Source organism: Rhodocyclus tenuis (assembly GCF_014197755.1).
GTDB classification, from domain to species: domain Bacteria; phylum Pseudomonadota; class Gammaproteobacteria; order Burkholderiales; family Rhodocyclaceae; genus Rhodocyclus; species Rhodocyclus tenuis.
On record NZ_JACIGE010000013.1, the window covers coordinates 56574 to 111916 of the forward strand.

A 55343-nucleotide genomic window follows, 5' to 3' on the forward strand; every position below is an offset into this window, starting at 1 on the left:
CGACGCTGCGCGCCGGCCCGGCAGATCTCGGCGGCAAATGCGTGCTCTGCGTCGGCGGTCGCACCGCCGCCATCGACAACTGCCGGCAACTGATCGAGGTCCGCGGTGGGCGCTTCCTGCATCACGACGGCGGCCGCGAAGAAAGCCTGCATCGCATCGACGCTGCAGTCGCCGCCGCCGATCTGGTCATCTGTCAGGCCGGCTGCATCAGCCACAGCGCGTACTGGCGGGTGAAGGAGCAGTGCAAGCGCACCGGCAAACGCTGCCTCTACATCAAGACGACCGGTATTTCAGGGCTTTCCCGCCTGATCGACGCCAGTGCGCAGGAAACGCTTGTCGCCGAGGAATGACCACCGCCACCGGCAAAACTGTCGCGGCACAACGCCGGGTAAAGCACGCATACCATTTCCGTGCTCTCCGCAGGTATCATCGTCACCTCGACCAACGAAAGACACTCGCATGTCCCGCATCGTTTCTGCAACACCCGGCCGTATCCGCATCCGCGACAAGGGCCTGCGCCAGAGCGAACGGCTGGCACGGCTGGAAGCCACTCTCGGTAGCCTGCAGGGGATCACCGAATGCACAGGAAACCGGCGCGCCGGCAGCCTGCTGCTGCGCTTCGACCCGACGGCAGTTGATATGGCTGCGCTGGAAGCCGCGATCGACGCCGCCGTCGACGCCGAATTCGCCCTGACGGTCGGCAAGCACCCGCTGCGCAGGAAACTCAACCGCTACGCCAAGATCGGCATGCTCGGCAGCATGGCGGCGACGCTGGCTTTCGCCGCCAGCGGCAACAAGCGCCTGCACACCGCCGCCGGCACGATCTTCGTCGGCTGCATGGGCGTGCATATGTACACCTTCAGACACCACCTTTTGCGCTGATGCATGCCAGACCTTCAGATTCATCCGCTGCTGCCCGATCCGTCATGAGTAAAAGCCGTTTCGATTCCGTCATCCAGGCCGTTGCCGACGACACGCTCGACCTGCCTGCGGTCGTCGCCTGCTTTGCCCCCTATCTGCATATCGCGCACCAGTTGCCCGGACGCATCCGCTTCCGCATCGAACTCGCCGCGCTCGACGATCCGGCGATACGCAGGCTCGGCAGCGACGCGCTGTCCGACGCGCTGGCCGGCATCCGCGGCGTTCGCGATATCAAGCTGAACAAGCTGGCGCGTTCCTGCGTCGTCGAATACGACCGCACGCAGATTCCCGATACCGCCTGGGCCGACCTGCTCGCCGGCCGCGACACGCCGGCGGCGCAGTCACTGACCGGCATCCTGCAGGACCGTTATGCGGAGGTTCGCCGTGCCTGAATACGACGAGGCGATCCTGCGCGGCCGGCGCGTGCTGCCGCAGGCGCCCTTTCCCGCACTGCATCAGGCCTTGCGCATCGCGCTCTACGACGCCTGCGCGGCACGCGCCTTCGGCGCGCGCGTGATCGCTGCCTTCGGCGCGCAAGCGCCTTTCGTCAAGCTCGCCGCCGCCGAGGAACGCACTGTCGCCACGCTGACGGCGCTGTGCGAACGCTACGGCGTGCCGCGGCCGTTCGACCCTTTTCCCGGTGAAACGACACTGGCGCCCGGCTGGCGCGCCAATCTCGAGCGGGCGATTGCCGGCGAACTGGCCAGCATCCAGCTCTATCAGGAATTGCGGGCACAGGTCCGCGCTCGCGACGTCCGGCGCAGCTTCGCCGCGCTGCAGGCAGAAGCAATCGACGATCACCTGCCCGCCCTGCAAGGCGCGCTGGCAACGGCGCTGGCACGCGAGCGCTACCACGCCGCGCAGGGCGTGCCGGCAGATCAGGCCTACACGCGGCACGGCCCGCTGACCAATCTGCTCGAACAGGGCATTTCCTTACTGAGCGGCCAGCATGGCGCTGCCGGCATCGCCGGGCCGCTGCTGCGTGCCGCTAAACCCGGCCTGCTCGCCGGCCTGCTGGCCGGCGGCGCCGCCGCCTACTATCTGCGCCAGCGGCGCAATGCAACGCACGACCACGCGAACACTCACCCGGAAGAGGAGGACTGACCATGTTGCCCCTGCTACCTTTTGCCGCCGGCCTGCTGGCCGGTGCCGTCAGCGTCAAGCTGCTGCGCAGCGACAAGACCCGCGACGGCCTCAACGCCGCTAAAACCCGCCTGCGCGCAGCGACGGTGAGCGGCCTGAACAAGCTCGAACATTCCACCGCCGCGGTACGCGAGCGCCTGGAAACCGCGGACGATGCACCAGCGGCGCCAGCAAGCGAAGCCGTCGCGGCACCGACGGCCGTCGCCGAGGAAGCTCCCGCAAAGGTTGCCACCGTCAAACCACGACGCAAGCCCGCCCCGGCGAAGCGCACCAAAGCCGCCAAACCGGCAGCGGACGCAGGAGGCGCAGCATGAAACGACGCCGAGCCGCCTACCCCTGCCCGCTGCCGCTGGCGGCGCGGCAACCAGCGCCGGTCGGCGCCGCTTTCATTACCGGACTGGTGACGCAGGGCTTGTTGCTCAGTCTGCAGGGGCGCGGCATGCAGCCGCGGCTCGACCGGCGTACGGCGCGAATGGCGCTGCAGGGCGGCGCGGCGCTCGCCGCCGGTACCAGCGCCGCCCACGCCTGGCAGGCCGGTGCGCCGCTGCACGCGCTGACCAGCGTGGCCACCGGCGTCGCCGCCGTGGCGGCAATCGAATATCTGTTGCAGGACGAAAATTCCAGGGAGAAGCAAGATGGCCAAGAAGAAGCATAAGAAGCGCAACAAGACCGCGGCTGGCTGGGGCGCGCCGGGTTACGGGCAGGCTTACGGCGACGGCTACGGCCCCGGCTACGGTGAAGGCATTGCGGGACTGGACAAGGGGCTGCTGCACAGTCTCAAGGGGCTGGCCGGATCGCGCGGCAGCGAACAGTTCCTGCTCGGTGCGGCGCTCGGCGCGGCAGCGGCCTACGTGCTGAGCGACGAAGAACTGCGCAACAAGCTGGTGCGCATGGGCATGAAGCTGTACGCCGGCATTGCCGGCGGCTTCGAGGAAATCAAGGAACAGATGGCCGACCTGCGCGCCGAAGTCGAAGCCGAGCAGCACGCCGAATAGTGAGTTCGCTGCCGGGCGCTGCGGCGCCCAATCCTTCTGCTGCCGCGACTGACGCGACACCGGGCGCCTCTTCGAGCAACTCGTCGAACAGTTCGTCTACCGACTCGTCGGAGCGCTCGCCTTTCGTCTCGATGCGCGTCGTGCACCGCCTGCCGGGGCGGCTGCGCCTGCGCTTCAAGACACGCACCGGGGCGGCGTTCCAGCCGCGCCAGGTACAGCTGGCGATCGAAAACCTGGCTGGAGTCGTCGACGCGCGCATCAATCCCGCTGCCGCTTCGCTGATCGTGCGCTTCGACCCGGCAAAGACCGACGCCGAAACGCTCTGTTCGGCGATCCGGCAGCTGCCGGTACGGCCATCGCCGAGCGCGCGCAGCACGCCGGCGCCGGCCGGCGAGGAAATGCGGGCGCTGCTGATCAGCGGCGGCCTGTTGCTCGGCAGTTCGCTGCTGCCGCTCCCCTTGCGCATGCCGGCGACGCTGGCGGCGGCGCTGCCGGTGTTCGGCGAGGCGGTCGACGACCTGCTGCAACGCGGCATCACCTCGCATGTGCTTGAGGCGCTGGCGATCGCCATCTCGGCGCTGCGCCGCGACTACACCGCAGCCAATGCAACGAGCTTCATGCTGGCGCTCGGCGAGTATCTCGAACACTCGATCGAGCGACGTTCCGACGACCTGCTCAAGCAGCTGCTGCGCCCGGATACCGGCCTCGTCTGGGTCGAGGAAGACGGCGTCGAGCGGCAGATCGACAGTGCCGGAATTGCGGTCGGCGCGACGGTGATCGTCGCAGCCGGCGCGACGGTGCCGGTCGACGGCACGGTGCTCGGCGGCGAAGCGCTGATCAACGAGGCGGCGATGACCGGCGAGAGCGAACCGGTGCGCAAGCAGCGCGGCGACAGCGTGCTTTCCGGTACGGTGGTCGAGGAAGGCCGCCTGCGCGTCTATGCCGAGCATGTCGGCCACCGCACCGCCGCCGCGCGCATCGCCGACTACGTCGAGGACTCGCTGACCGCGAAGAGCCAGGCACAGCTCGGCGCGGCGCGGCTGGCCGACCGGCTGGTGCCGGCCGTGCTCGGGCTGGCCGGCACCACCTGGCTGCTCTCGGGCGACTGGCAGCGTGCCGCCGCCGTGCTGCAGGCCGATTACTCGTGCGCGCTCAAGCTGGCGACGCCGGTCGCCTTCAAGGCCGGCATGTACCGCTCGGGCAAACAGGGAATCCTGTTCAAGGGCGGCGACGTGGTCGAACGCCTGGCCGAGGCCGACACCTTCGTCTTCGACAAGACCGGAACGCTGACCACCGGCCTCTTGGCGGTGACCGACTCGATCACCTTCGATCCGAACTACTCGGCGACCGACCTGATCGACCTCGCCGCATCGGTCGAGGAACATTATTTCCATCCGCTGGCGCTGGCTGTGGTCGAGGCAGCGCGCAAGCATCAGGGCCGCCACTTCGACCACAAGGAAGTCGAGTTCATCGCCGCGCACGGCGTCGCCAGCGTCATCGACGGGCAGCGCATCGTCGTCGGCTCACGCCATTTCGTCGAGGAGGACGAGGGCATTCCGGTCGACGCACAGCGCGCGGTGCTCGACCGCCTCTTCCGCGAAGGCAAGACGCTGCTCTACATCGGCTTCGGTGGCCGCCTGCTCGGCGTCATCGCGCTCAAGGACCAGTTGCGCGAGAGCAGCGCCGCGACGCTCGCCCGCCTGCGCCGGCTCGGCGTCAGGCGCATCGTCATGCTCACCGGCGACCATCGCGCTCGCGCCGCCGAACTCGCCGAACAACTCGGCATCGATGAATTCCATGCCGAACTGCTGCCCGAAGGCAAGGCCGAGATCGTTGCGCGCATGACCGCGGCGGGCGCGCGCGTCGCCTTCGTCGGCGACGGCATCAACGACGCGCCGGCGCTGGCCGGCGCCCATGTCGGCATCGCCATGCAGCGCGGCGCCGATCTGGCAAGGCTGACCGCCGATGTGGCGCTGCTCGAGGACCATTTCGAACGCGTTGCCGACGCACGCGAACTCGCCGTCGCCACCATGCAGCGCATCGACAACAACTTCCGCCTGACCGTTGGCGCCAATACGGCGATCCTCGCCGCCGCCGCTTTCGGCAAGCTGTCACCGATTGCCTCGAGCGTGCTGCACAACGGCAGCACCATCGCCATCCTGCTCAATGCCTTGCGCAGCGTCCGGCTGCGGCCGGAGTAGCCGGCGCGCAGACACGCCGGTGATCGACAGGCCGTAAGGGCAACTCCGCTTATTCCGCCAGCTCGACGCGGTTGCGGCCGCGTTCCTTCGCCAGATAGAGCGCCTTGTCGGCACGCGCCAGCGCAACGTCGGGATCGGTGTCGGTCTTTCTCAGATCGGTGACGCCGATGCTGACGGTGAGGCTCAGGCTTTCCCCCTGATAATGCAGTGTCGAGTTGGCAACCCGCTCGCACAGGCGGTGGGCAAAAGCCAGCGCGGCCGCCTGATCGGCGCCCGGTAGGACGATCGCGAACTCCTCGCCGCCGATCCGCCCGGCCATGTCGATGCGGCGCAATTCGTCGGCGACCTGCACGGCGAAGTGGCGCAACAGCGCGTCGCCGGTGGCATGCCCGCAACGGTCGTTGATCTGCTTGAAGTGGTCGAGGTCGAGCATCAGCAGGGCAATGGATTGCCCCGAGGTGCGGCTGAGCCGTGCCAGCTCGTCTTCCAGGCGCATGATGAAACTGCGCCGGCTCGGCAATCCGGTCAGGAAATCGGTCGTCGCCTGCTGACGATAGTTGGCCTCGCTCGCCTGCAGGGAGTCGTTGGCAAGTTTCAACTCGGCCCTGGCCAGTCCCATCTCGCCCATGATCTGGGCCAGACGGGTGAAGAACTCCATCATCGCCCTGACGTGCTCGGCCGAAAAAACCGGCGCCTTGTCGAGTGCGCGGAGATAGGCTGACTCGTCAAAGCCGAACGCCTGCGCCTGCCGTGAGAAGAACAGGCGGTCGGGCGTGTCGAAAAAGAACTGCCCGGTAAAGAAGTTGGCGACATGTTCGCCGCCGATGCTGATCGGCACGGCAACGTCGACCAGACCGTTCTTGCACTGATATACGTTGTACGCCTCACCGTGGCTCAGCTGACCGGCCAGCACCGTATCGCTCTCGTGGCAGCGTGCGGCCGTCTGCGCATTGACGCGGTGAAAACGGGTGCATATGTCCTGCCAGCCCGTCGAGACGAGCACCGTACCGTCAAGATCGAGTACCGCGGTGACGGCGCCGGTCAGCCGGGTGAAACTCTCGCAGAGTTTCTGCAATTCGCCGACGTCAACGAGTTCAGAAAACTTCACCGAAATCCCCCAGCCACGAAGCGGCCCTGTGGCAGCAAGATGTCACATCGCACCGCTTTGAGCAATGACGGATCTGTGCCGACTCGCGCCGGGTGAACGGCACGCGCCGAGCGATCGCCGGCGCGCTCAGGCGAGCTGGCGGTTTTCCGCTACGCCGGTCGTCGCGCCGATCAGTTCGTTGAAGTCGGCGTCGATGATCTGCAGACCCAGACGCGTGCAGAAACGTCGCTCATTGGCGCTGGCGTCAGGCAGCAGCGCCCAGCCTGCGGGTTCGCTGGCCGCACCGTGAAAGAGCTCGGCGAGCACCATGCGCTCGGTATCGCGCTGCAGGCGCAGACCGATCAGCAGATAGCGCAAACCCTCGCGCCGGCGCTTGAGAAATGCCGGAACGGCAAAACCGCCCATCAGCTCGGTGATGAAATCGACGTGATCGGCGTCGGAAGCGATGTACGAGGACTCGGCGATACGCGTGCCGTCCGGTTTGACGACGCCACCGGGCAAGGGCGCGCCGAGCGGTTTGAACAGCGTCGGCAGCGCCGGATCGCCGAGTTCGGGCTCGATGCGGACGTAGCCCGAACCGTCGTTGCGATAGAGCAGGTAGCGGAATGCCGAGCCGCCGAGCCGCGCACAGCCGAGCACGACCTGATGCGGAATGCCGGCGTAGCTGTCGAGCAGCTGCATGTCGCGGTTGATGTCGATGACGTAGGCCGGATGCAGCGCGCGCAGCCAGTCGTGCGTCGCCGCGCGCGACCACTCGTCGCTGGCGTAGGTGGTGTCGAGAAAGCGCTTGATGGCGTTGCGCCCGCGCTTCAGCTCGATGTTCATCGCCGCCCGCGAAAACTCGAACATCAGTTTCGGCGACATCGGCTTGCCGCCGTTGAGCGCGATGATCAGTTCGTCGGAGGTGGCCGGAATGCGCCTGCCGTCGCGCGTCGACACGACATCGGCGAGCACGCCGGGACCGACACAGGGGACGATGCTGCCGGCACTGATGCCGTCGAGCCAGAGCTGGCGCAGTTCGGGGCTGAGAGCGGATGACATGAGCTTCCTCGCACAGGTGAAGCCGGAAAATCCGGAGTCTTCAATCTCCGCAAGAAGCGGGCCGGGCTACAAGGCACGAAAAACGGTAGCTAGCGGTGACGCGAAAGTACGATTGTCAGGTTCGCGACAAAGCTTTTGTGCCATGCGCTGCCGCAGTGCCATAGCGCAAGCCTAGGCCAGCGGGCGGCTGATCGACCGCGCAGCGGAGGCCTCAGCCAGGGTGCTCAGAAGGTCGACAGCGTGATTTCGCAGGCGCCGCCAATGACGACAAACTCGTCTTCGCCACGCAACGAACCGGGCACCAGATCACAGTGGCAGAAGATCTTCGACAGCGGCACGGCGGCAGTCAGGATGTGGTCGCCGAACTCGCCGGCGCGCTCGCGCGAACGCGAAAACGAACAGAGACTGTTGAGCAGGACGACCTGACGGCCGCCCGAGGAAACGCGCAGCGTTTCGTAATCGGCAAGACGGTTGACGCCGCGATAGAGCAGCATGCGACCGGCACCGGCATGCGTCGTCTCGTCGGCGGCGCTCCGCCGGAATTCATACTGACAGTAGGAGTAGACGAGATCGAGCTGCGACTCGAGCGCGTTGGCGCCATAGAGCGCCTGCGCGCGCATTTCGAGATAGCGCTGGTATTGCGGCGACGACTGATCGCGCAAGGGCAGTCCGTGAAAGCGCGGCAGCAGGCCGAAACGCGATTCGACCCAGCCTTTCAGCGCCGCGCCTTCCAGACCGTCGGCGTTGAAACTCCAGCCGCGCAGCAGGCGCAGCCAGTTGGCGCGCGCGCGTCTGGCGCCGATGCCGCGCGCGCTCAATCCGGCTTCGTCGAGCTGTTCCAGACAGAAGCGAACCGTCATGTAGTCGCGGAAGGCTTCGGCGCGCGCCGGTGCGTCGGCGAGCAGGTCGAGGCGACGGAAAAGATCGCGGTGCAATACGGTGACGCCGTCGATCTCGAGTGCCTTCGGATGCCGCTGGAAGGAAAGACCGGCGATCAGGCTCGCCGGCAGGTTGCAACGATTGAGCGGCAAACAGACATCGGAGGGCAGCGGCGGCGTCGAACGATTGTCGTCAGCACGACAGGAGCCCCCCTGATTGTCGACTTCGGACATCGCGCCCGAACTCCCCGAAAAACATTCTTGTTGTTTTGATTCAATCACTTGCGACCACACAGAGGAGATGGCACGGTCCTTGCGGAATAGAGTCCGAAGCCGGGAAGTTCCCGCCGGCTCCCGATCATCGTTAGTCAAAGGAGATGCATCATGGCAAAAAAGCTGCGCCAAGCCGCCATTTACGGCAAGGGGGGTATCGGCAAGTCTACCACCACCCAGAACCTCGTTGCCGCGCTTGCCGAAGCCGGCAAGAAGGTAATGATCGTCGGTTGTGACCCGAAGGCCGACTCGACCCGTCTGATTCTTCACTCCAAGGCCCAGAACTCGGTCATGGAACTCGCCGCCGAAGCTGGCAGCGTCGAGGATCTCGAACTCGAGGACGTGCTGTCCGTCGGTTTCGGCGGTATCAAGTGCGTTGAATCCGGCGGCCCGGAACCCGGCGTCGGTTGTGCCGGCCGTGGCGTCATCACCGCCATCAACTTCCTCGAAGAAGAAGGCGCCTACTCGGACGACCTCGACTTCGTTTTCTACGACGTTCTCGGTGACGTCGTCTGCGGCGGCTTCGCCATGCCGATTCGCGAAAACAAGGCGCAGGAAATCTACATCGTCTGCTCCGGCGAAATGATGGCCATGTACGCGGCGAACAACATCGCCAAGGGCATCGTCAAGTACGCCAATTCGGGCAGCGTGCGTCTGGCCGGTCTGATCTGCAACAGCCGCAAGACCGACCGCGAAGATGAACTGATCATGGCGCTGGCTGCCAAGCTGGGCACGCAGATGATCCACTTCGTGCCGCGCGACAACGTTGTTCAGCACGCTGAAATCCGCCGCATGACGGTCATCGAGTTCGACCCGACCGCCGGACAAGCCGACGAATACCGTGCCCTGGCGCGCAAGATCGTCGACAACAAGCTGTTCGTGATTCCGACGCCTTGCACCATGGACGAGCTCGAAGAGCTGCTGATGGAGTTCGGCATCATGGAAGTCGAGGATGAATCGATCGTTGGCAAGACGGCTGCCGAACTGGCCGCCGAAGCAGTCGCCTGATTTTCGATCTCTTCCCATCCACCCGTTCGGGGCGCTGTGCGCAGATTGGCGCCGGCGCCCGACAAGGAGCTGCAAATGGCTGCGCTAACCCGCGAAGAAACCGAATCCCTGATCCAGGAAGTGCTTGAGGTTTACCCCGAAAAAGCGCGCAAGGATCGCTCCAAGCACTTGATGGTCAACGACAAGAGCCTCGAGTCGTCGAAGAAGTGCATCACCTCCAACCGCAAGTCGATGCCTGGCGTGATGACCATGCGCGGCTGCGCCTACGCCGGCTCCAAGGGCGTGGTCTGGGGGCCGATCAAGGACATCATCTCGATCTCGCACGGCCCGATCGGCTGCGGCCAGTACTCGCGCGCCGGCCGTCGTGCCTACTACGTCGGCACCACCGGTGTCGATGTCTATGGTGACATGTGTTTCACCTCCGATTTCCAGGAAAAGGACATCGTTTTCGGCGGCGACAAGAAACTGTCGAAGCTGATCAGCGAAATCGAAGTCCTCTTCCCGCTGAACAAGGGAATCTCGATCCAGTCCGAGTGTCCGGTCGGCCTGATCGGTGACGACATCGAAGCCGTCGCCAAGAAGTCCGCCGTCGAACTCGGCAAGCCGGTCGTTCCGGTGCGCTGCGAAGGCTTCCGCGGTGTTTCGCAATCGCTCGGCCACCACATCGCCAACGACTCGGTGCGCGACTGGATCCTCTCCAACCGCGACGGTCAGCCTTTCGAGAAGACGCCGTACGACGTCGCCATTCTCGGCGACTACAACATCGGTGGCGACGCCTGGTCCTCGCGCATCCTGCTCGAAGAGATGGGCCTGCGCGTTGTCGCGCAGTGGTCCGGTGACGGTACGCTGGCGGAAATGGAGAACACCCCGAACGTCAAGCTCAACCTGCTGCACTGCTACCGTTCGATGAACTACATCTCGCGTCACATGGAAGAGAAGTACGGGATTCCGTGGATGGAATTCAACTTCTTCGGCCCGACCAAGATCAAGGAATCGCTGCGTGCCATCGCTGCGCACTTCGACGACACGATCAAGGAAGGTGCCGAGCGCGTTATCGCCAAGTACACGCCGGCGATGGATGCCGTCATCGCCAAGTACCGGCCGCGCCTCGAAGGCAAGAAGGTCATGCTCTACATCGGTGGCCTGCGTCCGCGTCACGTCGTCGGCGCCTACGAAGATCTGGGCATGGAAGTCGTCGGCACCGGTTACGAGTTTGCGCACAACGATGACTATGACCGCACGATCAAGGAAATGGGCGACGCGACGCTGATCTACGACGACGCGACCGGCCACGAACTTGACGAGTTTGCCAAGACGCTCAAGCCCGATCTGATCGGTTCCGGCATCAAGGAAAAGTACGTCTTCCACAAGATGGGCTTCCCCTTCCGCCAGCTGCACTCGTGGGACTACTCGGGCCCGTACCACGGCTACGACGGCTTCGCCGTCTTCGCCAAGGACATGGACCTGACGGTGAACAATCCCTGCTGGAAGATGCTGCAGGCCCCGTGGCAGAAGCCCGTCGCAGAAGAACTCGAGAAGGCCGCCTGATCCAACCGATCCCAGGCTGACGCTCGCCGGCCCCCGGCTGCCGACCAGGCGGCCGGGACTGGCCGGGAACCCGAACCACCCGAAGCCCGCGTCCGCAGATTGGCGGCCGGCGCAAAGGAGATGAAAATGCAGACAGTAGACAAGATCAAACCTTGCTTCCCGCTCTTCCGCGACGACGACTACAAGATCAGCCTCGACGCCAAGCGCGCGCAGTTCGAAGAAATGCACCCGGCCGACAAGGTTGCCGCCACCTTCGAGTGGACGACGACCAAGGAGTACCAGGAGCTCAACTTCAAGCGTGAAGCGCTCACCGTCAACCCGGCCAAGGCCTGCCAGCCGCTCGGTTCGGCACTGTGCGGCGTCGGCTTCAAGAAGACGCTGGTGTACATCCACGGCTCGCAAGGCTGCGTGGCTTACTTCCGCACCTACTTCAACCGCCACTTCAAGGAACCGTTCGCGATCATCGCCGACTCGATGACCGAAGACGCCGCCGTGTTCGGTGGTCAGAAGAACGTTCATGAAGGCCTCGCCAACGCCTCCAAGCTGTACGACGCGGAAATGATCGCGATGAGCACGACCTGTATCGCGGAAGTCATCGGCGACGACTTGAACGCCTTCATCGGCAACGCGCGCAAGGAAGGTCACATTCCTGACGACTTCCCGGTGCCGTTCGCGCACACGCCGTCCTTCGTCGGTTCGCACATCACCGGCTGGGACAACATGGAGGAAGGCATCCTCAAGTACTTCACGCTGAACAGCATGGCCGACAAGGCGCCGGGCAAGAACGGCAAGCTCAACATCATTCCGGGCTTCGAGACCTACCTCGGCAACTTCCGCGTGATCAAGCGCTACCTGAAGGAAATGGGCGTCGATTACACCTACCTCAGCGATCCCGAGGAAGTGCTCGACACGCCGGCTGACGGTGAATTCCGCATGTACGCCGGCGGCACCACGCAGGACGAGATCAAGGACGCGCCGAACGCCATCACCACGGTTCTGCTGCAGCCGCTCAGCCTCGACAAGACCCGGAAGTACGTCGAAGGCACCTGGAACCATGAAGTGCCGAAGACCAACATCCCGATGGGTGTCGAGTGGACCGACGAGTTCCTGATGAAGGTCGCCGAAGTCACCGGCAAGCCGATTGCGCCCTCGCTGGAGCTCGAACGCGGCCGTCTGGTCGACATGATGACCGACTCGCACGCCTGGCTGCACGGCAAGAAGATGGCGGTATTCGGCGACCCCGACTTCACGCTCGGCATCGTCAAGATGCTGCTTGAATTCGGTATCGAACCGACGCACATCGTCTGCAACAACGGCAGCAAGAAGTGGGCAAAGGCCATCGAAAAGCTGCTCGCCACGTCGCCTTACGGCGCCAGCGGCAAGGCTTATCCGGGCGCCGACCTCTGGCACCTGCGCAGCCTGTGCTTCACCGACAAGCCGGACTTCCTGATCGGCAACAGCTACGGCAAGTTCATCCAGCGCGACACGCTGCACAAGGGCCCCGAGTTCGAAGTGCCGCTGATCCGCCTTGGCTTCCCGATCTTCGACCGTCACCACCTGCACCGCATGACCACGCTCGGCTACGAAGGCGCGATGTATGTGCTGACCACGCTGACCAATGCGGTGCTCGAAGAGCTGGACAACAAGACGCGCGTGCTCGGCGTCACCGACTACAACCACGACCTCGTGCGTTGATGTTCAAGGCCGACGGCGCGAGAATCAACATGCTCGCGTCGTCGGCCGCCGAACGGAAAGGAAGCAGTTCATGGCCAATATCATGATTCGTCGTGCCGCCAACGGCGAATACGGCTTCTACCTGCCCAAACGGGATATCGAGGACAGCATCCTCTCGATGGAATTCGACACCCCGGAAAAATGGGGTGGCGAAATCCGTCTCGGCAACGGTGGCGTTTACTACATCGAACCCCAGGCGGCACCTGCCCGCCTGCCCTACTCGGTGCGCGCGCGGCGCGTCGATGGGGTCGAATAAAACTACTGCGAAGGAGAACTCTCATGGCAATGAAGATCATCCAGGCTGAATGCACATCCTGTGGCGACTGTGCCACCGTCTGCCCGACCAAGTCGATCGTCGAAAAAGGCGGTATTTTCAAGGTCAACAAGGACACCTGCACCGAGTGCGAGGACTACGATTCGCCCAAGTGTGTCGATGCCTGCCCCGGCGGCGAAACCACCATCGTCTATCTCTGAGCGACAAAATCATGTCCGCAGCCATGACCCGTGAGGCAGCGCTGCGCGTCGCGCTGGCTGCACGCGAACTGCCCGACGTCGGTGGCGCCGCCCTGGCCAAAGCCATCGGTGACCGACTGGGACTGCCGCTGGGCGAATCACGCCTGGCGGCGATCAGCGTTGACGACCTGCGCGAAATTCTCGGCGGCAGCCATGCCGACGAAAACTGCGTCATCGGCGCCAGCGACGAACAGCTGAAGCGCGCAGTCCGCCTGCTCTGGGGACAAGGCGTCAGCGGCAGCGAGCTGCCGGCGCTCGATCCGTATGACGAAGGTGATCTGCCGGGTTCGATCCGCGTGGCCTGCGCCTCGAACCGCGGCGAGGAAGTCGACGGACATTTCGGCTCCTGCGAACGCTTCCTGATCTATCAGGTAAACACCACTGAAATCCGTCTCGTTGCGACACGGCCGACGCTCGAAGCCGACGCTGCCGAAGACCGCAATGCCTCGCGCGCGGCGCTGATCACCGACTGCCAGCTGCTCTACATTCAGTCGATCGGCGGACCGGCAACGGCCAAGGTGGTTCGTGCCGGCGTGCATCCGGTGAAGGCGCCCGACGGCGGCAGCGCACGCCTCATGCTCGAGCGTCTGCAGCAGGCGCTGAACCATCCGCCGCCCTGGCTGGCGCGGGTGATGGGCTGTACGCCGGATCTGGCGGCGCGCTTCATGAGCGAAGACGATGTGCGCGACGAGGACGCCGAACTGGCGGACAAACCGGCATGATCGACAGCATCCGCATCGATGCCGCGCGGCTGGAAGCGATCGTCCACGCACTGCTCGAACTGCCGGCGACGCTGGATGACGAAAGCGTCGCGGGCAGCATGCGCTCGCTGTTTCCCGATCTGCGCTTCACCAGCTGCGCCGACGACGACATCCCGGCACGCAGCAAGCCGGTCGCCGAAGTCGGCAAGGCGGCGGCCAGCGAGGCACCGCTGTTCCGCCTCTATCTTATCGACGCCAGCGAACACTGCCTCCGGCTGACCAATGACCCCGAACTCGCCTGCGGCATCGTCCTTGCCCGCTGTGACGAGGACTGAACGCAAACTCCCGAGACGCCGACCGCCATGACCACCCCGTCCGTCGCCGCTTCCGGCAACACCATCGCCACCCCGCCCGGCAACGCGACTGCGCAGTGGGCCTCGCTCACCGCGCGTGTCGCCGAGGTCTGCGAACGCATGCCGGTTGCCGGTGGCGTCGGCGCGCTGGCGCGCGAGCTCAGCCACACGCCGCTGCCCGGCAGCCCTGAACTTTCCTACCGTGAAGTGCTGTCGCGCGGTGGCTGGTATCGCCTCGGCGGTGTCGTCGATGGCAGCGATGCCTCGATCAGCCGTGACCTTGAACACTGGGCGGAAGCGGCGCTCGCCGAATGCGACGGCGATCTGCACACGCTCGCCGACCGCCATGTCGACGACGCGCTGTTCGCCACCCGCTTCAACGGCATGACGCACTATCTCGTTGCCGCCACGGGCAATGGTGCTGCCGACTTCATCCAGGTCGAAATCGAGGAACTGCAGGAGGTGGTCAGCCACCCGCTGTTTGCCGACGAAACAGTTCCGGGCAGCCTCGAAGAACTGCTCGACCCGCCGGGACTGCGCCGCAGCAGTGCCAAACCACTCGGCGCACCGTTCTACACACTGCGTCGCGTCACCGACATCGCCGCCTTCCTCGCCCGCATGCGCGCGCAGAAGCCCGATGCGCAGCCGGTGCATCGCTTCATCGCTGCCTGGGAGGCGAGCAGCGCCGGGCAGGCCGCGCAGTTTTCCAATCATTGGGCGCTGGCCATCCGCGAACACCTCGACCGCTACCGCCAGCCGATCCTGCAGGCGACGCCGCTGGTTGCGATCAACGGCGAACCGCCGCACTTCCAGGGCGCCTTCGGCGCGCAGGGACTGGCCTTGCAGGCGGCGCTGAACCGCTTCGACCGGCAGGCCGGCTATCCGATGGCGTGGTTCTTCCACATGCTGACGAGCAAGACACTGCCGCATGCGGTGGCCTTTGCCGTCATCGACGATGTGCAGTCGGGCTTCAGCTACCTGCCGGAACGCGACGTCAAGGTGCTGCGCGACTGGATTCACCGGCCCTACGGTTTCTAGCCGGCGGCCTTCCCGCACAGGCTGCCCTGCACGCCATTGGCGGCCAGTTCGTTGGCAATGGCGTTGGCCGCCGGGAAACTGGTGTAACACCAGTCCGGCGCGATCAGCGTCGGTTCGCGCGCCGTCGCGCTGATGCGGTGGAAAACGACTTCCGGCGGCGTGCGCCGGATCAGCTCGGCGGCCATCGCCGAATAATCGGCCAGCGTTGGCGGCACCACCTCGCCGCGCGCGTACTGCGCCGCCATGCTGCAGCCCTTGACAATCATCAGCGGGTGCAGCTTGATCCCCTCGACGCCGAGTTCGAGTACGCGCGCGTGCGTTTCGCGCATCATCGCCGGCGTTTCGCCGGGCAGGCCGAGGATCAGGTGCGCGCACACCGGCACACCGTAGCGCTGCGCCCGCGCCACCGCGTCGGCGTAAGCGGCGAAACCGTGGCCGCGGTTGATCAAGGCCAGCGTCGCGTCGTGCGCGCTCTGCAGGCCGAGTTCGAGCCACACCTCGTAACCCTGCGCGCGATAGCCGGCGAGGATTTCGAGCACGCCGTCGGGAACGCAGTCCGGGCGCGTGCCGACGCACAGGCCGACCACGTCCTCGTGACTCGTCGCCTCGGCGTAGAGCCGGCGCAACTCCTCGACCTCTGCGTAGGTGTTGGTATAGGCCTGAAAGTAGGCAAGGTAGCGCGTCGCGCGCTTCAGCTCGGACTTGCGCGCGATCAGTTGCGCGCCGACCGTTGCCTCGGCCTTGTCTTCGCTGAACGAAAGTACGCTGCAGAAGGTGCAGCCGCCACGCCCGAGCGTTCCGTCGCGGTTGGGACAGGTGAAGCCGGCGTGCAGCGAAAGCTTGCGCACGCGCGTGCCGAAGCGCGCCTTCAGATGCCGGCCGAGCGTATTGAGGTAGGTTTCGAGCTGCACAGGAGATGAACCGGGGAAGAAACGCCACGCAGACAACGGGCGGCGAATGGTAACACCCGGACAGCGTCAGCACTGCTGTCGCCCCGGGTCCGTGGCAGGCCTCACGGTGTTCAGGCGGCGCCCTTCCGGAACGCCCGAGCGGCCCGAGAACAGCCGCCGGCGGACGGCAAGTCAGCCACGCGACTCGCACACACGCCTCGCGCACGCGATCGGCGGCCACCTGAACGGATTCCGCAGGCCCACCAGCAGCAGACATTCAGAGAACGGGCCCTCCCGCGGCGGTAAAATGCGCGACCGATGCTCGGGCATCGACGACTATCCCCACCGTTCTCGGAGTTTCTCATGCCGGTCAAATTGGTCCAGGCGACCACTTCTGCCTACCAGTACCCGCTGCTCATCAAGCAGCTTCTGCTCACCCCGCTGGTCATCGCGCCCGAACAGGAAATCACCTACCAGGGGCGACTGCGCTACAACTACCGCGAGTTGCGCGCGCGCATCGGCCGTCTGGCCAGCGGTCTGGCCGGACTGGGCGTCGAGGCGGGGCAGACGGTGGCAGTGATGGACTGGGATAGCCACCGCTATCTGGAGTGTTTTTTCGCGGTACCGATGATGGGCGCCGTGCTGCAGACGGTGAACGTCCGCTTCAATCCGGAGCAGATCCTGTACACGCTGAACCACGCCGAGGCCGACGTCCTGCTGGTCAACAGCGAGTTCCTGCCGGTGCTGGCGAGCATCGCCGGCCGTCTCGAAACGGTGAAAACCTTCGTCCTCCTCAGCGACGACGAAGCCGCTGCCGCGGGCGAAATGCCGGTAACGGTGGCCGCCGAGTACGAGGCACTGCTGGCGTCGGCCAGCGCCGACTTTGAATTTGCCGATTTCGACGAGAACGCGCAGGCGACGACTTTCTACACCACCGGTACCACCGGCCAGCCCAAGGGCGTCTACTTCAGCCATCGCCAACTGGTGCTGCATGCGCTCGGCTGTGCCGCAGCGCTCGGTGGCGCGCACGCCAACGGCCGCCTGCATCGCGAAGACGTGTATATGCCGATGACGCCGATGTTCCACGTGCACGCCTGGGGCTTCCCGTACATCGCGACGATGCTCGGACTGAAGCAGGTCTATCCGGGGCGTTACCAGCCCGACGTACTCTGTCGCCTGATCGCCGAGGAAGGCGTCACCTTCTCGCACTGCGTGCCGACGATCCTGCATCTCGTGCTCGGCCATCCGCACGCCAAAGAGCTCGACCTCTCCAACTGGAAACTGATCATCGGCGGCTCGGCGATGCCGGAAGCAATGGCCATCGCCGCGCACCAGCGCGGCATTGACCTGTTCACCGGCTACGGCATGTCGGAAACCTGCCCGGTGCTCACCCTCGCCCACCTGAAGTTCGACGACATGAAACTGTCGGCGGAAGAGCAGGCGGTGCTGCGTGCCAAGACCGGACTGCCACTGCCGCTGGTCGACCTGCGCATCGTCGATGGCGAAATGCAGGATGTGGCGCACGACGGCAAGGCGAGCGGCGAAGTCGTCGTGCGCTCGCCATGGCTGACGCAAGGCTACCTCAAGGCGCCCGTCGAATCCGAAGAGTTGTGGGCCGGCGGCTACCTGCACACCTCGGACATCGGCAACATCAATGCCGCCGGCTATCTGAAGGTCACCGACCGCATCAAGGACGTGATCAAGGTCGGCGGCGAATGGACCTCTTCGCTGCAACTCGAAGACATCATCGCCAAACACGAAGCCGTGCAGGAAGTCGCTGTCGTCGGTACGCCCGACGCCAAGTGGGGCGAACGGCCGCTGGCGCTGGTGCTGCTGAAACCCGAGCATGTCGGCAAGCTGAGCGAGCACGCGTTGCGCAACTTCGCGGCGCAGGCGATCGACGCCTCGGGCTGTTCGCGCTATGGCGTCCTGCTGCAGGTTTCCTTCGTCAAGCGGCTGCTGAAGACCAGCGTCGGCAAGATGAACAAGCGCGACATGCGCGCCGATCCGCAGGCCTTGCGCGACTGAGCCAGTTGGCCGGGGTGCCGGCTCTGGCTGGCACCCGACGCATCCTAAAGCAGCGTTTCCGGCTGCTCGATCATCTGCTGATAGATCATGCTCTGCAGGATCAGCGTGTCGTTTGGCTGCAGATTGATGAATTCAAGCCCGTGGTTGATCAGGCTGGTCTTGCTATTGGCGGAGTTCTCGTCGACGAACTGCGCCCGCACGATGGCCGAAATGCTCAGAAGCGTCTCGATCGAGTGCAGATTCACGCGAAAAGCGACGCGAATCGTCCCGCCTTTCTTGCCGAGCGGCCGCCGGCTGGCCAGAAGGGCGCCCTTGGCGCTGATATTGACGAGGATTCCGGAGATATGCTCTTCACCGGTTTCTTCGCTGGTGACGCTGCACACCAGACGGCTTTTCACGCGCGGTGCCTTGCGGATGACGACGCCCTTCACCTCGGCGGGGAATGACAGGTGCAGGTACTCGAAGGGAATCTTGACGAGCTTCTCGACCGTCGCCGAAAAACCGAACGCATTCTGGCTGGTGAATACGCGCACGACCAGATCGTCGCCTTCAACGATCTGCAGGCGCAAGCCGTTGGTTTCGCGCGGCGCAGAAACCAGCACGCTCAGGTTCTTGACATAGCCGATCAGGCGGACGATGACGCGATCCATGGCAAAGCGCGCGGGCGGCTGGATCTGCAGCCGGTCGCCGATCTTCAGCTTCATCTCCTCGAAGGTGAAGCTCGATTCCTGCCCACCCAGACCGGTGGCACCCGTCTCATCGCCGCCCGCAGCAGCCGGACCCTGCTCCGGCTGCTCGCGGCAGGCCTGACCGCTGATCAGGAGTTTGAGGTGCGCCTTGGTATGAACGATATCGCCGGCGGCGGCAAGGCGATTGCCTTCAGGGTCGAGCACGTCCCAGGAAAGGGGCTTGCCGAGTTCGATTTCGTTCTCGCTGATTGCAATCCGAGCCATTACCCGCGTCTCTGAGCTTGTTGCGATCACCAACACCGCCCGCTCAAGCGAGTCGAGGCACCGGTGATTTCCCCCACGCCGTTGCCCCAGTCGGGACAACCCCCATTTTGCTGAACCCTTGCTGCAGCTGCCGCTCCGCGAGTGTAGCTCGCCTCGGCCTATTCACCCAAAACATCAACGGATCAAAAACCGAGCAGCAGCAGCGCGCCGGCAGCCGCCAGCGTGGCCAGGAAAGCGGCGCCATAGAAGATGAGGCGCGCGCCGTTGCCGGCATCAATGCCCAGATCGTGCAGGCTGTGGAAGATGCGGTGCGCCGCGTGCCAGAAGAACAAGGCGACGACGGCGAGCAGGATCGCCTTGCCGAGCGGGTTCTGCGCCAGCGCCAGCATGTTGTGGTAGCTCATCGCGTCGGCCGGCAACAGCAGGCCGAGCGGCACGGCGATGCCGGTGATCAGCACCAGCATCGGCGCGATCAGCGCCGAGAGCATGCCGCCGGCACCGAACAAGGCCCAGAAGATCGGTTCCGGCGAGCGCCGTGTCTGCGCCGGACGGCGGGGATTCGCGGAATGGTTCATCGCGTCAGCCCCCAGACAATGCCGAACAGCGCGAGGCTCGCCGCCGCCGCGACGGCGATGGCGCCAGCGGTAATCGCCGACTGCGCCACGCGCTTGCCACCGACGAGCAGTGGCGGCATCGTTTTCGGCAGCACCTCGAACCAGGTGACGGTGTGAAAGACGAAGACGGCGAGGAAAACCAGGTGCAGGATGGTCGACAGCGGGCTGCGCAAGGCTTCCAGCCAGCCGTTCCACGCCGCTTCGCCCTGCGCCAGCCGGACGAGGCCGACGAGCAGGATCAGCGCGTAGGCAGCGACGAACACTGCAGTACCCTCGCGCGCCATGTAGCGGACGAAGTACGGATTGCGCAGCCACCAGCCGGCCATCGGCCGCACGTAGGGCCGGCGCGGGTTGCCCGCCACACCGGGTAACGCCGGCGCCGCGCGGGGCGCTGCCGGCCGCGGATCGGATGCACTCATTTGCCGCCTCCCTTGCCGAGAAAGCCCATGAAATACTCGCGCACGCTGGCGCCCTTGGCCTGATTGACGGCGCTCGCCGGATCGACGCCCTTGGGGCAGACCTCGGAGCAGTAGCCGACCGCCGTGCAATGGAAAGCGCCGCTCTCGGCGCCGACCACCGGCATGCGCTGCGCGGCGCCACCGTCGCGCGAATCGCTGTTGTAGCGGAAGAGCAGCGCCAGCGCCGCCGGGCCGACGAAATCGGGCGAGAGACCGACCTGCGGGCAAGCCGCGTAGCAGAGCAGGCAGTTGATGCACGAACTGTACTGCGCGTAGGCGTCGAGTTGCGCCGGCGTCTGCAGGTATTCGCCAGCGCTGAGCGGACGTGGCTCCTTCGGGATGATGTAGGGCTTGATGCTCTCCAGTTTCTCGACGAAGCTGTCCATGACGATCACCAGATCGCGCTCGATCGGGAAGTTCGCCAGCGCCTCGACGCGAACGCGCCCCTTGCCGGCGTAGTCGCGCAGGAAGCTCTTGCACGACAGCTTGGGAATGCCGTCGATCATCACGCCGCAGCTGCCGCAGATCGCCTGCCGGCACGACCAGCGGAACGACAGCGTGCCGTCGAGCTGGTCCTTGATGTACTGCAGGCCCTGCAGCACCGACATGTCGTCGCTGTAGGGAACGACGTACGTCTGCGGGAAGGGCGCAGCGTCCTGCTCGGGACGGTAGCGCAGGACTTCGATTTCGATGGTCTTCTCGTTCGTGCTCATCACGCCTTCCCGTCTGCTGCATTGCCGGCCGCCTGCGCGGCGGCCTGTTCCATTTTTTCGCCGGCGGCGCCGTAGGCGCGCGTCGCTGGCTGCGAGCGGGTGATCTTCACCGCGCCATAGTCGATGCGCGGCGGCTCGCCCGGCACGTAGTGCGCCAGCGTGTGCTTGAGGAAATTCTCGTCGTCGCGTGCCTCGAAGCCGTCGAGGCGCTGGTGCGCGCCGCGCGACTCGCGCCGGTTGATCGCCGAATGCGCGATCGCCTGCGCCACGTCGAGCTGGTAGTCGAGCTCGATGGCGAGCAGCCAGTCGCTGTTCCAGACGCTCGACTTGTCCTCGACGAGCACATTGGCGAAGCGCTCGCGCAGTTCGCTAAGCTTGTCGCAGGTCGCCTGCATGCTCTCGGCCAAGCGGTAGATGCCGCAACCGGCTTCCATCGTTGCCGCCATTTCGTGGCGCAGCAGCGCGATGCGTTCGCCGCTGCCGGAGGCCGGCGCGCGCGCGCGTAGGGCCAGCGCCCGCTCGCGCGCCGCTTCCGCCTGCCGTAGCAGCGTGTCGCCCGGTGCCGGCGCCGCGCTGCGCGCGAAGGCCGCCGCGGCGAGACCGGCGCTCTTGCCGAAGACGCACAGTTCGGCCAGCGAGTTGGAACCGAGCCGGTTGGCGCCGTGGATGCCGACGCTCGAACACTCGCCGACGGCGTAGAGGCCGGGCAGCGGCGTTGCGCACTGGCCGTCGACGAGGATGCCGCCCATCGTGTAATGCACCGCCGGCCGCACCGGGATCGGCGTCTGCGCCGGGTCGATGCCGAGAAACTCCTCGGCCAGTTCGCAGATCTGCGGCAGGCGCTCGCGCAGTTTCTTCTCGCCGAGGTGGCGCAGGTCGAGGTTAACGTAGCTGCCGTGCTTGCCGGCGAGCGTGCGCCCTTTCTGCTCCTCGTACCAGAAGGCCTGGCTCAGCCGGTCGCGCGGACCGAGTTCCATTGCCTTGTTGCGCGGCGTCGGCTCGGCCGGGCCGAGACCGTAATCCTGCAGGTAGCGGTAGCCGTCCTTATTGACCAGGAAACCGCCCTCGCCGCGGCAGGCTTCGGTAAACAAGAGGCCAGTGCCCGGCATGCAGGTCGGGTGGTACTGCACGAACTCCATGTCGCGCAGCGGCACGCCGTGGCGATAGGCGAGCGCCATGCCGTCGCCGGTGACGATGCCGGCGTTGGTGTTCTCGCGGAAGACGCGACCAGCGCCGCCGGTGGCGATGATCACCGACCTGGCCTCGATCAGCGTGAAGCCCCCGGAGGCGACCTCGATGGCAACGACGCCCTGCGCACGCCCGTCCTCGACCACCAGATCGACGCAGAAATACTCGTCAAAACGACGGATCGACGGGTACTTGAGCGAGGTCTGGAAGAGCGTGTGCAGCATGTGGAAGCCGGTCTTGTCGGCAGCAAACCAGGTGCGCTCGATCTTCATGCCGCCGAAGGCGCGCACGTTCACATGGCCGTCGGCCTTGCGGCTCCACGGACAGCCCCAGTGCTCAAGCTGCACCATCTCCTCGGTGCAGCGCGCGACGAAATCCTCGACGACGTCCTGCTCGCACAGCCAGTCGCCGCCGGAAACAGTGTCGTTGAAGTGATGCTCGAGGCTGTCGTGCGCCTGCACGACACCGGCCGATCCGCCTTCGGCGGCGACCGTGTGCGAGCGCATCGGATAGACCTTGGAGACCAGCGCCACGCGCAGCGTCGGCTCGGCCTCGGCGATGGCGATGGCCGCGCGCAGCCCGGCGCCGCCGGCACCGACGATGACCACGTCGGCCTTGAATATTTCCACGTTCATTCCTTTCCAGCCTGGCGGGAGCGCGGCGAATGCGGCCTCGCCGCGTCCGCCATCTTAGCCGCTTTGCACACGGAAGACGAAGCATCCCCAGCAGAACCGGGAATTCTCCGGTTCGTTTCGCGCCACCTGCCCGCGCCGCATGCTGCCGTTCTGCTGCGAGTGCGGCAGACCTTGACCGGCAAAGCGCCAGCGGCCAGACTCGTGGTCTTGCCGGTGCACGCTGCGTGCCACCGGAAAATTCCTGATGCCCCGGCCCGCAGCCGCGAGTGCATCGGCGCCATTGATCCCTTTTTTCCGTCAGCTAGGAACCTGCGCAATGAAGAAAAGCACCCTGATCCAGTGTTCGGCGATCGCCGTCAGCCTCGCGCTGCTTGGCGGCTGTAGCCAGAAAGACGAAGCCCCGGCAACAGCAGCCCCTGTAGCGGCACCGGAAGCCAAGCTCGTCAAGCTCGGCTTCGCCGCGCCGCTGACCGGCCCGCAAGCCCACTACGGCAAGGAGATGCAGAACGGCGTCGTGCTCGCCGTCGAAGAAGCCAATGCGGCCAAGGTACAGATCGGCGGCCAGCCGGTGCGCTTCGAACTGGTCAGCGAAGACGACCAGGCCGATCCGAAACAGGGCACGGCAGTGGCGCAGAAACTGGTCGACGCGAAGATCGCCGGCATGCTCGGCCACTTCAATTCGGGCACCAGCATCCCGGCCTCGCGCATCTATTCGGAAGCCGGCATCCCCGAAATCGCCATGGCCACTTCGCCGGCCTACACCGGCAACGGCTACAAGACGACTTTCCGCGCCATGACCAATGATGTGCAGCAAGGCAGCGTCATGGGCCGCTTTGCCGTCGACAAGCTCGGCGCCAAGCGCATTGCCATCGTCGACGACCGCACCGCCTACGGCCAGGGCCTCGCTGACGAGTTCGAGAAGTCGGCCAAGGAAGCCGGCGCCGAGATCGTCAAGCGCGAGTTCACCAGCGACAAGGCCAGCGACTTCATGGCCATCCTGACCAGCATCAAGAGCGCCAAACCGGACGTTCTCTTCTTCGGCGGTGCCGACGCGCAGGCCGGTCCGATGGCGCGGCAGATCAAGCAGCTCGGCATCAAGGCAACGCTGATGGGCGGCGAAATGGTCAAGTCGCCGAACTTCATCACCCTTGCCGGTAGCGCTGCCGAAGGCACCGTCGCTTCGCTGGCCGGCCTGCCGCTGGCACAGATGCCGGGTGGCAAGGACTACGAGACGAAGTACAAGGCACGCTTCAACGAGGAAGTGCAGATCTACTCGCCCTACGCCTACGACGCGACCAAAGTCATGATTGAAGCGATGAAGGCCGCCGGCTCGAGCGAACCGGCAAAGTACCTGCCTTTCCTCGCCAGGACGCAGGTTGCCGGCGTCACCTCGAGCAACATCGCCTACGACGATAAGGGCGACCTGCGCGACGGCGCGATCACCGTCTATAAGGTCGAAGGCGGCGAATGGAAGGTGCTCGAAGCGGCAGGCAAGTAATCTGGCCGCAAGCTGCGACCGGCCGAACCCGCCCGGTCGCAGCAACAACCTGATTAAATTGCGTTATTTTTGCCGTCACCTGATGACAAAAGGGAGACTATACTTGTCGCACTCGGCATCATGGAGCCGGCGCCAGCAACGCCGTCGGTAAGCTGCCACGCAGGGAGATTCCGCACAACGATTGTCCGGCCAACAGGACAAAGCCTTCACAAGCAAGGACTTTCAACATCAACGAGGAGGAAGAAATGAAAGCGTCTGTCTGGATTGCTTCTGCGACGTTCCTGATGTGTTCTGCGGCAATGGCGTCGGAATTCGCCAGCGAAAAGGAAGCCGAAGCCCTGGTCGGCAAGGTGGTGACCGCAGTCAAGGCCAATAAGGCAAAGACCTACGAGGAGATCACGGCGAAGGATGCGAAGTGGATCGACCGCGATCTCTATCCGGTGGTTTATGGACTCGACGGCAAGGTGCTGGCGCACGGCCAGAATGCCAAACAGGTCGGCAAGGAACTGATCGATCTGAAGGACCCCGACGGCAAGGCCTTCGTCAAGGAGCGCGTCGATCTTGCCAACAGCAAGGGCAAGTTCTGGCAGGACTACAAGTTCACTGACCCGATTACCAAGAAGGCGCTGCCCAAGCGCGCCTACTGTGAAAAGCTCGACGATACGGTGATCTGCGCCGGCGTTTATAAACGCTGAGTTGCGCAGATGTAATGGCGGCAGCCCCGCCCGTTGCGGGCCGGGGCTGCTTCTCGTATTTCCGTCATCGAGCGAGCCGCCGTGAAACTCTTCCAGAAAATCCTTGCTGCACCGGCGATCGCCATCGCCTTCATGCTGCTGCTCGGCGGCATCGGCTATCAGGCGCTCGAAAGCCAGAATGCGGCGCTCGACAATCTCTACTTCGTCCGTCTCGCGCATCTGCAGGCAGCGGCGCGCGCCAAGAGCGAAGTGCTCGACATTCATGCGCGGACCTACCGGCTGATGACCTGGGCCGGCACCTTCGACGAATCGAAACTCGACAAGGAAAGCCAGGCACTGATCGCTGACGCCGACCGAGTGGTCGCCTCGCTGAGCGAACTGAAGAAAACAACCGACCTCGACACCGAAACACGCCAGCTCGGCGAGGACATCGCGCAGGCGCTGCTCGCCTACCGCAAGAGCGTGGCGCAGGCGCTCGACATGGCCTCTACCGACATGAACATGGGTCTGTCGGCGATGCAGACGACCGACGAGGTGTTCGCGCAACTGGGCCAGCTGACCGGAACGCTGGTGACGACGGAACAGCGCCTGGCGCAGGAAGCCTACGATTCGGCAGCGGCGTCGTACCAGCGCGCACGCCTGCTGGCGACGCTGGCACTGCTGGTGGCCATCGCCGTTGCCGTCGGCGTCAGCTTCCGGATGGCACGCAGCATCTCGACGCGTGTCGGACAGGCAACACTGGCTGCCGGACGCATCGCCGACAGCGATCTCGCATCGGCGATCCCGCAGGGCGGCAAGGATGAGGTCGGCCAGATGCTCGACGCGCTGCAGCGCATGCAGTCGAGCCTGCGCCAGGTGATCGTCGCCATTGCCGACAGTGCCGGCGAGGTCGAACAGTCGGCAGCAGGAATGAGCCACGCCGCTGGCGAAATCAGCGCCTCGGTGCGCGAACAGAGCGAAGCGATCAGCAGCACCGCGGCCGCCGTCGAGGAAATGACCGTCAGCATCGCGCAGGTTTCGGATAACGCGCAGTCGGCGCGCCGCGTTGCCGACAATACCGCGCGCATCGCCGTCGAAGGCAAGGCGCAGGTCGATGCCGCAGCCACCGAAATCAACAAGATCGCCGAGAGCGTGACGGCAACGACACATACCATCGAACAGCTGCAAACCAGCTCGCAACAGATCAGCCAGATCGCCAACGTCATCCGCGAAATCGCCGACCAGACCAATCTGCTGGCGCTCAACGCCGCCATCGAAGCGGCACGCGCTGGCGAGCAGGGCCGCGGTTTTGCCGTCGTTGCCGACGAGGTCAGGAAACTCGCCGAACGCACCGGCACCTCGACCAACGAAATCAAGCAGATGATCGAGGCAATCCAGGCGCAGACGAGCGGTGCCGCCGCAAAGATGGCAGCGGCCAACGCTCAGGTCGAGGCGGGCGTCGGCATCATCCGCAAGCTGCAAGCACCGCTCGAAGAACTGCGCAGCAGCTCGCTTGCCGCGCTGGAAAGCCTGATTGACGTGGCCAATGCCGCCGGGGAACAAAGCAAGGCGAGCACGCAGATCGCGCAGAACGTCGAACGCGTGGCACAGATGGGCGAGCAGAACAGCACTTCAGCCAGCAGCAGCGAAAAACTCGCACATGGTCTGAACGGCATGGCCGGCGCGCTGCAGACGCTGGTCAGCCGCTTCCGCTGCTGAGCGCTGCGCCCGCCGGCACAGACGTTTCGTGGCGGAGCAGCCGCGGCGTTCGCGCCGCTGGTGCGGCGTGCTGCCGCAGCCGTCGCCGCCGCAGCGCAACGCCGCGGAATGCCTTATCCGGCCGCGGGCGAGGCAGCGGCCGGGTGGGGCCGGACTAAACCGAGAATTGATTCACCGACTTGCGCATGCGCTCGACAACGCCGTTCAGCGTCTCGACCGCGCCATGCGTCTGCGCGACGACGGCGACGTTCTGTTCCGTCATCGTCGCCACACGCTCGACGCTCTGCGCCATCAGCGTCATCGCCTCCTGCTGTTCGCTCGACGAATGCGAGATGTCATTGACCATGCCGACGGTGACGCCCATCTGGCTGTTGATCTCGGTCAGGGCCGTCTGCGCATCCTGCACCAGCAGGACGCCGGTCTCGACCTGCGTCGCGCCAGAGCGCATGCCGTCGACGGCCTTCTGCGTTTCGCTCTGGATCGCGCCGATCATGTCGCTGATTTCCTGCGTCGCCTTGCCGGTGCGTTCGGCCAGTTTCCTGACCTCGTCGGCGACCACGGCGAAACCGCGGCCCTGCTCGCCGGCGCGTGCCGCTTCGATGGCGGCGTTGAGCGCCAGCAGATTGGTCTGGTCGGCGATTTCGCGGATAACGCCGGTAATGCGCGAAATCTCCTCGGACTGCTCGCCGAGCAACTCGACCTGCGCGGCAGACTCCTTGACCGTTTCGGCCAGCGCGAGGATGGTCGTGCTCGCCTTGGCCGAGAGCTCGGCACCGCGCAGCGATGCCTCGCTCGCCTCCTGCGCCGCGGTGCGCGTTGCCGCTGCGTGCGCGGTCACCTCGCTGATCGACACCGTGATTTCCTCGATACCTGCCGCTGCCGCGCTGGTCGCGTCGCTCTGCACGCGCGCCGAGTCGGCGACGTTATCGACACCCTGTTCGACTTCGTGGCTGACGCGCTGCACCTGGATGGCGCTGTCGTCCATTCCCTGCACCGTCGCCTGGATCGAAGAAACGAAACAGTCGACGCGCGAAGCAACGCCGCCAATCGCGTCGCGACGCTTGAGAAACAGACGCTGGCGCAGATTGCCGGTGGTCAGCACGCGTTCGAGATAGTCGTTGATCGCTCCGAGATCGCGGCGCAAGTGCGGCACGAACAGCAGCAGGAAGCCGAGTCCGGAAACGATGCCGAAGGTGCCAAGACCCATCTTCACCCACGGCAGGAAGGGAATGTCGAGCGACTCGGGCAACAGCAACAGCGCGCCAAGCAGAATGCTGATCAGGCCGATTGCGCCCATCTGCGTATAGATTTCCAGCAGCGATGAAACGAGTCCGGTGCGCGAGTGAACGATGCGGCCATGCTCGACACGGATAGCCTTGTCACCGGCCTTCAGGCGCTTGTAGGCATCCTGCGCCGCAGCGATCTCGTCGCGCGTCGGCCGCGAACGCACCGACTGATAGCCGACGACGTTGCCGTTCTCGCGCACCGGTGAAGCATTGGCGACGACCCAGTAGAAACCGCCGTCACTACGCCGGTTTTTCACCAGACCGCGCCAAGGCCGGCCGGCTTTCAGATCGGCCCACATATCGGCAAAGGCTTCGACCGGCATGTCGGGATGGCGCACGAGGTTGTGCGGCTGGCCGATCATCTCTTCGCGCGTATACGCGCTGACCTTGGCGAAAGCCGCGTTGGCCTCGACGATCATGCCCTTGAGGTCGGTGCGCGAGTAGATGAACTCGCCTTCCGGCAACAGTGTTTCAACGGCGGTGACTGGCTGATTGTTACGCATCTTTCTCACTCTCTGTGCAAACACCCTGCTGCGCGGCAGCCCGAAAGGGCGACCCGAGGCGACAAGATGCGCAAAAAAACATCGGACGAAATCCAACTTCGCGGCATTTTATACCACTTCTGCCGTTTTTGTATATTTATTCATTCAAGGCGCTACAAGCTTCCGGAAACGTACAAAGCTAACGGGGCGCCCAACGATAACTTGAGAATTTTACTCTGCTACTCATCGATCACCGCCACAGATCCTCTGACCAAAGGAGGGTGCGCAGCGACGGACACGCGGCCGGTATATGTCGCAGTTTTCCTGCGCTTGTCGCCTTTGCAACATTTCTCCGGAGGCGACAAAGCCGCGAAATCAAGGCCTTGAACGGTGGCACACGGCTTGCATCGGCAAGGGCGCTGCCCACCCCGAAGCCGACAGGAAAGCGCCATGAAAGCCAGCGAAATCGCCGAACTGCAAAACGAACCGGCCTGCGCCCACAACGACAAGGCGAAGTCCGGCTGCGCGCGTCCGAAACCCGGCGCCACCGCTGGCGGCTGCTCGTTCGACGGCGCGCAGATCGCGCTGCTGCCGATCGCCGACGTTGCCCACATCGTGCATGGGCCGATCGCCTGTGCCGGCAGCTCGTGGGACAACCGCGGCACGCGCTCGTCGGGGCCGACGCTGTTCCGCACCGGCATGACCACCGACCTCAGCGAACAGGACATCATCATGGGACGCAGCGAGAAGCGGCTGTTCCATGCGATCAAGCAGGCGATCGACGAGCATTCGCCGGCCGCCGTCTTCGTCTACACCACCTGCGTCACCGCGCTGATCGGCGACGACGTCGAAGCGGTGGCGCGCGACGCCAGCGAGCGCTGGGGCGTGCCGGTGATTCCGGTCGATTGCGCCGGCTTCTACGGCACCAAGAACCTCGGCAACCGCATTGCCGGCGAGGCGATGTTCCGTCACGTCATCGGTCGCCGCGAGCCCGACCCGGTTCCCGACGCCGCACAGCGCCCCGGCATCCGCGTGCACGACATCAACCTGATCGGCGAATACAACATCGCCGGCGAATTCTGGAACGTCGCGCCGCTGTTCGACGAACTCGGCCTGCGCATCCTCTGTTCGCTGTCCGGTGACGGACGCTTCCGCGAAGTGCAGACGATGCATCGCGCCGAAGCCAACATGGTCGTCTGCGCCAAGGCGCTGCTCAACGTCGCCCGCCGCCTGCAGAGCGATTACGGCACGCCCTTCTTCGAAGGCAGCTTCTACGGCGTTGCCGACACCTCGCAGGCGCTGCGCGACTTCGCCCGCCTGCTCGGCGACGAAGATCTGAGCGCGCGCACCGAAGCGCTGATCGAGCGCGAGGAAGCGAAAATCAACGCCGAACTCGAACCGTGGCGCGAGCGTCTGCGCGGCCGGCGAGTGCTGCTCTACACCGGCGGCGTCAAGTCGTGGTCGGTCGTCTCAGCGCTGCAGGATCTGGGTATGGAAGTCGTCGCCACCGGCACGCGCAAGTCGACCGAGGAAGACAAGGCGCGCATCCGCGAACTGATGGGCGAGGACGCGCTGATGATCACCGAGGGCTCGCCGGGCGCGCTGCTCGGCGTCTACCGCGAACAGCGTGCCGACATCCTCATCGCCGGCGGTCGCAACCTCTACACCGCCCTGAAGGCGCGCATCCCCTTCCTCGACATCAATCAGGAACGCGAATTCGGCTACGCCGGCTATTCGGGAATGCTCGAACTCGCGCGCCAGCTGGCGCTTTCGATCGAATCGCCGGTGTGGGAAGCGGTTCGCCGCCCCGCGCCGTGGGCCGCCGCGCACACGCTCGGCAAGCCGCTGGCCGCCTGAGGAGGACGCCATGGCCCAGATCGTCCGTCGCGCCAAGGCCCTGTCGGTCAACCCGCTGAAGGCGAGCCCGCCGGTCGGCGCGTCGCTGGCCTTCCTCGGCCTGAAGAACGCGATCCCGATGTTGCACGGCTCGCAAGGCTGTACCGCCTTCGGCAAGGTCTTTCTCGTGCGCCATTTCCGCGAGCCGATCCCGCTGCAGACGACGGCGATGGACCAGATTTCGACGGTGATGAGTTCCGACGCGAACGTCATCGACGGTCTGCAGACGATCTGCGCCAAGAACGCGCCGGACGTGATCGGTCTGGCGACGACCGGCCTCTCCGAAACGCAGGGCACCGACATCCAGCGGCTGGTGCGCGAATTCCGCAGCCAGCATCCGGAATTTGCCGATGTCGCCATCGTCCCGGTGAACTGCCCCGATTTCACCGGTACTTTCGAAACCGGCTTTGCCGCCGCGGTCGAAGCGATCATCGCCACGCTGGTGCCGCAAAGCCAGTGCGCCGGCCGGCGGCGCAAGCAGGTCAATGTGCTCGCCGGCTCGCTGCTCGGCCCCGGCGACATCGAAGCGATCCGCGACTGGATCGAGGCATTCGGTCTGCGCCCGGTCTTTCTGCCCGACCTCGGCGATTCGCTCGACGGCCATCTCGTGCCGCAGGAGACGACGCCACTGACGCTCGGCGGCACGCCGAAGAGCGAGATCGCGACGCTCGGCGAAGCGACCGCGACGCTGGTCATCGGCCGTTCGCTGACACGCGCCGCCGATCTGCTGCGCGCGCGCACTGGTGTTCCCGACTTCCGTTTCGATCACCTGATGGGCCTCGATGCCTGCGACGCCTTCACGCAGACGCTGGCATCAATCGCCGGCGTGCCGGTTCCCGAACGCATCGACCGGCAACGCGCGCAGCTGCAGGACGCGATGGTCGACACGCACTTCATGTCGGGTTTCAGCCGCATTGCACTGGCGCTCGACGCCGATCTGCTGCTGGCGATGAGCGCCTTCTTTGCCGGCGTCGGCGCCGAGATCGTCGCCGCGGTGGCACCCGAACGCGCCGCCTGTCTGGCCGACGCGCCCTGCGCCGAAGTCCGCGTCGGCGACCTCGAGGACCTGGAAAAAGCCGCCATCGCGGCGGGCGCCGAGGTACTGATCGGCAGCTCGCATCTGGCTCCGATCGCCGAACGTCTCGCGCTGCCGCTGTTGCGCGCCGGCTTCCCGCAATACGATCGCCTCGGCGGCTTCGCTCGTTGCTGGTCGGGCTATCGCGGCGGACGGCAGGCGCTGTTCGACTTCGGCAACCTGATTCTGGAGAATCATCACGAACCGGCCGCCTATCGCTCGATTTTCTGGCAGGACGGTGCACGCGAGCGCGAACTGCGCAGTGCAGATGCCTGCGAAAGGAAAAACTGCCATGCACATGGTGAAGCCGCCGAGGCCAATGCTGCGCCGGCTGAAGCTGGCCTGGTCCGCCACTAAAGGAACTCTGCCCATGCTCAGAGTCGCCTTTGCCAGCAACGACCGCAGTACGGTGAATCAGCACTTCGGAGCCACCGCAGGCTTCGCCATCTATGGTCTCGACAGCGAGGGCAAACGGCCGCTGCTGCTCGAAGTCATCGAATTCGACGCCGCCGCGATGGACGGCGTCGAGGACAAGCTGGCGCCGCGCATCGATGCACTCGCCGGCTGCGCCGCCGTCTATTGCCGTGCCATCGGCGGTTCGGCAGTGCGTCAGTTGCTGGCGCGCGGCGTACAGCCGGTGCGCCTCGACGACGAGGAAACGATCGACTCGGTGCTCGCCCAGCTACAGGCCGCCGCCGGCGACGGCAGCGTTCCCTGGCTGGAGCGGGCAAGACGCAAGATCGCCGAGAGCGAGGCCGACGATCGCTTCACCCGCATGGCCGAGGAGGGCTGGGCGGAATGAACCCAGTCAGCGCGACAGCTCACTGCCGCTACCGGCGATAAGGCCATTCACTGCCGATCTGGCCCAAACCATCTTCTGTAAAAACCGGGGAGTAATAAAAAATGAGTTCCAACCCACCGCTGACTGCCGATCCGATCTTCGAGACGGATTTCATCAAGGAAATGACGCGCCAGATGCGCGCGCTCGACAGCTACGGTATCAACGACAACAAATCAGCCGCTGCGCTGCTCGCCGCCTACGTGCTCACCAAGGAAGACCGGTCGAAGCTGCCGATCGTCGGTGATCCGGACGAGGAGACGCTGGCCCGCGTCAAGGCGTTCTACAACGCCATCGCCGTCCTGATTGAAAAAGAATGCCGCCTGATGGCGGTGCCGCTGGTGCACCTGTCGCACGAAGGCTTCGGCCGGGCGCTGGTCACCGTCGGCAAGCTGGTCGTTGTCGACCGGACGCTGCGTGACGTGCATCGCTTCGGCTTCGACAGCCTGTCGAAGATGAAGACCGAGGCCGACAAGCTGCTCTCGGTTGCCATCGAAATCATCGGCACCTATCCGGAAGTCGCCGGACTGTGACCTTGTTCCCTGCGGATTGAATGCGGAGGGCCAGCGCATGCAGCAAGAAGAAGCACTGAAAGAACTCGACCGGGAAGTGAAGCGCCTGAAGCGCATCGCCAGCGAATGGGCCGGGCAACTGCACGACCTGGTTGAAGACCGCCTGCCGGCCTCGTACGAGGAAATCCCCGGCATCGCGCAATCCACTTACGACGCCTGCAAGGCTTGGGCCGACGCTAACGCGCGGCTCAAGGCAGCAAGCACCAATCAAGGAAATTAAAATGGCTTTCATCACTGGTCTCACCCTCGCCGGCGACGTCTGGACACCGGAATTCGCTACCTCGATCGATCCGAAGAAGTGCATCGGCTGTGGCCGCTGCTACAAGGTCTGCCCGCGCAAGGTGCTTGACCTGATCGTTCGCGGTGAAGATGTCGAACTCGACGACGACTACGACGAAGACGACACCGCTTCGATCATGACCATCTCCAACCCGGGCGACTGCATCGGCTGCGGCGCCTGCGGGCGCGTCTGCCCGAAGGGCTGCTACACCTACGCACCGCACCCGGCGGCGTGAGCATCAGCGCAGGCGCACCGGCTGCGGTGCGCCTGATCCTCTATCACCAGCAGTCGTCGAGCGCGCGCACGCGCTTTCTGCGACTGCGCGGAGGATTGCTCGCTTTCGACGCACTGCCCGAGGGCGCACACCTGCTTGAAGGCGGAACGACGCCGGTCGCCGGGACAGTACGCCTGCATCCGGCGGCCGCCTTGCGCAGCGCCGAGCAGCGACTGGGCATTGCCGACGGCAGCTTGCGCGCCAACAGCGAGTTCAACGCGCTGCTGCAGACGGACGCAGGTGAAATTACCGTCCTGCTGGCGGCGTTCACGACGCTGGATCTGCCGCGGCTCGACCCGGCCATCGTCGGTGACGTACGCTTTGTCGCGCTGACCGAGTTGCGCGACCTGCCGCCGCTCGAACTGGCGCTGGCCAGGCTTGCCTACGAGGCGATCCTCGGCTGAGCACGCTGGCGGCGAACGACTCGCCGCCAGTCGTTTGCTCTTGCGTTCATGCCCTTGCGTCTACGCCCTTGCGTCAACTCCCCGCCCGGCGCTGCACCAAAAGCAGCCGCCGGGTGTTCTCCACGGTGCATAAAATCCGCTGATTGTCGTATTTGCGACACAGACGAAAACGCCCTTACGGGTGTTTTCGTTTTGGAACCATGGGCTTGCAGAACCTTGCATGGCTGGCACGGGGATTGCACAGATCAAGAAAAGGCGTGCGCTCGCACGTCAAGTTCTTTCCCGACGCCTCAACCGGAGATGCAGCCATGTGGGATTACACCGATAAAGTCCGCGATCACTTCTTCAACCCGCGCAACGCCGGGCCGCTCGCGGACGCCAACGCCGTCGGCGAAGTCGGCTCGATCCAGTGCGGCGATGCCCTGCGCCTGTCGCTCAAAGTCGACCCCGAAAGCGAACGCATTCTCGACGCATCCTTCCAGACCTTCGGCTGCGGCTCGGCGATCGCTTCGTCGTCGGCACTGACTGAGATCATCAAGGGCAAGACACTCGACGAGGCGTTGCAGATCAGCAACCAGAACATCGCCGACTTTCTCGACGGGCTGCCGCCCGAGAAAATGCATTGCTCGGTGATGGGACGCGAAGCACTGCAGGCGGCGATTGCCAACTATCGCGGCGAAGTGTGGACCGACGATCACGAGGAAGGCGCGATGGTGTGCAAGTGCTTCGCCGTCGATTCCGTGCTCATCGAGAACGTCGTTCGCGCCAACGGCCTGACCACGGTCGAGCAGGTGACGCAATACACCAAGGCCGGCGGCGGCTGTTCGTCCTGCCACGAAGGCATCGAGGAAATACTTGCCAAGGTCTGCGCGCAGGGCGGCACCGAGAAGATCGCCGCCCCCGACTGCGCGGCGCCGGCGGTCACGGTCAAGCCAGTGACTTTCGGCATTCCCGCGCCGGCGGCGCCACCGGCGCACCCGGCACCTGTGGCCGCGGCTGAGCCGCCGAAACTTACCAACTTCCAGCGTATGCGCCGCATCGAGATGGTGATCGAGTCGATCCGCCCGACGCTCAAGCGCGACCACGGCGACGTTGAAATCGTCGAAGTCGATGGCAGCAACGTCTTCGTCCGTCTGCAGGGGGCCTGTGTCGGCTGCATGATGGAGCACGCCACGCTCGGTGGCATCGAACAGAAACTCTCCGAAGAACTCGGTGAGCGCGTGCGCGTGCTGCCGGTGAGCATGATGGCTGCAGCCCGCGCGAGTGTCTGAGATGAGCGACGCCCCGATCTACCTCGACAACAACGCGACCACCGCCTGCGATCCGGCGGTCGTCGAGGCGATGCTGCCCTTCTTCACCGAGCAGTTCGGCAACCCCTCGTCGATGCACAGCTTCGGCGACCGTGTCGGCCACGCCATCAAGACGGCACGCGCGCAGGTGCAGGCGCTGATCGGCGCCGAGTTCGACTCGGAAATCATCTTCAATTCCTGCGGCACCGAGTCCGACACGACGGCGATCCTCTCGGCGCTGAAGGCGCAGCCCGAGCGTAACCAGATCATCACCACCGCCGTCGAGCACCCGGCGATCCTCTCGCTCTGCGATTACCTGGAAAAAGAGGGCTACATCATCCGCCGCCTCGGCGTCGACAAGCGCGGCCGCATCGACATCGACGAGTATCGCTCGCTGCTCAACGACCGCGTCGCCATCGTTTCGGTGATGTGGGCCAACAACGAGAGCGGCACCATCTTCCCGGTCGAGGCGATGGCCGAACTGGCGCGCGCGCGCGGCATCATGTTCCACACCGATGCCGTGCAGGCCGTCGGCAAGGTGCCGATCGACCTGAAGAACAGCTGCATCGACCTGCTTTCGCTGTCCGGACACAAGCTGCACGCACCGAAGGGGATCGGCGTCCTCTACCTGCGCCGCAACACGCGCTTCCGGCCGCTGCTGCGCGGTGGTCACCAGGAACGTGGGCGCCGTGCCGGCACCGAGAACAGCGCATCGATCGTCGGCTTGGGCAAGGCTGCTGAACTGGCGCTGGCGCATCTGCCGGTCGAAAACGGCGAGGTCAAACGCCTGCGTGACAAGCTCGAGAAATCGATCCTTGCTGCCGTGCCGCACTGCTTCGCCACCGGCGACGTGAAGAACCGCCTGCCCAACACCAGCAGCATCGCCTTCGAATACGTCGAGGGCGAATCGATCCTGCTGCTGCTCAACAAGCTCGGCATCGCCGCATCGAGCGGGTCGGCCTGCACCTCGGGCTCGCTCGAACCCTCGCACGTGATGCGCGCGATGGGCATCCCGTACACGGCGGCGCACGGCGCCATCCGCTTCTCGCTGTCGCGCTACAACACCGAGGAAGAGATCGACCGCGTCATTGCGGCGGTGCCGCCGATCATCGAGCGCCTGCGCAAGATGTCACCGTACTGGGGTGAAAACGGCCCGCTGGACAAGGCTTTCGCGCCCAAGTACGCGTAAGCATCTGGCGCCGCAGCGCTGCTGCGGCGCCGCTCTCCCCTTGGCGGCGAGCGTGGAGCGGCAGGCGATCGGCTTGCGTATCACTCAGGCCGGCTTGTAGACCATCCAGAATACGTTGGCGAGCACCAGCAGCGTGGCGATGACGCCGACGACCACCCAGACGCGTTCGGCACGCCAGTAAGCGGCTGGTATTTCAGTACCATCGGCGAACTGTCGTGCCAGCCGTGCCTGGTGGATCTGGATCGGGATGAGGATGAGCAGCCAGAGCAGTCCGGAGACCAGAAACAGCGCGCTGCCCCAGCCGAGCCAGCGGCTCTGCGTGATATCCCAGCCCTGCAGCCAGATGTTGGCGACGCCAGAAACGAGCACCAGCCCGGCGCCGCCAAAGGTAAAGACGTAGTCGGTCAGCGTCACCTGCCGCTGCGCGAAGGCGATGACCGCCTGCTGGCGCGTGCGGTTGGCCATCAGCTTCCACCACAGGGTAACGATGACGTTGCCGAGGAAGAGGATGGCGCCGAGGATGTGCAGGCTTTTCAGCAGCAGGTAGGTGTCGTTCATCGAGGGCACCTTTGCCGGAAAACGCTACCAGAGCGCGGAAGCAAAGTGCAGCCCCACGGCGCGACGCCGCAGCGCCGCACTACCAGAGCAGGCTAGACGACTTCCGGACGCGGCGGACGCGAACGTGGCTTGCGGAACTGCTTCTTGCCGGCCGGCGCGCCGGCATTGGCCGCATTGCCTGGATTAGCGGCGTTCTGCGCAGCCGGCAGCTGGACATTGCCGGGACTGGCGACATTGCCGCTGTTACCGCCATTGCCCTGCCCCTGCTGCGGGCGCGGCTGTCCGGACTGACGCGAATGCCCACCCTTGTTGCCCTGCCCCTGCGGACGCCCGCCGGGCGAACGCTGCGGACCGGGAGCACCCGGAACTCGGGCGCGGCCGGCAGGATCACCACCGGTATCACGGTTGCCCGGTGCCAGCTGGATTTCCAGTTCGTTCAGTTCATCCCACTCGGCGTCGCTGCGGTCGCGATCGGGAATCGCCAGCAACTGCTGCATGCGACGGCGGGGAGATACGGGTTGTGGTGCATTCATGGCGGCATTATCCCATTGTTCGCCGGATCATGCCCGCATCGTAATCGATGCAGGAGATCGGGGCGTGACGATGATTGCGCTGAGTAGACACCGTTAAACGGCCTGAACTCGGCAATGCAGCACGGCAAGGGCGGCGCGCAAGAGCAAGCCCTCGACGACTATTCTGCTGCATTGACCTCGCCGGCAACAGCACCGGCGGAAAAAAAACGGCGCCTTGAGGGCGCCGTTCTGTTCCAGCCTGTCCGGCGCCTCAGGCAGCCAGCGCCTTGATCTGCGCGGAAAGGCGGCTCTTGTGGCGCGAGGCCTTGTTCTTGTGGATGATCTTCTTGTCGGCGATGCGGTCGAGCACCGAGACGGATTCCTGATAGATGCTTTGTGCGGCCGTCTTGTCGCCGGCGACGATCGCTTTTTGCACACGCTTGATTGCCGTGCGCAGGGTGGAGCGCAGGCTGGCGTTGTGAGCGCGTTGCTTGACGGCTTGGCGTGCACGCTTGCGGGCTTGTGCGCTGTTTGCCATGGATGTGAGTCCCTGAAGTGAGCTGATGCGTTAATCGAAAACGCGCAATTGTACGCAGCTCGACCGCCTGACGCAAGTGAAAATGGCGCCAGGAAAAGGCGCGGCCGGGAACGGCAAACCCGGCCGACTGCCACTGGCAGCGGCAGCCCTGCGCGCCCGGGTTTGGTCGGTCGCAGCTAAGTCGCTAAGATGGCGTCTTGCCGCGACCGCCGTTGCGCAGCAGGTTCGCAGCAGCGACGTTTCAACGCACTCACGACTGCCTCCCTTTCTCCGATCCCCCATTCCCTGCGCAAGCGCAGCCCATACCGCCGGATGAATCTGCTCAGAGCTCTCGCCACCGTCAGCAGCATGACGCTGATTTCGCGCATCCTCGGTTTCGTCCGCGATTTCGTCATCGCCCGCGCCTTCGGCGCCGGCATGATGACCGACGCCTTCTTCGTCGCCTTCAAGCTGCCCAACCTGCTGCGCCGGCTGTTTGCCGAAGGCGCCTTTGCGCAAGCCTTCGTGCCGGTGCTCGGCGAATACAAGAACAAGCGCGGCGAGGTGGAAACCCGGCGTCTGGTCGACAACGTCGCCAGCCTGCTCTTCCTTGCGCTGCTGCTGGTAACGGCGCTCGGCATCGGTGGCGCCGCCGTGCTCGTCTATGTTTCGGCGCCCGGCTTCGCTGCCGATGGCGAGAAGTTCGAACTCACCATCACGCTGACACGGATCACCTTCCCCTACATCCTGTTCATGTCGCTGGTGGCGCTCGCCGGCGGCGTGCTCAACACCTGGAGCCGTTTCGCCGTGCCGGCGTTCACGCCGGTGCTGCTCAACCTGTCGTTCATCGCCATGGCGCTGTTCGCCGCGCCGTATTTCGACCCGCCGGTGCTGGCGCTGGCCTGGGCGGTGTTCATCGGCGGTCTGCTGCAGCTCGCCTTCCAGATCCCCAGCCTGAAGAAGATCGGCATGCTGCCGCGCTTTTCCTTCGACTGGCGCGACGAAGGCGTGCGCCGCATCCTCAAGCTGATGGCACCGGCGGCGCTCGGTGTCTCGGTGTCGCAGGTGAGTCTGCTGATCAACACCATCTTCGCCTCCTTCCTCGCCGCCGGCAGCGTCTCCTGGCTGTATTACGCCGACCGCCTGATGGAATTCCCCGCCGGCATGCTCGGCGCCGCGCTCGGCACGATCCTGCTGCCTTCGCTGGCCAAGTGCCACGCCGACCAGCGCCTCGACGACTACTCGAAGCTGCTCGACTGGGGCCTGCGCCTGACGCTGCTGCTGGCGGCGCCGGCAGCATTGGCGATGGCAATCATCGCCGCGCCACTGGTGGCGACACTGTTCCATCACGGCGCCTTCAGCGCCGACGACGTCTATCGCACGCGTGACGCGCTCGCCGCCTACAGCCTCGGGCTGGTCGCGCTGATCCTGATCAAGGTGCTGGCACCCGGCTTCTACGCGCGACAGAACATCCGCACGCCGGTGAAGATCGCCATCGTTTCGCTGATCGCAACGCAGCTCCTCAATCTGCTGCTGATCGGCTGGCTCAAGCACGCCGGGCTGGCGCTGGCGATCAGCCTTGCCGCCTGCCTCAACGCCGGGCTGCTCTACCGCGGCCTGCGCCAGCACGGCATCTACGCACCGCAACCGGGCTGGGCCGGCTTCTGCGCACGCCTCGCCATCGCGCTCGTCGTTTTCGGCGTCGCGCTGTGGTTCGGCTCGGGAGAGACGAGCGACTGGCTGCGCTGGGGTATCGGCGAGCGCCTGCTGCGTCTGGCAGCGCTGCTTGGCTTCGGCATCGTCGTCTATTTCGCTACACTTGGCATACTCGGTTTCCGGCTGCGCGACTTCAAGCGCAGCGCCGCCAGCTGAGTCCGGCCGGCGCACCGGCGCTTCGACCACAGCGCGCCTGACCATATCAGGGAGAATCGAAGATGCAATTCCGCAGCGACAGCTTCGCCGACGGCGCAGCGATTCCCGGCGATTTCGCCTTCTGCGTCGCCGACCCGGAAACGCGCGTGCGTCTCGGCAGGAACGTCAACCCGCATCTGGCCTGGAGCGACGCGCCGGCAGCGACGCGATCCTTCGCCATCGTCTGCGTCGACCCGGACGTTCCCAGCGTCGGTGACGACGTCAATCAGGAAGCGCGCACGGTCGCAGCCGAACTGCCACGCGTCGACTTCCATCACTGGCTGCTGATCGACCTGCCGGCGACGGTGAACGAAATCCGCGCCGGCCAGTTTTCGTCCGAGGTCGTTCCGCGCGGCAAGGCCGGGCCGACGACGGCCGGCGGCGCGCGCCAGGGAATCAACGACTACACCGGCTGGTTCGCCAGTGACCATGACATGAGCGGCGACTACTACGGCTACGACGGCCCCTGCCCGCCGTGGAACGACGAGCGGGTCCATCGCTACGTGTTCACGGTATATGCGCTCGACGTCGAACAGCTGCCGGTCAGCGGCGCCTTGACCGGCGCCGCGGTACGCGCGGCGCTGGCCGGGCACGTGCTCGCCGAAGCGAGTCTCACCGGCCGCTACACGCTCAATCCGGCGGTCACGCTCTAACCGGCGGCCCACGCAACAAAAAAGCCGCACCGGAAATCCGGCGCGGCTTTTTCATGCGGCAAGGAAGGGGCACGGCGGGAGCGAAGAAAACGCCCGCCGGCCACGCAAGCAGCGGGCGCCGCGCCTCGCTCGATCAGGCGATCAGCGGCACGATCATCAGCGCGACGATGTTGATGATCTTGATCAGCGGGTTCACCGCCGGACCGGCGGTGTCCTTGTACGGGTCGCCAACCGTGTCGCCGGTCACCGACGCCTTGTGCGCTTCGGAACCCTTGCCGCCGAAGTGACCGTCCTCGATGTACTTCTTGGCGTTGTCCCAGGCACCGCCGCCGGTGGTCATCGAGATAGCGACAAAGAGACCGGTGATGATGGTACCCATGAGCAAGCCGCCGAGTGCCTTCGGGCCGAGGATCAGACCGACCACCACCGGCGCCAGCACCGGCAGCAGCGAGGGAACGATCATTTCCTTGATCGCCGCCGCGGTGAGCAGGCCGACCGCGCGCGAATAATCGGGTTTCGCCGTACCTTCCATGATGCCGGCGATTTCCTTGAACTGCCGGCGCACTTCGACGACAACCGAACCGGCGGCGCGGCCAACGGCTTCCATCGCCATCGCGGCAAACAGGTAGGGGATCAGGCCGCCGAGGAAGAGGCCGATGATCACGCGCGGATCGGACAGATCGAAGGTGGTGATGTGGCCGATCTTCGTTTCCAGCGCGTGCGTGTAGTCGGCGAAGAGTACCAGCGCGGCGAGGCCGGCCGAACCGATCGCATAGCCCTTGGTCACCGCCTTGGTCGTGTTGCCGACGGCGTCGAGCGGATCGGTCACGGCGCGCACCGACGACGGCAACTCCGACATTTCGGCGATGCCGCCAGCGTTGTCGGTGATCGGGCCGTAGGCGTCGAGCGCGACGATGATGCCGGTCATCGACAGCATCGCCGTCGCGGCGATGGCGACGCCGTAGAGGCCGGCCAGCGCGTGCGTCGCGTAGATCGCCGCGCAGACCGAGATCACCGGCAGCGCGCAGGCTTTCATCGACACGCCGAGGCCGGCGATGATGTTGGTGGCGTGCCCGGTCTGGCAGGCAGCGGCGACGTGCTTCACCGGACCGTAGTCGGTACCGGTGTAGTACTCGGTGATCCACACCAGCAGCGCGGTGAGCACCAGACCGATCGACGCCGCGCCAAAGATGGACAGCGAACTGATCAGGCTGCCGTCGGCGAGCGTGATGCCGGCACCGAGCATCCAGGTGGTGATCGGGTAGAAGGCCGCCAGCGCCAGCGCGCCGGCAACGGCCAGACCGCGATAGAGCGCGGCCATGATCTTGCCGCCCTCGGTTGCCTTGACGAAGAAACAGCCGATGATCGAGGCGATGATCGAGACACCGCCGAGCGCCAGGGGATAGATGATCAGGTTGTCGTTGGCGTTGGCGACGCCCTTCAGCATCAGCGCGCCGAGCACCATCGTTGCCACCACCGTCACCGCGTAGGTTTCGAACAGGTCGGCGGCCATGCCGGCGCAGTCGCCGACGTTATCGCCGACGTTGTCGGCGATCACCGCCGGGTTGCGCGGATCGTCCTCGGGAATGCCGGCTTCGACCTTGCCGACCAAGTCGGCGCCGACGTCGGCGCCCTTGGTGAAGATGCCGCCGCCGAGCCGTGCAAAGATCGAGATCAGCGAACCGCCGAAGGCCAGTCCGACCAGCGGCTCGACCGCGTGCTGGAAGTCGGCCCCACCACTGCGCAGGAAGGCGTAGTAACCGGCGACACCGAGCAGGCCGAGACCGACGACGAGCATGCCGGTGATGGCGCCACCCTTGAAGGCGACGTCGAGTGCCGCGGCGATGCCGCTGCGCGCCGCCTCGGCGGTACGCACGTTGGCGCGTACCGAGACGTTCATGCCGATGAAACCGGTGGCGCCGGAGAGGACCGCACCAATGAGGAAACCGATGGCCATGAGGTGCCCAAGCGCCAGCCAGATGACGATGAACAGCGCGGCGCCGACGATGGCGATGGTTCGGTACTGCTTGGCGAGGTAGGCGGAAGCCCCTTCCTGGATGGCTTTCGCAATTTCCTGCATGCGCGCGTTGCCGGCGGGCAACGACAGGATCCACTTGCTCATGATGGCGCCGTACAGCACCGCCAGCACCGAGCACCCGAGCGCCAGCATCAGACCTGCAGACATGAACTATCCTCCCCTAGAAGTCGGCAGCCACGTGCGTTGTTCAACGCTTCTGCGACACACCGAACCGTGCGTTTGATTCCCCCGAGTACTTCTCCTTCGCCTTGCGTCCCGGCCGTGTCGGCGGTCTAGATGGTGAATTCCGGCAACCGGCGCGGTACCGGGACGTTCTGCAGCCGCACGTAGTCGGGCAGGCCGTTCCTGAACGGCGGGAAATCCTCACCGTCGATCAGCGGCGCCAGATACGCGCGACATTTTTCGGTAATGCTGAAACCGTCCTCGCTGATGAAATCGCGCGGCACCGTGCGTTCAACGTTGGCGACGTTCTTCAGCTCGGCAACGCCAAGCTGCCAGCGGTAGGGCGAATCGGAGAGGCGTTCGATCACCGGCATCACCGCGTTGCGTCCCGACAGCGCCAGTTCGACGGCAGCGCGGCCGAGCGCGTAGGCCTGCTCGACGTCAGTGCGCGAGGCAATGTGCCGGGCGGCGCGCTGCAGGTAGTCGGCAAGTGCCCAGTGATACTTGTAGCCAAGCTTGTCCTTGACCAGCTGCGCGATCTGCTGGCCGACGCCACCGAGCTGCGCGTGGCCGAAGGCGTCCTTGGTCCCCATGTCGGCAAGCAGGCGCCCGCTGGCGTCGAGCAGGCCTTCGGAGACGGCGATGGTGCAGTAGTCGTAGCGCTCGACGCATTCCTGCACGCGCGCGAGGAAACGCGCTTCGTCGAAGGGGATTTCCGGCAACAGGACGATGTGCGGCGGCTCGGCGGCAGTCTCGCCGGCCAGCCCGCAGGCGGCGGTGATCCAGCCGGCGTGGCGGCCCATCACTTCAAGAACGAAGACCTTGGTCGAGGTGCGCGACATCGAGGCGACGTCGAAACCGGCTTCGCGCATCGACGTTGCCACGTACTTGGCAACCGAGCCGAAGCCCGGGCAGCAGTCGGTCAGCGGCAGATCGTTGTCGACCGTCTTCGGCACGCCGACACAGACCAGCGGATAGCCGAGATGCTCGGCGATCTGCGACACCTTGTGCGCGGTGTCCATCGAGTCGCCGCCGCCGTTGTAGAAGAAATAGCCGATGTCGTGCGCGCGGAAGACCTCGATCAGGCGCTCGTACTGCGCGCGCTGCTGGTCGATGCCTTTCAGCTTGTAGCGGCAGGAACCGAAAGCGCCACCCGGCGTATGGCGCAGGGAGGCGATATCGGCAGCCGATTCGCAGCTGGTGTCGATCAGGTCTTCGGTAAGCGCGCCGATGATGCCGTTACGGCCGGCGAAGACCTTGCCGATGCGCGGCGAGGCGGCACGGGCCGCCTCGATGAGGCCACAGGCGGAGGCGTTGATCACCGCCGTAACACCGCCCGACTGGGCATAAAACGCGTTGCGGGGGATCGTTGTCGCCGCCATGTCGTCTCCCGGATCTAGTCGGTGAGGGCAGCGAAAGCGCGCTGCCGGATATCGTCAACGCTGCCGACGCCTTCGATGCGCCGGCACTTTGGCGCCGCCGCATCGCCGGTCGCCGCCCAGTCGGCGTAGAAATCGACCAGTGGCCGCGTCTGCGCGTGATAGACCTCAAGACGCTTCTTGACGGTTTCCTCGCGGTCGTCGTCGCGCTGCACCAGCGGCTCGCCGGTCACGTCATCAATGCCTTCGACCTTCGGCGGATTGAAGCGCACGTGGTAGCTGCGCCCCGACGCCGGATGCACGCGCCGGCCGCTCATGCGCTCGACGATCTCGCTGTCGTCGACAGCGATTTCGAGCACGTAATCGATGGCGACACCGGCGGCCTTCATCGCTTCGGCCTGCGGGATGGTGCGCGGGAAACCGTCGAACAGGTAGCCGGCGGCGCAGTCGGGCTGCGTCAGCCGGTCCTTGACCAGACCGATGATGATGTCGTCGGAGACGAGGCCACCCGAGTCCATCACCTTCTTGGCGGCGATGCCGAGCGGAGTGCCGGCCTTGACGGCGGCACGCAGCATGTCGCCGGTGGAAATTTGCGGAATGTCGTACTTCTCGCGGATGAATTGCGCTTGTGTACCTTTGCCGGCACCGGGTGCGCCGAGCAGGATGAGTCTCATTGTTTATCCTCTTTGTTATGCCAATGCCGCACCGCTTCGCGCCGACAAGCCTGCTGCCGAAAGGGATTCCGGCGCTTCAGCGACGCGGCTCCGGTGCAGCGAAAATTACCCGCAATCAATCGCCCGGTCAAACCCCACGGGCGAATAGCTGGCGCACCCGTTCAGCGTCTTCGGGCGTATCGACGCCGGGGGTCGGCAGCTCGTCGGCAATAGCCACGCTGATGCGATAGCCATGCCACAGCGCGCGCAACTGCTCGAGCGCCTCGAAAGTCTCGAGCGGCGACGGCGACAGACTCGTGTAACGACGCAGGAAACGCGCGCGGTAGGCGTAAAGACCGATGTGACGAAACGCCGGCAAGTCCGCCGGCAGGGTCTCGCCGCCGCCTTCGCGGGCGAAGTGATCGCGCGCATAGGGAATCGGCGCACGCGAAAAATACAGCGCGTCGCCAGCGGCGGTGCACACCACCTTGACGATGTTCGGATTGAAGAATTCTGCGGCCTCGCCGAGCGGATGCGCGACGGTGGCGATTTCGGCACCGCTGTCGGCCAGCCGGCGCGCGGTTTGCGCGATCAGCGCCGGATCGATCAGTGGCTCGTCGCCCTGGACGTTGACGACGATGGTGTCGTCGTCCCAGCCGAGGTTTTCGACCACCTCCGCCAGCCGGTCAGTGCCGCTGGCGTGATCGGCGCGCGTCAGCAGCGCCTTGACGCCGTGCGCCTCGGCGGCGGCGAAGACGTCGGCGTGGTCGGTCGCCACCCACACTTCGGCGGCGCCCGAGGCCAGCGCGCGCTGGGCAACGCGAACGACCATCGGCTTGCCGCCGAGGTCGATCAGCGGCTTGCCCGGCAGGCGCGTCGAGGCGAAGCGCGCGGGGACGACTACCTTGAAACGCGGGGCTTCAGACATGCGCTACGGTGCCGCTCAGGATTCGTCGGCAGCGAGGCGGCGAGCTTCTTCCTCGAGCATGACCGGGATGTCGTCACGGATCGGGAAAGCCAGCTTGCAGGGTTTGCAGACCAGCTCGGCGGCGGTCTTGCGGTAGTCGAGGCTCGCCTTGCAGATCGGGCAGACGAGGATATCAAGCAGGCGTGCGTCCATTGAGCTTCTCCAGAATGAGGTCCAGCAGGCCGGGCGAGCCTGGCGCGGCGGCGATGTCGGCATCGACCGGCAGCGCCCAGGCTTCAGGCAGACCGGGCAGCGTCTGCGCGGCAGGTGCACCACCCGACGGTGCATAGAAGGAGGCGCATTTTACCGCATCTTTCTCGGTCATCAGCAGCACGCCATCGCTGGCAAAAGCGAGGTCGTCAGGGCAGTAGGCATGATGGTCGGCGAAAGGCCGCGCGCTAAAACGCAGCCCGAGCGCTTCGAGGTGGCGGAAAAAGCGCTGCGGGTCGCCGATGCCGGCGAGCGCGTAGAGACGCTTGCCAGCGAAGGCTTCGCCGCCACAGCGCTGCGCCGGATCAACCAGCGAACGGAAGCTCGCGCCCTGTAGACGCATCGCAAACTGCGGCAGACCGGCCGCCGCGCGCGCGGCGCCGGATTCGGGCGCGCCGTTCCACACCACCGCCGTACAGCCGGCGAGCCGCGTCAGCGGTTCGCGCAGCGGGCCGAGCGGCAGCAGATGGCCGTTGCCGGCGCCGCGGCTGTCGAAGACGGCGATTTCGACGTCGCGCTGCAGGCGATAGTGCTGCAGGCCATCGTCGGCAATGATCAGGTTGCAGTCGGGATGCGCCTGCAGCAGGGCTTCGCCGGCGGCGACACGGTCACGGCCGACGAACACCGGCGCGCCGCTGCGCCGCGCCAGCAGCGCCGGCTCGTCGCCCGACGCGGCTGCGTCGTCGGCCTGCGCCGCGCGCGGCCTGTCACTGGCAGCGCCATAGCCGCGGCTGATGACTCCCGGCCGCCAGCCGGCAGCGCGCAGGCGCTCGACCAGCCAGAGTACGACCGGCGTCTTGCCGCTGCCGCCGACGGTGAGATTGCCGACGACGATCACCGGCACCGGCAGGCGCCCCGCCGTTGCCGGATCGGCAAGAAAGCGCCGGCGCCGCGCAGCGACGACGGAGCGAAATACCCAGGAGAGCGGCGCCAGCGGCAGCAGCGCCGGCGCAATGCCGCGTCCGTACCACCAGCGCGGGAGGCGCTGCGCGAGGAATGACGCCGAAGACACCGCCATCGCGGGTCAGTGCGGCGATTGCGTGGCGAAGGAGATGTGCGCGAAGCCGGCGCCCTGCGCCGCCTGCATGACGTCGATGACGCTCTGGTGCGTCGCCTTGGCGTCGGCGTTGATCACCACCAGCGGATCGACCAGATTGCCGCCGGCGCGCTTGAGCGCTTCGCTGATCGACGTGACGTCGGTTGCCAGCAGCGGAACCTTGTTCACCAGCACCTGGCCGCCGACGGTCACCGCGACGTTGATCTCGTGCGGCTGTTCGGGCTGCTTCTCGGTATCGGCCGTCGGCAGGTTGATCTCGAGCCCCGAGAACTTGGCGTAGGTGGTGGTCAGCATCAGGAAGATGATGATCACCAGCAGCACGTCAATCAGGGGGATCAGATTGATTTCCGGCTCGTCGCGCCGGCGTTCACGCTGAAAGTTCATGCTGGCCGCTCAGTCGCGACGCTCGCCCTGCAGCGTCTCGACCAGCCGCAACGCCTGCTGCTCCATCTCGATGATGAAGCTGGTGGTAAGCGCGCGGAAGTGACGCCAGAAGATCATGCTCGGAATGGCGATGACCAGACCGAAGCCGGTGTTGTACAACGCGATCGAGATACCGTGCGCCAGCTGGATGGGGTTGGCACCGGACGGCGACTGCGAGCCGAAAATCTCGATCATGCCGATGACGGTGCCGAACAGACCGAGCAAGGGGCTGATCGAAGCGATGGTGCCGAGCGTCGTCAGATAGCGCTCCAGATGTTGCGAAACGGCGCGGCCGGCTTCTTCGACCGATTCCTTCATCACCTCGCGCGAGCTGCCGACGTTGCGCAATGCGGCGGCAAGCACGCGGCCGAGCGGCGACTGTTGTTCAAGGCTGGCGAGATAGGATTCGCTGGCGCCGTTCTGGCGATATTCGGCGATGACCCGCTGCAACAGGCCGGAAGGCACAACTTTCGGCCGGCGCAGCGCAACCAGGCGTTCGAAGATCAGGGCAACGGCGACGATCGATGTCAGCAGCAACGGCCAGATGGGCCAGCCGGCGGCCTGAATGATGGCGAACACGCTTTCTCCCTTGGTTTTTTCGGTGGCGGGAACTTTATCCTGCGCCGTTCGCCGGGGCAAGTCCCGTATCCGCCAACTGCCGCGCCAAGGACGTATTTGCCAATGACGAAAGCAAGCGCGTCAAGCTTGACAAAACGGGCCGGCGCAGCATGGCTGCGACGCCGACGCTTATCCACAAAATCTGTGGATAAGTCTGTGAACAGACTGTCGGCGAAAGCGCTAAGTACCGTCCGCATAAGGACTTTTTCTGCTCTGCCAAAAAATCAGGCATAGAGTTTAACGCCAATAAAATCAATGGCTTACAAAATGCCATTGATCTATCTAGGTTTTTCTCAAGCCAAGGCAGCGCAACACGCAGCGGATGTGCATCAATTCGCCGCCGCACGAGCAGGTAGAATGCTCGCCATGAACCTGCCTCCCCCTTCTCGCGCCTTGCCGACACCCCGCGGCACACCCGACAACACCGCCTCCGCCAACCCATTGGCATCAGCTTTCAGCGCGCCGGCAAGCAGCTTTTCCGCATCGACGCCGCTACCGGTATCGACGCTGGTGCGGCTGGTGCGCGAGCGCATCGAGTCGGGGCTGCCGCTGTGCTGGGTCTCCGGCGAAATCTCCAATCTGGTGCAGGCGGCGTCCGGGCATTTCTATTTCTCGCTGAAGGACGCGAGCGCGCAGGTGCGTTGCGTGATGTTCCGCCAGCGTGCGCAGCTGATCGGTTTCCGCCCGGAAAACGGCCAGCGCGTCGAAGCGCGGGCGCTGGCGACGCTGTACGAGGCTCGCGGCGAATTCCAGCTCAACGTCGAGACGCTGCGCCGCAACGGCGTCGGCGACCTTTACGAACGCTTCCTGCAGCTGAAGGGCAGGCTCGAAAGCGAAGGCCTGTTCGACCCGGCCGGCAAGCGTCCGCTACCCGACTTTCCGCGCTGCATCGGCATCGTCACCTCGCCGCAGGCGGCAGCCTTGCGCGATGTGCTGACGACCCTGGCACGGCGCGCGCCGCAGGTCCGCGTCGTCATCTACCCGGCGATGGTGCAGGGCGACAGCGCCGCGCAGCAGCTGACCGCCGCCATCGCGCTCGCTGGCGCGCGACGCGCGAGCGACGGCTGCGAACTGCTCATCGTCTGCCGCGGCGGCGGCAGCCTGGAAGACCTGCAGGCCTTCAACGACGAGGCGCTGGCACGCGCCATCCACGCCTGCCCGTTGCCGGTGATCAGCGGCGTCGGGCACGAGACCGATTTCACCATCGCCGACTTTGCCGCCGACCGGCGCGCGCCGACGCCGACCGCTGCCGCCGAAATGGCGGCGCCGGAAGCCGCCGCCCTGCGCGCCCGCCTCGACGACAACGCCCGCGCGCTGCGCCGCAGCCTCCTGCGTCTGTTCGAACGCAAGAGCCAGCAACTCGACGGTCTGACGCACCGCCTGCAGCACCCGCAACAACGCCTCGCCGCACAGCGCGACTTGTTGCACCAGCAACAACGCCGCCTCGCCGCCGCCTTTGCCGGCAGCGAGGCGCAGCGGCGCCGGCGCTGCGCGACTCTGGCGCAACGGCTGTTGCTCGCCCGCCCCGAAACGGCGCGCACCGCCCGCCACGTCGACGCACTCGCGGCGCGTCTGGCCGGTGCCTGCCACGCGACGCTGGCGCAGCAGGCGGCGACGCTTGCGCGACTTTCGGCGAGCCTGACGCACCTCAACCCGACGGCCGTGCTCGCGCGCGGCTTCAGTATCGTCACCGACGATGCCGGGCGCATCGTGCGCGATAGTCAAAGTCTGGAACCAAGCCAGCGCATCACTGTCAGTTTCCAGCGTGGACAGGCGGACGCTCGTATCGAGGCAGTACGCGACGAGCATTCCTGAACGCCGGGCCGACACGAAACTGCGCAGCCCCGCAACGAAACCCCCTGATCGCTCATCCCCCAAGCATTGCGCAACTTCAACACGGAGAAAACAACCATGGCTCACACCCTGCCGCCGCTGCCCTTCGCCCCCGACGCACTCGTTCCGCACCTGTCGGCGGAAACCTTCGAATACCACTACGGCAAGCACCATCAGGCCTACGTGACCAACCTCAACAACCTGATCGCCGGCACCGAGTACGAACCGCTGTCGCTCGAAGCGATCGTCAAGAAGGCCCCGGCCGGCGGCGTCTACAACAACGCCGCGCAGGTGTGGAACCATACCTTCTTCTGGAGCAGCCTCAAGTCGGGCGGAGGCGGCGCACCGAGCGGCGCGCTGGCAGCTGCCATCGACAAGAAGTGGGGTTCGTTCGAAGACTTCAAGAAGGCTTTCCAGGCATCGGCCGTCGGCAACTTCGGCTCCGGCTGGACCTGGCTGGTGAAGAAGCCCGATGGCTCGGTCGACATCGTCAACACCGGCCCGGCCGGCACGCCGCTGACCACCGCCGACACCGCGCTGCTCGCCATCGACGTCTGGGAACACGCCTACTACATCGACTACCGCAACGCGCGGCCGAAGTTCGTCGAAACCTTCCTCGCGCACCTGGCCAACTGGGATTTCGCGGAAAAGAACTTCGCCGGCTGAGCGATTCGTTCCTGCGGGAAAGAATGCCCTTAACTTGTTAAATATACTGCAACCTTTTCAGCAGGATCCGGTGTGAAGTAGAAATAAAGTTCCGAAAAAATTAATAAAGTCGTGAAAACATACTCACGGCAAAATTAATAAAGTTCCGAAAACCCTTGGAAGCCCACAATTCCCAAGGGTGTTAATGAGATAGTCAGCCTGATCCCCGCCAGCGGAAGCTGAGCGGGGATTTTTTCTGGAAGCCATCATTATGGCAACTGTCACGCTCATTGCTGTTGATCTTGGGAAGCACGGTTTGCCCAGCGTCTCAACATCTCCATCACCACCATCGAGCGCCTTCGTGCCCAGCAGTCGCCCGACCTTCCACCACACGTCACCATCGGAAAATCGATCAGATACGACGAGCGGGTTGTTGAGGCTTGGTTGCTAGCCAAGATGGGCCATCCGGCACCGTTGCCGACAGATGTACCAGCAGCTGGGTGACCACAAAAACGATGCTTACAGTCACACCTCCTACCCCTGAAAGGGGGTAGGAGGTGTGACTACGCGGCACTTTTTCACCTCAACCTATTTTTTGGTACGACGTACCTTGACACAGGTTTGTTGTGATCGTATAGTTCAACCCATGGCAACGGAGAACATCATGCGACTCACTCAACACGCACACCAGCGGATGACCCAGCGAGGCATCACCCGCTCGATGATCGACTTGGTTTTGGAATACGGCGAGGTCGAGCAGGACAAGGCCGTTCTGGACAAGAGGCACGCACAACAGCTGATCCAGGAACTGCAGGAAAAGCTGCGCACGGCCATGAAAATTCTGGACAAAGGCGGTTGCGTCGTCGTTGAGACGAACAACGCCGTCTTGACCACGTACAACTATCAGTCCAAGCACTGAAGGAGCCAGTCATGTACGAAAAACTGATTCACCAACTGGCCCAACTGCTGCGCGGAAACATGGTGCTGGATGAGTTTTACCCAGTCGCCTTTCAGCTCTTGGCCTGGGTGCGAGTTTCAAAACTCCGACGGCTCACGAGAGAACTGGCCTTCAATCCCGCCGAGCCCCCTCGGGATGCCAAGCATCTGGTTTCCATCTTTACCCAAATCGGCGACTCAGGGGCGCTAGGACACGACAGTAGCGCGTTCGTCTACGTCAGCCCCGCCCTGCAGCATCTGTCGCCCGCACAAGTACTGCAAGCGCTTGAAATACTGGCATCGTCAAATTTAGATCAGCCATGGGACGCGCAAAGCCTGACGGCCACGATGAGCAGTGGATTCGGTAAATGGTTTGCGGGTCTTCCCTCTGAAGTGACCAGCCTGATCACGGCACTCGCCCGAGTGGAGCCATCCATGACGGTCTACACCCCCTTTGAGCAAAGCTTCCAGCTGACGGCCTCGATTCAGGAAAAAGGTGCGACGACATTTTCAGAAACGAAGATGGCATGGCCGTTTCCTTGGCTGATGAACCTCCTCTCCGATACATCGGCCAACATCTGCGTGGGCGATAGCCTGGAGCGTCCGAGCTTCTTGGAAGATGGCCGACTGACGCAATTTGATGTCAGCCTGGGGTTCCCCCCATTCGGCGTGAAATACGACTCCCAGCTTACGGAACGTGATCTGTTTGGGCGTTTTCCCGAGCAGACTGGCTCGATCGCCGTTCTGGCTGTGCGTCACATCCTCGCACGCACAAAAGAACGAGCTGTGATTGCTGTGCCAAACGGGTTGTTGTTTAGCCCTGGCGCCGAGCGATCCCTCCGCGAAGATTTGCTGACGAAACGCCAGATTGAAGCGGTTATCGGCCTACCTGCGGCGCTGCTACCCAACACCGCCCTGTCCTTCTCTTTGCTTGTTTTGAACCGGAAAACGACCAGCGACCAAATCCTGTTTGTCGACGGCGCTCAGGAGAGCTTATTCAAGAAAGACGGGAAAGGGCGTGCAGTCCTGTCGGGTTGGGAACAGATCGCAGCATCGGTGCTGTCAGGCCACGAAGAATCCTTCGCGCGGATCGTGACTGTTGATGATGTGATCAAGAACGATGCGCAACTTCAAGTGACTCGGTACTGCAAACGCTCCGAGGATGAGGCCGTAGAAGCATTGTTGGCGAAGTATCCCAATCGGATGCTCGCCGAACTTGTCACGGTTCTCCGCCCGCTTCCTACCTCTGGCGACGAAGGCACAGTTCCGGTGATGGAGGTGGGTCCCGCCGATTTTCCGGAGTTCGGGTACGCGCACATCCCAGGTAGAGAAATTCGGATCACAGAGGCCGCGCTTGCAAAGGGGCAGAGACAGTTTCTGCGCCCTTTGGATATTGCTATCACGATCAAGGGTAGCGTTGGAAAGGTAGCAATCTTCCCACCTGAAATCGATGCGGGCGAGAGCGCGGGATGGGTCGCAGGACAGTCCTGCCTAGTGCTTCGTGTAGATGACGACGGTATTATTGATCCACGTGTTCTTTTCAGTTTCCTGAAGTCGGAAATCGGTCAAGCCCAGCTGAGACAAATCGTCTCCGGAGCGTCAGTGCCGCTGATCCAGCTACGGGAGCTTGAGAAGATCCGAATCCCGATCCCCGGACGGATCGAGCAGGCGAGGACGATTGAAACTTTCGAGAAGATCGTTGAAATCGAACGGTTGGTTGCGAGTTCCCGTGATGAACAACACAAGCTCAGCAACGCAATCTGGACTATCTGAAGAATAAAAAATGGCTATCAAAAAATCTGACCTCTACTCATCCCTCTGGGCATCTTGCGATGAGCTGCGCGGCGGCATGGATGCCAGCCAATATAAGGACTACGTCCTTTTCATGCTGTTCATCAAGTACGTCTCGGACAAGCACGGTGACTCTGATGACTTTGCCCCGCCAGTCACTATCCCGCCCGGAGCCAGCTTCAAAGACATGGTTGCCCTCAAGGGCAAAAGTGATATCGGCGACAAGATCAACACACAGGTCATTCAGCCCCTGATCGACGCCAACACCCGCCTTGCACGCAGCGACTTTCCTGATTTCAACGACCCGAACAAGCTCGGTGAGGGTCAGGCGATGGTGGATCGCCTCAGCAACCTGATCGGCATCTTCCAAAAGCCCGAGTTGGATTTTTCGAAGAACCGTGCCGAGAACGACGACATACTCGGCGACGCCTATGAATACCTGATGCGGCACTTTGCCTCGCAGAGCGGTAAGAGCAAAGGCCAGTTCTATACGCCATCCGAGGTCAGTCGCATCATGGCCAAGGTCGTGGGCATCTCCCCCGCCAATGCAGTGGCCTCGACCACCGCGTATGACCCTACCTGCGGCTCTGGCTCCTTGCTGCTCAAGGTGGCTGCAGAGGCTGGCAAGCACATCACGTTGGAAGGGCAGGAAATGGACGTGACCACTGCTGGTCTCGCCCGTATGAACATGATCCTGCATGACTTTCCAACCGCCAACATCCTGCAGGGCAACACGCTGGCCTCGCCGAAATTCAAAGATGGCGAGTCGCTGCGTACCTATGACTACGTCGTCGCCAATCCGCCGTTTTCAGACAAGACCTGGAGCACCGGCCTGACCCCAGCCAGCGATGCGCACCAGCGTTTTGCTTGGGGCGAACCGCCGAAAAAGCAAGGCGACTACGCTTACCTGCTGCACATCATTCGCTCAATGAAGAGCACCGGCAAAGGCGCATGCATTCTCCCTCACGGTGTCCTTTTCCGGGGCAATGCCGAGGCTGTCATCCGCGAGAAGCTGGTGCGGTCGGGCATCCTCAAAGGGATCATTGGCCTACCAGGCAACCTGTTCTATGGCACGGGCATTCCCGCCTGCATCCTGGTGCTGGACAAGGAAAACGCTTCTGCACGCAAAGGCATCTTCATGATCGACGCCTCCAAGGGCTTCATCAAGGACGGTGCCAAGAACCGCCTGCGTGAGCAGGACATTCACAAGATCGTCGATGCCTTCACCAAGTTGGCAGAGTTGCCACGCTACTCGCGCATGGTGCCGCTCACCGAGATCGCAGACCCCAAGAACGACTACAACCTCAACCTGCCACGCTACATCGACAGCACCGAACCTGAAGACATTCAGGACATAGATGGTCACTTGCTCGGCGGGATTCCAGAGCGTGACCTTGATGCGTTGGGCGAACACTGGAAGGTGATCCCAGGTGTGCGCGGCACACTGTTTGAATCAGCCGGACGCGCTGGTTATGCACAGTTGAAACTGCCCCTCGCCGAGGTAAAGACTACCATCTTTGCGCATCCTGAGTTCACTGTATTCAATCAGGCAGCGACCAAGGTCTTTGCTGATTGGAAGCAAGTCAGCACCCCGCAGTTGAAGGGCTTTGCGAAAAACGACCACCCAAAGCAACTGATTGAGTCACTGTCTGAGGACCTGCTTGCCCGATTCAAGTCGACGCCCCTGGTGAATGCCTATGACGTGTACCAGCACCTCATGGACTACTGGGCAGAGACGATGCAAGACGACTGCTATCTGATCGCCGACGTTGGCTGGCAGGTCGGCGCGCAGCCGCGTGAAGTGGTCAAAATCAAAGACGCGAATGGAAAGTTGGTGTGGCCCAAATCCCCCTTTGATTACACAAAGGGCAAGCGCCGATTCAAATCCGACCTGATTTCCGCGCCAATTCTGATCGCCCGCTACTTCAGCGTCGAACGCGACAGCATGGAAGCGCTTGAGGCCAAGCTTGCCGATGTCGAGCAGCAGCTTCAGGAGATGATGGAAGAGAACAGCGGCGAAGAAGAGCTACTGGCCGAGGTCATTGAAGGCGAAGGCGACAAGCAGAAGAT

General features: G+C 64.4%; 57 protein-coding genes and 1 pseudogene (2 of these 58 cut by a window edge). 37 read left to right on the top strand and 21 right to left on the bottom strand.

Annotated features, from left to right (window positions below; genetic code table 11):
- The 8 genes from GGD90_RS15425 to GGD90_RS15460 all read left to right on the top strand — a co-directional run.
- Nucleotides 1–350, top strand: partial view of a DUF2325 domain-containing protein gene (locus GGD90_RS15425; protein WP_184415241.1) — the final stretch only. Its footprint begins 859 nt before the window's first position; 350 of the gene's 1209 nt are visible here — the last part of the coding sequence; its start codon lies off the left edge, out of view; its stop codon occupies nt 348–350.
- A 109-nt stretch (nt 351–459) separates the two neighbouring features.
- Nucleotides 460–882: an HMA2 domain-containing protein gene (locus GGD90_RS15430; RefSeq protein WP_153117599.1), complete on the top strand. Its 423-nt coding sequence runs from the start codon at nt 460–462 to the stop codon at nt 880–882.
- A gap of 44 nt (nt 883–926) precedes the next feature.
- Entirely contained in the window at nt 927–1313 is a 387-nt protein-coding gene (locus tag GGD90_RS15435) for a cation transporter (protein ID WP_221227804.1), read from the top strand.
- A complete protein-coding gene (locus GGD90_RS15440; RefSeq protein WP_153117598.1) occupies nt 1306–2025 on the top strand; it encodes a ferritin family protein in 720 nt (239 codons plus the stop codon). Before GGD90_RS15435 ends, GGD90_RS15440 begins: the two co-directional genes overlap by 8 nt.
- 2 nt (nt 2026–2027) lie before the next feature.
- Complete coding sequence (locus GGD90_RS15445; protein WP_153117597.1) at nt 2028–2378, top strand: hypothetical protein; 351 nt, start codon at nt 2028–2030, stop codon at nt 2376–2378.
- A complete protein-coding gene (locus GGD90_RS15450; RefSeq protein WP_153117596.1) occupies nt 2375–2719 on the top strand; it encodes a hypothetical protein in 345 nt (114 codons plus the stop codon). The genes GGD90_RS15445 and GGD90_RS15450 overlap by 4 nt, the downstream gene beginning before the upstream one ends.
- Nucleotides 2700–3059, top strand: a complete 360-nt coding sequence (locus tag GGD90_RS18120) for a hypothetical protein (protein ID WP_228273784.1) — start codon at nt 2700–2702, stop codon at nt 3057–3059. The genes GGD90_RS15450 and GGD90_RS18120 overlap by 20 nt, the downstream gene beginning before the upstream one ends.
- Entirely contained in the window at nt 3059–5260 is a 2202-nt protein-coding gene (locus GGD90_RS15460; protein WP_322741732.1) for a heavy metal translocating P-type ATPase, read from the top strand. Before GGD90_RS18120 ends, GGD90_RS15460 begins: the two co-directional genes overlap by 1 nt.
- Nucleotides 5261–5309: 49 nt before the next feature.
- On the opposite strand, the gene GGD90_RS18345 is transcribed toward GGD90_RS15460, so the two are convergent.
- The 3 genes from GGD90_RS18345 to GGD90_RS15475 all read right to left on the bottom strand — a co-directional run bounded on the left by GGD90_RS18345 (nt 5310) and on the right by GGD90_RS15475 (nt 8521).
- A complete protein-coding gene (locus tag GGD90_RS18345) occupies nt 5310–6368 on the bottom strand; it encodes a PocR ligand-binding domain-containing protein (RefSeq protein WP_184415243.1) in 1059 nt (352 codons plus the stop codon).
- 126 nt (nt 6369–6494) lie between these two features.
- The gene (locus GGD90_RS15470; RefSeq protein WP_153117595.1) at nt 6495–7409 is read right to left on the bottom strand and encodes an SIR2 family protein; all 915 of its coding nucleotides are present in this window, start codon (nt 7407–7409) and stop codon (nt 6495–6497) included.
- A gap of 224 nt (nt 7410–7633) precedes the next feature.
- Complete coding sequence (locus tag GGD90_RS15475) at nt 7634–8521, bottom strand: NAD(+)--dinitrogen-reductase ADP-D-ribosyltransferase (protein WP_153117594.1); 888 nt, start codon at nt 8519–8521, stop codon at nt 7634–7636.
- A 150-nt stretch (nt 8522–8671) separates the two neighbouring features.
- Here GGD90_RS15475 and nifH point away from each other — a divergent pair, with 150 nt between their 5' ends.
- The 8 genes from nifH to GGD90_RS15515 all read left to right on the top strand — a co-directional run bounded on the left by nifH (nt 8672) and on the right by GGD90_RS15515 (nt 15455).
- A complete protein-coding gene (gene nifH / locus GGD90_RS15480; protein ID WP_153117593.1) occupies nt 8672–9568 on the top strand; it encodes a nitrogenase iron protein in 897 nt (298 codons plus the stop codon).
- Between the two features lie 75 nt (nt 9569–9643).
- Nucleotides 9644–11116, top strand: coding sequence for a nitrogenase molybdenum-iron protein alpha chain (nifD, locus tag GGD90_RS15485; RefSeq protein ID WP_153117592.1), 1473 nt, complete (start codon nt 9644–9646; stop codon nt 11114–11116).
- A gap of 126 nt (nt 11117–11242) precedes the next feature.
- On the top strand, nt 11243–12811 hold the full coding sequence (gene nifK, locus GGD90_RS15490) for a nitrogenase molybdenum-iron protein subunit beta (RefSeq protein WP_153117591.1): 1569 nt from the start codon (nt 11243–11245) through the stop codon (nt 12809–12811).
- 70 nt (nt 12812–12881) lie between these two features.
- Nucleotides 12882–13106, top strand: coding sequence for a putative nitrogen fixation protein NifT (gene nifT / locus GGD90_RS15495; RefSeq protein WP_153117590.1), 225 nt, complete (start codon nt 12882–12884; stop codon nt 13104–13106).
- A 23-nt stretch (nt 13107–13129) separates the two neighbouring features.
- Nucleotides 13130–13324: a 4Fe-4S dicluster domain-containing protein gene (locus GGD90_RS15500; protein ID WP_153117589.1), complete on the top strand. Its 195-nt coding sequence runs from the start codon at nt 13130–13132 to the stop codon at nt 13322–13324.
- 11 nt (nt 13325–13335) lie between these two features.
- On the top strand, nt 13336–14085 hold the full coding sequence (locus GGD90_RS15505) for a dinitrogenase iron-molybdenum cofactor N-terminal domain-containing protein (RefSeq protein WP_153117588.1): 750 nt from the start codon (nt 13336–13338) through the stop codon (nt 14083–14085).
- A complete protein-coding gene (locus GGD90_RS15510; protein ID WP_200384990.1) occupies nt 14082–14399 on the top strand; it encodes a DUF6129 family protein in 318 nt (105 codons plus the stop codon). The genes GGD90_RS15505 and GGD90_RS15510 overlap by 4 nt, the downstream gene beginning before the upstream one ends.
- Nucleotides 14400–14426: 27 nt before the next feature.
- Nucleotides 14427–15455 carry a hypothetical protein gene (locus GGD90_RS15515; protein ID WP_153117587.1) on the top strand — a complete coding sequence of 343 codons (1029 nt, stop codon included), beginning with the start codon at nt 14427–14429 and terminating at the stop codon, nt 15453–15455.
- Here the strand turns inward: GGD90_RS15515 and GGD90_RS15520 are convergent.
- Nucleotides 15452–16366 (bottom strand): TIGR01212 family radical SAM protein, encoded by a 915-nt coding sequence (locus tag GGD90_RS15520; RefSeq protein WP_153117586.1) that lies wholly within the window; start codon nt 16364–16366, stop codon nt 15452–15454. The two genes, GGD90_RS15515 and GGD90_RS15520, sit on opposite strands and share 4 nt — an antisense overlap.
- A 342-nt stretch (nt 16367–16708) precedes the next feature.
- Here GGD90_RS15520 and GGD90_RS15525 point away from each other — a divergent pair, with 342 nt between their 5' ends.
- Nucleotides 16709–18373 carry a fatty acid--CoA ligase gene (locus GGD90_RS15525; RefSeq protein ID WP_153117585.1) on the top strand — a complete coding sequence of 555 codons (1665 nt, stop codon included), beginning with the start codon at nt 16709–16711 and terminating at the stop codon, nt 18371–18373.
- Between the two features lie 44 nt (nt 18374–18417).
- Here the strand turns inward: GGD90_RS15525 and GGD90_RS15530 are convergent, their stop codons facing one another.
- From GGD90_RS15530 to frdA, 5 genes are all read right to left on the bottom strand, one after another.
- The gene (locus tag GGD90_RS15530; protein WP_153117584.1) at nt 18418–19326 is read right to left on the bottom strand and encodes a flagellar brake protein; all 909 of its coding nucleotides are present in this window, start codon (nt 19324–19326) and stop codon (nt 18418–18420) included.
- 182 nt (nt 19327–19508) lie between these two features.
- Complete coding sequence (frdD, locus tag GGD90_RS15535) at nt 19509–19901, bottom strand: fumarate reductase subunit FrdD (RefSeq protein ID WP_153117583.1); 393 nt, start codon at nt 19899–19901, stop codon at nt 19509–19511.
- The gene (locus tag GGD90_RS15540) at nt 19898–20359 is read right to left on the bottom strand and encodes a fumarate reductase subunit C (protein WP_153117582.1); all 462 of its coding nucleotides are present in this window, start codon (nt 20357–20359) and stop codon (nt 19898–19900) included. Before GGD90_RS15540 ends, frdD begins: the two co-directional genes overlap by 4 nt.
- Entirely contained in the window at nt 20356–21111 is a 756-nt protein-coding gene (locus GGD90_RS15545; protein ID WP_153117581.1) for a succinate dehydrogenase/fumarate reductase iron-sulfur subunit, read from the bottom strand. Before GGD90_RS15545 ends, GGD90_RS15540 begins: the two co-directional genes overlap by 4 nt.
- Complete coding sequence (gene frdA / locus GGD90_RS15550; RefSeq protein ID WP_221227807.1) at nt 21111–22934, bottom strand: fumarate reductase (quinol) flavoprotein subunit; 1824 nt, start codon at nt 22932–22934, stop codon at nt 21111–21113. The genes GGD90_RS15545 and frdA overlap by 1 nt, the downstream gene beginning before the upstream one ends.
- 316 nt (nt 22935–23250) lie before the next feature.
- Between frdA and GGD90_RS15555 the strand changes: the two genes are divergently transcribed.
- The 3 genes from GGD90_RS15555 to GGD90_RS15565 all read left to right on the top strand — a co-directional run bounded on the left by GGD90_RS15555 (nt 23251) and on the right by GGD90_RS15565 (nt 26825).
- Entirely contained in the window at nt 23251–24432 is a 1182-nt protein-coding gene (locus GGD90_RS15555; protein WP_153117580.1) for a branched-chain amino acid ABC transporter substrate-binding protein, read from the top strand.
- Between the two features lie 245 nt (nt 24433–24677).
- On the top strand, nt 24678–25127 hold the full coding sequence (locus GGD90_RS15560; RefSeq protein WP_153117579.1) for a cache domain-containing protein: 450 nt from the start codon (nt 24678–24680) through the stop codon (nt 25125–25127).
- 81 nt (nt 25128–25208) lie between these two features.
- Nucleotides 25209–26825 (top strand): methyl-accepting chemotaxis protein, encoded by a 1617-nt coding sequence (locus tag GGD90_RS15565; protein ID WP_184415245.1) that lies wholly within the window; start codon nt 25209–25211, stop codon nt 26823–26825.
- A 154-nt stretch (nt 26826–26979) separates the two neighbouring features.
- On the opposite strand, the gene GGD90_RS15570 is transcribed toward GGD90_RS15565, so the two are convergent.
- Entirely contained in the window at nt 26980–28614 is a 1635-nt protein-coding gene (locus GGD90_RS15570; protein ID WP_153117577.1) for a methyl-accepting chemotaxis protein, read from the bottom strand.
- Nucleotides 28615–29043: 429 nt separating this feature from the next.
- On the opposite strand from GGD90_RS15570, the gene nifE reads away from it, so the two are divergent.
- The 9 genes from nifE (at nt 29044) to nifS (ending at nt 36410) form a co-directional block, all read left to right on the top strand.
- On the top strand, nt 29044–30450 hold the full coding sequence (nifE, locus tag GGD90_RS15575; protein WP_153117576.1) for a nitrogenase iron-molybdenum cofactor biosynthesis protein NifE: 1407 nt from the start codon (nt 29044–29046) through the stop codon (nt 30448–30450).
- A 10-nt stretch (nt 30451–30460) separates the two neighbouring features.
- The gene (nifN, locus tag GGD90_RS15580; protein ID WP_153117575.1) at nt 30461–31921 is read left to right on the top strand and encodes a nitrogenase iron-molybdenum cofactor biosynthesis protein NifN; all 1461 of its coding nucleotides are present in this window, start codon (nt 30461–30463) and stop codon (nt 31919–31921) included.
- A gap of 13 nt (nt 31922–31934) precedes the next feature.
- On the top strand, nt 31935–32366 hold the full coding sequence (locus GGD90_RS15585; RefSeq protein WP_153117574.1) for a NifB/NifX family molybdenum-iron cluster-binding protein: 432 nt from the start codon (nt 31935–31937) through the stop codon (nt 32364–32366).
- A gap of 101 nt (nt 32367–32467) precedes the next feature.
- Nucleotides 32468–32935, top strand: coding sequence for a NifX-associated nitrogen fixation protein (locus GGD90_RS15590; RefSeq protein WP_153117573.1), 468 nt, complete (start codon nt 32468–32470; stop codon nt 32933–32935).
- Between the two features lie 37 nt (nt 32936–32972).
- Nucleotides 32973–33194, top strand: coding sequence for a CCE_0567 family metalloprotein (locus GGD90_RS15595; protein WP_153117572.1), 222 nt, complete (start codon nt 32973–32975; stop codon nt 33192–33194).
- A 1-nt stretch (nt 33195) separates the two neighbouring features.
- Nucleotides 33196–33489 (top strand): ferredoxin III, nif-specific, encoded by a 294-nt coding sequence (gene fdxB / locus GGD90_RS15600; protein WP_153117571.1) that lies wholly within the window; start codon nt 33196–33198, stop codon nt 33487–33489.
- Nucleotides 33486–33932 (top strand): hypothetical protein, encoded by a 447-nt coding sequence (locus GGD90_RS15605; RefSeq protein WP_221227808.1) that lies wholly within the window; start codon nt 33486–33488, stop codon nt 33930–33932. The genes fdxB and GGD90_RS15605 overlap by 4 nt, the downstream gene beginning before the upstream one ends.
- A gap of 308 nt (nt 33933–34240) precedes the next feature.
- Entirely contained in the window at nt 34241–35203 is a 963-nt protein-coding gene (gene nifU, locus GGD90_RS15610; protein WP_153117570.1) for a Fe-S cluster assembly protein NifU, read from the top strand.
- 1 nt (nt 35204) lies between these two features.
- Nucleotides 35205–36410: a cysteine desulfurase NifS gene (gene nifS / locus GGD90_RS15615; RefSeq protein ID WP_153117569.1), complete on the top strand. Its 1206-nt coding sequence runs from the start codon at nt 35205–35207 to the stop codon at nt 36408–36410.
- 84 nt (nt 36411–36494) lie between these two features.
- On the opposite strand, the gene GGD90_RS15620 is transcribed toward nifS, so the two are convergent.
- The 3 genes from GGD90_RS15620 to rpsT all read right to left on the bottom strand — a co-directional run bounded on the left by GGD90_RS15620 (nt 36495) and on the right by rpsT (nt 38018).
- A complete protein-coding gene (locus tag GGD90_RS15620) occupies nt 36495–36968 on the bottom strand; it encodes a DUF2269 family protein (protein ID WP_153117568.1) in 474 nt (157 codons plus the stop codon).
- A 92-nt stretch (nt 36969–37060) separates the two neighbouring features.
- A complete protein-coding gene (locus tag GGD90_RS15625) occupies nt 37061–37501 on the bottom strand; it encodes a hypothetical protein (RefSeq protein WP_153117567.1) in 441 nt (146 codons plus the stop codon).
- A gap of 250 nt (nt 37502–37751) precedes the next feature.
- Nucleotides 37752–38018 (bottom strand): 30S ribosomal protein S20, encoded by a 267-nt coding sequence (gene rpsT / locus GGD90_RS15630; protein WP_153117566.1) that lies wholly within the window; start codon nt 38016–38018, stop codon nt 37752–37754.
- Nucleotides 38019–38330: 312 nt separating this feature from the next.
- On the opposite strand from rpsT, the gene murJ reads away from it, so the two are divergent.
- Nucleotides 38331–39869 (top strand): murein biosynthesis integral membrane protein MurJ, encoded by a 1539-nt coding sequence (murJ, locus tag GGD90_RS15635; protein WP_153117565.1) that lies wholly within the window; start codon nt 38331–38333, stop codon nt 39867–39869.
- 62 nt (nt 39870–39931) lie between these two features.
- Nucleotides 39932–40561, top strand: coding sequence for a YbhB/YbcL family Raf kinase inhibitor-like protein (locus tag GGD90_RS15640; protein WP_153117564.1), 630 nt, complete (start codon nt 39932–39934; stop codon nt 40559–40561).
- Between the two features lie 133 nt (nt 40562–40694).
- On the opposite strand, the gene GGD90_RS15645 is transcribed toward GGD90_RS15640, so the two are convergent.
- The 8 genes from GGD90_RS15645 to GGD90_RS15680 form a co-directional block, all read right to left on the bottom strand.
- The gene (locus tag GGD90_RS15645) at nt 40695–42746 is read right to left on the bottom strand and encodes a sodium-translocating pyrophosphatase (protein ID WP_153117563.1); all 2052 of its coding nucleotides are present in this window, start codon (nt 42744–42746) and stop codon (nt 40695–40697) included.
- Nucleotides 42747–42871: 125 nt separating this feature from the next.
- Nucleotides 42872–44143, bottom strand: coding sequence for a 6-phosphofructokinase (locus tag GGD90_RS15650; RefSeq protein ID WP_153117562.1), 1272 nt, complete (start codon nt 44141–44143; stop codon nt 42872–42874).
- Between the two features lie 14 nt (nt 44144–44157).
- On the bottom strand, nt 44158–44814 hold the full coding sequence (gene adk, locus GGD90_RS15655) for an adenylate kinase (protein WP_153117561.1): 657 nt from the start codon (nt 44812–44814) through the stop codon (nt 44158–44160).
- Between the two features lie 127 nt (nt 44815–44941).
- The gene (kdsB, locus tag GGD90_RS15660; RefSeq protein WP_153117560.1) at nt 44942–45721 is read right to left on the bottom strand and encodes a 3-deoxy-manno-octulosonate cytidylyltransferase; all 780 of its coding nucleotides are present in this window, start codon (nt 45719–45721) and stop codon (nt 44942–44944) included.
- Between the two features lie 15 nt (nt 45722–45736).
- Nucleotides 45737–45913, bottom strand: coding sequence for a Trm112 family protein (locus GGD90_RS15665; protein WP_153117559.1), 177 nt, complete (start codon nt 45911–45913; stop codon nt 45737–45739).
- Nucleotides 45894–46988 (bottom strand): tetraacyldisaccharide 4'-kinase, encoded by a 1095-nt coding sequence (gene lpxK, locus GGD90_RS15670; protein ID WP_153117558.1) that lies wholly within the window; start codon nt 46986–46988, stop codon nt 45894–45896. Before lpxK ends, GGD90_RS15665 begins: the two co-directional genes overlap by 20 nt.
- Nucleotides 46989–46994: 6 nt before the next feature.
- Nucleotides 46995–47411 carry an ExbD/TolR family protein gene (locus tag GGD90_RS15675; RefSeq protein ID WP_153117557.1) on the bottom strand — a complete coding sequence of 139 codons (417 nt, stop codon included), beginning with the start codon at nt 47409–47411 and terminating at the stop codon, nt 46995–46997.
- Nucleotides 47412–47420: 9 nt separating this feature from the next.
- On the bottom strand, nt 47421–48029 hold the full coding sequence (locus tag GGD90_RS15680) for a MotA/TolQ/ExbB proton channel family protein (RefSeq protein ID WP_153117556.1): 609 nt from the start codon (nt 48027–48029) through the stop codon (nt 47421–47423).
- A 405-nt stretch (nt 48030–48434) separates the two neighbouring features.
- Between GGD90_RS15680 and xseA the strand changes: the two genes are divergently transcribed.
- From xseA to GGD90_RS15710, 6 genes and pseudogenes are all read left to right on the top strand, one after another.
- Nucleotides 48435–49883, top strand: a complete 1449-nt coding sequence (gene xseA, locus GGD90_RS15685) for an exodeoxyribonuclease VII large subunit (protein ID WP_153117555.1) — start codon at nt 48435–48437, stop codon at nt 49881–49883.
- 96 nt (nt 49884–49979) lie between these two features.
- On the top strand, nt 49980–50567 hold the full coding sequence (locus tag GGD90_RS15690; RefSeq protein ID WP_153117554.1) for a superoxide dismutase: 588 nt from the start codon (nt 49980–49982) through the stop codon (nt 50565–50567).
- Nucleotides 50568–50876: 309 nt separating this feature from the next.
- Nucleotides 50877–51050: pseudogene (locus GGD90_RS18420) on the top strand (hypothetical protein); the annotation flags it as partial.
- Nucleotides 51051–51210: 160 nt separating this feature from the next.
- Nucleotides 51211–51465, top strand: a complete 255-nt coding sequence (locus GGD90_RS15700) for a DUF4258 domain-containing protein (RefSeq protein ID WP_153117553.1) — start codon at nt 51211–51213, stop codon at nt 51463–51465.
- Between the two features lie 11 nt (nt 51466–51476).
- Nucleotides 51477–53255, top strand: a complete 1779-nt coding sequence (locus GGD90_RS15705; RefSeq protein ID WP_153117552.1) for an N-6 DNA methylase — start codon at nt 51477–51479, stop codon at nt 53253–53255.
- Nucleotides 53256–53265: 10 nt separating this feature from the next.
- Nucleotides 53266–55343 carry the 5' portion of a type I restriction-modification system subunit M gene (locus tag GGD90_RS15710; RefSeq protein WP_153117551.1) on the top strand. It continues 406 nt past the right edge of the window, so 2078 of the gene's 2484 nt are visible here — the first part of the coding sequence; its start codon is at nt 53266–53268; the stop codon falls past the right edge of the window.

Excerpts from the sequence above, each read along its gene's own strand:
- GGD90_RS15430 (WP_153117599.1), top strand. The coding sequence starts at position 460 with ATGTCCCGCATCGTTTCTGCAACACCCGGCCGTATCCGCATCCGCGAC.
- GGD90_RS15435 (WP_221227804.1), top strand. The coding sequence starts at position 927 with ATGAGTAAAAGCCGTTTCGATTCCGTCATCCAGGCCGTTGCCGACGAC.
- GGD90_RS15445 (WP_153117597.1), top strand. The coding sequence starts at position 2,028 with ATGTTGCCCCTGCTACCTTTTGCCGCCGGCCTGCTGGCCGGTGCCGTC.
- GGD90_RS15450 (WP_153117596.1), top strand. The coding sequence starts at position 2,375 with ATGAAACGACGCCGAGCCGCCTACCCCTGCCCGCTGCCGCTGGCGGCG.
- GGD90_RS18120 (WP_228273784.1), top strand. The coding sequence starts at position 2,700 with ATGGCCAAGAAGAAGCATAAGAAGCGCAACAAGACCGCGGCTGGCTGG.
- GGD90_RS15470 (WP_153117595.1), bottom strand. The coding sequence starts at position 7,409 with ATGTCATCCGCTCTCAGCCCCGAACTGCGCCAGCTCTGGCTCGACGGC.
- GGD90_RS15475 (WP_153117594.1), bottom strand. The coding sequence starts at position 8,521 with ATGTCCGAAGTCGACAATCAGGGGGGCTCCTGTCGTGCTGACGACAAT.
- nifH (WP_153117593.1), top strand. The coding sequence starts at position 8,672 with ATGGCAAAAAAGCTGCGCCAAGCCGCCATTTACGGCAAGGGGGGTATC.
- nifD (WP_153117592.1), top strand. The coding sequence starts at position 9,644 with ATGGCTGCGCTAACCCGCGAAGAAACCGAATCCCTGATCCAGGAAGTG.
- nifK (WP_153117591.1), top strand. The coding sequence starts at position 11,243 with ATGCAGACAGTAGACAAGATCAAACCTTGCTTCCCGCTCTTCCGCGAC.
- nifT (WP_153117590.1), top strand. The coding sequence starts at position 12,882 with ATGGCCAATATCATGATTCGTCGTGCCGCCAACGGCGAATACGGCTTC.
- GGD90_RS15500 (WP_153117589.1), top strand. The coding sequence starts at position 13,130 with ATGGCAATGAAGATCATCCAGGCTGAATGCACATCCTGTGGCGACTGT.
- GGD90_RS15505 (WP_153117588.1), top strand. The coding sequence starts at position 13,336 with ATGTCCGCAGCCATGACCCGTGAGGCAGCGCTGCGCGTCGCGCTGGCT.
- GGD90_RS15510 (WP_200384990.1), top strand. The coding sequence starts at position 14,082 with ATGATCGACAGCATCCGCATCGATGCCGCGCGGCTGGAAGCGATCGTC.
- GGD90_RS15515 (WP_153117587.1), top strand. The coding sequence starts at position 14,427 with ATGACCACCCCGTCCGTCGCCGCTTCCGGCAACACCATCGCCACCCCG.
- GGD90_RS15525 (WP_153117585.1), top strand. The coding sequence starts at position 16,709 with ATGCCGGTCAAATTGGTCCAGGCGACCACTTCTGCCTACCAGTACCCG.
- GGD90_RS15530 (WP_153117584.1), bottom strand. The coding sequence starts at position 19,326 with ATGGCTCGGATTGCAATCAGCGAGAACGAAATCGAACTCGGCAAGCCC.
- frdD (WP_153117583.1), bottom strand. The coding sequence starts at position 19,901 with ATGAACCATTCCGCGAATCCCCGCCGTCCGGCGCAGACACGGCGCTCG.
- GGD90_RS15540 (WP_153117582.1), bottom strand. The coding sequence starts at position 20,359 with ATGAGTGCATCCGATCCGCGGCCGGCAGCGCCCCGCGCGGCGCCGGCG.
- GGD90_RS15545 (WP_153117581.1), bottom strand. The coding sequence starts at position 21,111 with ATGAGCACGAACGAGAAGACCATCGAAATCGAAGTCCTGCGCTACCGT.
- frdA (WP_221227807.1), bottom strand. The coding sequence starts at position 22,934 with ATGAACGTGGAAATATTCAAGGCCGACGTGGTCATCGTCGGTGCCGGC.
- GGD90_RS15555 (WP_153117580.1), top strand. The coding sequence starts at position 23,251 with ATGAAGAAAAGCACCCTGATCCAGTGTTCGGCGATCGCCGTCAGCCTC.
- GGD90_RS15560 (WP_153117579.1), top strand. The coding sequence starts at position 24,678 with ATGAAAGCGTCTGTCTGGATTGCTTCTGCGACGTTCCTGATGTGTTCT.
- GGD90_RS15570 (WP_153117577.1), bottom strand. The coding sequence starts at position 28,614 with ATGCGTAACAATCAGCCAGTCACCGCCGTTGAAACACTGTTGCCGGAA.
- nifE (WP_153117576.1), top strand. The coding sequence starts at position 29,044 with ATGAAAGCCAGCGAAATCGCCGAACTGCAAAACGAACCGGCCTGCGCC.
- nifN (WP_153117575.1), top strand. The coding sequence starts at position 30,461 with ATGGCCCAGATCGTCCGTCGCGCCAAGGCCCTGTCGGTCAACCCGCTG.
- GGD90_RS15585 (WP_153117574.1), top strand. The coding sequence starts at position 31,935 with ATGCTCAGAGTCGCCTTTGCCAGCAACGACCGCAGTACGGTGAATCAG.
- GGD90_RS15590 (WP_153117573.1), top strand. The coding sequence starts at position 32,468 with ATGAGTTCCAACCCACCGCTGACTGCCGATCCGATCTTCGAGACGGAT.
- GGD90_RS15595 (WP_153117572.1), top strand. The coding sequence starts at position 32,973 with ATGCAGCAAGAAGAAGCACTGAAAGAACTCGACCGGGAAGTGAAGCGC.
- fdxB (WP_153117571.1), top strand. The coding sequence starts at position 33,196 with ATGGCTTTCATCACTGGTCTCACCCTCGCCGGCGACGTCTGGACACCG.
- nifU (WP_153117570.1), top strand. The coding sequence starts at position 34,241 with ATGTGGGATTACACCGATAAAGTCCGCGATCACTTCTTCAACCCGCGC.
- nifS (WP_153117569.1), top strand. The coding sequence starts at position 35,205 with ATGAGCGACGCCCCGATCTACCTCGACAACAACGCGACCACCGCCTGC.
- GGD90_RS15620 (WP_153117568.1), bottom strand. The coding sequence starts at position 36,968 with ATGAACGACACCTACCTGCTGCTGAAAAGCCTGCACATCCTCGGCGCC.
- GGD90_RS15625 (WP_153117567.1), bottom strand. The coding sequence starts at position 37,501 with ATGAATGCACCACAACCCGTATCTCCCCGCCGTCGCATGCAGCAGTTG.
- rpsT (WP_153117566.1), bottom strand. The coding sequence starts at position 38,018 with ATGGCAAACAGCGCACAAGCCCGCAAGCGTGCACGCCAAGCCGTCAAG.
- murJ (WP_153117565.1), top strand. The coding sequence starts at position 38,331 with ATGAATCTGCTCAGAGCTCTCGCCACCGTCAGCAGCATGACGCTGATT.
- GGD90_RS15640 (WP_153117564.1), top strand. The coding sequence starts at position 39,932 with ATGCAATTCCGCAGCGACAGCTTCGCCGACGGCGCAGCGATTCCCGGC.
- GGD90_RS15645 (WP_153117563.1), bottom strand. The coding sequence starts at position 42,746 with ATGTCTGCAGGTCTGATGCTGGCGCTCGGGTGCTCGGTGCTGGCGGTG.
- GGD90_RS15650 (WP_153117562.1), bottom strand. The coding sequence starts at position 44,143 with ATGGCGGCGACAACGATCCCCCGCAACGCGTTTTATGCCCAGTCGGGC.
- adk (WP_153117561.1), bottom strand. The coding sequence starts at position 44,814 with ATGAGACTCATCCTGCTCGGCGCACCCGGTGCCGGCAAAGGTACACAA.
- kdsB (WP_153117560.1), bottom strand. The coding sequence starts at position 45,721 with ATGTCTGAAGCCCCGCGTTTCAAGGTAGTCGTCCCCGCGCGCTTCGCC.
- GGD90_RS15665 (WP_153117559.1), bottom strand. The coding sequence starts at position 45,913 with ATGGACGCACGCCTGCTTGATATCCTCGTCTGCCCGATCTGCAAGGCG.
- lpxK (WP_153117558.1), bottom strand. The coding sequence starts at position 46,988 with ATGGCGGTGTCTTCGGCGTCATTCCTCGCGCAGCGCCTCCCGCGCTGG.
- GGD90_RS15675 (WP_153117557.1), bottom strand. The coding sequence starts at position 47,411 with ATGAACTTTCAGCGTGAACGCCGGCGCGACGAGCCGGAAATCAATCTG.
- xseA (WP_153117555.1), top strand. The coding sequence starts at position 48,435 with ATGAACCTGCCTCCCCCTTCTCGCGCCTTGCCGACACCCCGCGGCACA.
- GGD90_RS15690 (WP_153117554.1), top strand. The coding sequence starts at position 49,980 with ATGGCTCACACCCTGCCGCCGCTGCCCTTCGCCCCCGACGCACTCGTT.
- GGD90_RS15700 (WP_153117553.1), top strand. The coding sequence starts at position 51,211 with ATGCGACTCACTCAACACGCACACCAGCGGATGACCCAGCGAGGCATC.
- GGD90_RS15705 (WP_153117552.1), top strand. The coding sequence starts at position 51,477 with ATGTACGAAAAACTGATTCACCAACTGGCCCAACTGCTGCGCGGAAAC.